General features: G+C 66.7%; 53 protein-coding genes and 1 pseudogene (2 of these 54 cut by a window edge). 30 read left to right on the forward strand and 24 right to left on the reverse strand.

The window, feature by feature from the left end; translation table 11 throughout:
- The 5 genes from eccCa to EH231_RS28180 all read right to left on the reverse strand — a co-directional run.
- Positions 1-3,251, reverse strand: the 5' portion of a protein-coding gene (gene eccCa, locus EH231_RS28160) for a type VII secretion protein EccCa (protein ID WP_090424026.1). It extends 736 nt beyond the left edge of the window; only the first 3,251 of its 3,987 coding nucleotides appear in the window; its start codon is at positions 3,249-3,251; its stop codon lies off the left edge, out of view.
- 28 nt (positions 3,252-3,279) lie between these two features.
- On the reverse strand, positions 3,280-4,836 hold the full coding sequence (gene eccB, locus EH231_RS28165; protein ID WP_090424025.1) for a type VII secretion protein EccB: 1,557 nt from the start codon (positions 4,834-4,836) through the stop codon (positions 3,280-3,282).
- Entirely contained in the window at positions 4,833-6,602 is a 1,770-nt protein-coding gene (gene eccA, locus EH231_RS28170) for a type VII secretion AAA-ATPase EccA (RefSeq protein ID WP_090424024.1), read from the reverse strand. Before eccA ends, eccB begins: the two co-directional genes overlap by 4 nt.
- Positions 6,603-6,785: 183 nt before the next feature.
- Positions 6,786-7,691, reverse strand: a complete 906-nt coding sequence (locus EH231_RS28175; protein WP_090424023.1) for a class I SAM-dependent methyltransferase — start codon at positions 7,689-7,691, stop codon at positions 6,786-6,788.
- A 30-nt stretch (positions 7,692-7,721) separates the two neighbouring features.
- Positions 7,722-8,624: an oxygenase MpaB family protein gene (locus EH231_RS28180; protein ID WP_164481048.1), complete on the reverse strand. Its 903-nt coding sequence runs from the start codon at positions 8,622-8,624 to the stop codon at positions 7,722-7,724.
- 76 nt (positions 8,625-8,700) lie between these two features.
- Here EH231_RS28180 and EH231_RS28185 point away from each other — a divergent pair, with 76 nt between their 5' ends.
- Together EH231_RS28185 and EH231_RS28190 are read left to right on the forward strand one after the other, a co-directional pair.
- Positions 8,701-9,315 (forward strand): TetR/AcrR family transcriptional regulator, encoded by a 615-nt coding sequence (locus tag EH231_RS28185; RefSeq protein WP_090424021.1) that lies wholly within the window; start codon positions 8,701-8,703, stop codon positions 9,313-9,315.
- Positions 9,316-9,467: 152 nt separating this feature from the next.
- Positions 9,468-9,743 (forward strand): annotated as a pseudogene (locus EH231_RS28190) (helix-turn-helix domain-containing protein); the annotation flags it as partial.
- Here EH231_RS28190 and EH231_RS28195 read toward each other — a convergent pair.
- Positions 9,727-11,136 (reverse strand): carboxylesterase/lipase family protein, encoded by a 1,410-nt coding sequence (locus EH231_RS28195; RefSeq protein ID WP_090424019.1) that lies wholly within the window; start codon positions 11,134-11,136, stop codon positions 9,727-9,729. The pseudogene EH231_RS28190 and the gene EH231_RS28195 overlap by 17 nt on opposite strands.
- Positions 11,137-11,138: 2 nt before the next feature.
- Positions 11,139-12,047, reverse strand: a complete 909-nt coding sequence (locus EH231_RS28200; protein WP_090424018.1) for an MBL fold metallo-hydrolase — start codon at positions 12,045-12,047, stop codon at positions 11,139-11,141.
- 102 nt (positions 12,048-12,149) lie between these two features.
- On the opposite strand from EH231_RS28200, the gene EH231_RS28205 reads away from it, so the two are divergent.
- Together EH231_RS28205 and EH231_RS28210 are read left to right on the forward strand one after the other, a co-directional pair.
- Positions 12,150-13,031 (forward strand): helix-turn-helix transcriptional regulator, encoded by an 882-nt coding sequence (locus EH231_RS28205; RefSeq protein WP_090424017.1) that lies wholly within the window; start codon positions 12,150-12,152, stop codon positions 13,029-13,031.
- 7 nt (positions 13,032-13,038) lie between these two features.
- Entirely contained in the window at positions 13,039-13,875 is an 837-nt protein-coding gene (locus tag EH231_RS28210; RefSeq protein ID WP_090424016.1) for an SAM-dependent methyltransferase, read from the forward strand.
- Positions 13,876-13,999: 124 nt separating this feature from the next.
- On the opposite strand, the gene EH231_RS28215 is transcribed toward EH231_RS28210, so the two are convergent.
- Entirely contained in the window at positions 14,000-14,578 is a 579-nt protein-coding gene (locus EH231_RS28215) for a VOC family protein (protein ID WP_090424799.1), read from the reverse strand.
- A gap of 99 nt (positions 14,579-14,677) precedes the next feature.
- On the opposite strand from EH231_RS28215, the gene EH231_RS28220 reads away from it, so the two are divergent.
- From EH231_RS28220 to EH231_RS28235, 4 genes are all read left to right on the forward strand, one after another.
- Complete coding sequence (locus EH231_RS28220) at positions 14,678-15,307, forward strand: TetR/AcrR family transcriptional regulator (RefSeq protein WP_090424015.1); 630 nt, start codon at positions 14,678-14,680, stop codon at positions 15,305-15,307.
- Positions 15,304-16,431 (forward strand): alpha/beta hydrolase, encoded by a 1,128-nt coding sequence (locus tag EH231_RS28225; protein ID WP_164481049.1) that lies wholly within the window; start codon positions 15,304-15,306, stop codon positions 16,429-16,431. The genes EH231_RS28220 and EH231_RS28225 overlap by 4 nt, the downstream gene beginning before the upstream one ends.
- Entirely contained in the window at positions 16,407-17,396 is a 990-nt protein-coding gene (locus tag EH231_RS28230) for a 2-hydroxyacid dehydrogenase (protein WP_170856148.1), read from the forward strand. Before EH231_RS28225 ends, EH231_RS28230 begins: the two co-directional genes overlap by 25 nt.
- A gap of 85 nt (positions 17,397-17,481) precedes the next feature.
- Positions 17,482-19,689, forward strand: a complete 2,208-nt coding sequence (locus EH231_RS28235; protein ID WP_090424014.1) for an acyl-CoA dehydrogenase family protein — start codon at positions 17,482-17,484, stop codon at positions 19,687-19,689.
- Positions 19,690-19,801: 112 nt separating this feature from the next.
- Here EH231_RS28235 and EH231_RS28240 read toward each other — a convergent pair whose 3' ends face one another.
- Positions 19,802-20,512 (reverse strand): FadR/GntR family transcriptional regulator, encoded by a 711-nt coding sequence (locus EH231_RS28240; protein ID WP_049924853.1) that lies wholly within the window; start codon positions 20,510-20,512, stop codon positions 19,802-19,804.
- 230 nt (positions 20,513-20,742) lie between these two features.
- On the opposite strand from EH231_RS28240, the gene EH231_RS28245 reads away from it, so the two are divergent.
- The 6 genes from EH231_RS28245 to EH231_RS28270 all read left to right on the forward strand — a co-directional run bounded on the left by EH231_RS28245 (position 20,743) and on the right by EH231_RS28270 (position 25,522).
- Complete coding sequence (locus EH231_RS28245; protein WP_124713784.1) at positions 20,743-21,654, forward strand: ABC transporter substrate-binding protein; 912 nt, start codon at positions 20,743-20,745, stop codon at positions 21,652-21,654.
- Between the two features lie 56 nt (positions 21,655-21,710).
- Positions 21,711-23,243 carry an amino acid ABC transporter permease/ATP-binding protein gene (locus EH231_RS34650; RefSeq protein WP_090424011.1) on the forward strand — a complete coding sequence of 511 codons (1,533 nt, stop codon included), beginning with the start codon at positions 21,711-21,713 and terminating at the stop codon, positions 23,241-23,243.
- On the forward strand, positions 23,240-23,674 hold the full coding sequence (locus EH231_RS28255; protein WP_090424010.1) for a RidA family protein: 435 nt from the start codon (positions 23,240-23,242) through the stop codon (positions 23,672-23,674). The genes EH231_RS34650 and EH231_RS28255 overlap by 4 nt, the downstream gene beginning before the upstream one ends.
- The gene (locus EH231_RS28260) at positions 23,674-24,795 is read left to right on the forward strand and encodes an acetamidase/formamidase family protein (protein ID WP_090424796.1); all 1,122 of its coding nucleotides are present in this window, start codon (positions 23,674-23,676) and stop codon (positions 24,793-24,795) included. Before EH231_RS28255 ends, EH231_RS28260 begins: the two co-directional genes overlap by 1 nt.
- A gap of 110 nt (positions 24,796-24,905) precedes the next feature.
- Positions 24,906-25,193: a hypothetical protein gene (locus EH231_RS28265; protein ID WP_124713785.1), complete on the forward strand. Its 288-nt coding sequence runs from the start codon at positions 24,906-24,908 to the stop codon at positions 25,191-25,193.
- Between the two features lie 17 nt (positions 25,194-25,210).
- Positions 25,211-25,522, forward strand: coding sequence for a hypothetical protein (locus EH231_RS28270; protein ID WP_090424009.1), 312 nt, complete (start codon positions 25,211-25,213; stop codon positions 25,520-25,522).
- Here EH231_RS28270 and EH231_RS28275 read toward each other — a convergent pair.
- The 3 genes from EH231_RS28275 to fadD2 are packed head-to-tail and all read right to left on the reverse strand — an operon-like array spanning position 25,511 to position 28,919.
- The gene (locus EH231_RS28275; RefSeq protein ID WP_090424008.1) at positions 25,511-26,377 is read right to left on the reverse strand and encodes an SDR family NAD(P)-dependent oxidoreductase; all 867 of its coding nucleotides are present in this window, start codon (positions 26,375-26,377) and stop codon (positions 25,511-25,513) included. The genes EH231_RS28270 and EH231_RS28275 overlap by 12 nt on opposite strands.
- 56 nt (positions 26,378-26,433) lie before the next feature.
- On the reverse strand, positions 26,434-27,216 hold the full coding sequence (locus EH231_RS28280; protein ID WP_090424007.1) for an SDR family NAD(P)-dependent oxidoreductase: 783 nt from the start codon (positions 27,214-27,216) through the stop codon (positions 26,434-26,436).
- A 29-nt stretch (positions 27,217-27,245) separates the two neighbouring features.
- A complete protein-coding gene (gene fadD2 / locus EH231_RS28285; RefSeq protein ID WP_164481050.1) occupies positions 27,246-28,919 on the reverse strand; it encodes a long-chain-fatty-acid--CoA ligase FadD2 in 1,674 nt (557 codons plus the stop codon).
- A 54-nt stretch (positions 28,920-28,973) separates the two neighbouring features.
- Between fadD2 and ligD the strand changes: the two genes are divergently transcribed.
- The gene (ligD, locus tag EH231_RS28290; protein ID WP_090424793.1) at positions 28,974-30,203 is read left to right on the forward strand and encodes a non-homologous end-joining DNA ligase; all 1,230 of its coding nucleotides are present in this window, start codon (positions 28,974-28,976) and stop codon (positions 30,201-30,203) included.
- Positions 30,204-30,246: 43 nt separating this feature from the next.
- Here the strand turns inward: ligD and EH231_RS28295 are convergent, their stop codons facing one another.
- Together EH231_RS28295 and EH231_RS28300 are read right to left on the reverse strand one after the other, a co-directional pair.
- Complete coding sequence (locus tag EH231_RS28295; RefSeq protein WP_090424006.1) at positions 30,247-30,708, reverse strand: SRPBCC family protein; 462 nt, start codon at positions 30,706-30,708, stop codon at positions 30,247-30,249.
- A gap of 119 nt (positions 30,709-30,827) precedes the next feature.
- A complete protein-coding gene (locus EH231_RS28300; protein ID WP_090424005.1) occupies positions 30,828-31,112 on the reverse strand; it encodes an ArsR/SmtB family transcription factor in 285 nt (94 codons plus the stop codon).
- Between the two features lie 123 nt (positions 31,113-31,235).
- Between EH231_RS28300 and EH231_RS28305 the strand changes: the two genes are divergently transcribed.
- The 6 genes from EH231_RS28305 to EH231_RS28340 all read left to right on the forward strand — a co-directional run bounded on the left by EH231_RS28305 (position 31,236) and on the right by EH231_RS28340 (position 36,506).
- A complete protein-coding gene (locus EH231_RS28305; protein ID WP_090424792.1) occupies positions 31,236-32,111 on the forward strand; it encodes an NmrA family NAD(P)-binding protein in 876 nt (291 codons plus the stop codon).
- Positions 32,112-32,151: 40 nt separating this feature from the next.
- Positions 32,152-32,718: a GNAT family N-acetyltransferase gene (locus EH231_RS28310; protein ID WP_241177818.1), complete on the forward strand. Its 567-nt coding sequence runs from the start codon at positions 32,152-32,154 to the stop codon at positions 32,716-32,718.
- Positions 32,719-33,095: 377 nt separating this feature from the next.
- Positions 33,096-33,830, forward strand: coding sequence for a (Fe-S)-binding protein (locus EH231_RS28325; protein ID WP_090424004.1), 735 nt, complete (start codon positions 33,096-33,098; stop codon positions 33,828-33,830).
- Entirely contained in the window at positions 33,827-35,293 is a 1,467-nt protein-coding gene (locus EH231_RS28330; protein WP_090424003.1) for a LutB/LldF family L-lactate oxidation iron-sulfur protein, read from the forward strand. The genes EH231_RS28325 and EH231_RS28330 overlap by 4 nt, the downstream gene beginning before the upstream one ends.
- Positions 35,290-35,910, forward strand: a complete 621-nt coding sequence (locus EH231_RS28335) for a LutC/YkgG family protein (protein WP_090424002.1) — start codon at positions 35,290-35,292, stop codon at positions 35,908-35,910. The genes EH231_RS28330 and EH231_RS28335 overlap by 4 nt, the downstream gene beginning before the upstream one ends.
- A gap of 146 nt (positions 35,911-36,056) precedes the next feature.
- Positions 36,057-36,506: an STAS domain-containing protein gene (locus EH231_RS28340; RefSeq protein ID WP_090424001.1), complete on the forward strand. Its 450-nt coding sequence runs from the start codon at positions 36,057-36,059 to the stop codon at positions 36,504-36,506.
- 174 nt (positions 36,507-36,680) lie between these two features.
- Here the strand turns inward: EH231_RS28340 and EH231_RS28345 are convergent, their stop codons facing one another.
- Positions 36,681-38,069 (reverse strand): DUF1254 domain-containing protein, encoded by a 1,389-nt coding sequence (locus tag EH231_RS28345; RefSeq protein ID WP_090424790.1) that lies wholly within the window; start codon positions 38,067-38,069, stop codon positions 36,681-36,683.
- 90 nt (positions 38,070-38,159) lie between these two features.
- The gene (locus EH231_RS28350; protein WP_170856147.1) at positions 38,160-40,499 is read right to left on the reverse strand and encodes an arylsulfatase; all 2,340 of its coding nucleotides are present in this window, start codon (positions 40,497-40,499) and stop codon (positions 38,160-38,162) included.
- Positions 40,500-40,653: 154 nt separating this feature from the next.
- Between EH231_RS28350 and EH231_RS28355 the strand changes: the two genes are divergently transcribed.
- The 3 genes from EH231_RS28355 to EH231_RS28365 all read left to right on the forward strand — a co-directional run bounded on the left by EH231_RS28355 (position 40,654) and on the right by EH231_RS28365 (position 42,501).
- Entirely contained in the window at positions 40,654-41,670 is a 1,017-nt protein-coding gene (locus EH231_RS28355; protein ID WP_090424000.1) for an AraC family transcriptional regulator, read from the forward strand.
- A 166-nt stretch (positions 41,671-41,836) separates the two neighbouring features.
- A complete protein-coding gene (locus EH231_RS28360; RefSeq protein WP_090424788.1) occupies positions 41,837-42,190 on the forward strand; it encodes a heme-binding protein in 354 nt (117 codons plus the stop codon).
- Positions 42,187-42,501 (forward strand): hypothetical protein, encoded by a 315-nt coding sequence (locus tag EH231_RS28365; protein ID WP_409545260.1) that lies wholly within the window; start codon positions 42,187-42,189, stop codon positions 42,499-42,501. Before EH231_RS28360 ends, EH231_RS28365 begins: the two co-directional genes overlap by 4 nt.
- A gap of 1 nt (position 42,502) precedes the next feature.
- On the opposite strand, the gene EH231_RS28370 is transcribed toward EH231_RS28365, so the two are convergent.
- The 4 genes from EH231_RS28370 to EH231_RS28385 all read right to left on the reverse strand — a co-directional run bounded on the left by EH231_RS28370 (position 42,503) and on the right by EH231_RS28385 (position 45,535).
- Complete coding sequence (locus EH231_RS28370) at positions 42,503-43,714, reverse strand: CaiB/BaiF CoA transferase family protein (protein WP_090424787.1); 1,212 nt, start codon at positions 43,712-43,714, stop codon at positions 42,503-42,505.
- A gap of 109 nt (positions 43,715-43,823) precedes the next feature.
- Positions 43,824-44,564, reverse strand: coding sequence for an SDR family NAD(P)-dependent oxidoreductase (locus tag EH231_RS28375; protein WP_090423998.1), 741 nt, complete (start codon positions 44,562-44,564; stop codon positions 43,824-43,826).
- Between the two features lie 61 nt (positions 44,565-44,625).
- A complete protein-coding gene (locus EH231_RS28380) occupies positions 44,626-44,988 on the reverse strand; it encodes a nuclear transport factor 2 family protein (protein ID WP_090423997.1) in 363 nt (120 codons plus the stop codon).
- Positions 44,989-45,028: 40 nt separating this feature from the next.
- Positions 45,029-45,535 carry a MarR family winged helix-turn-helix transcriptional regulator gene (locus tag EH231_RS28385; RefSeq protein ID WP_234927384.1) on the reverse strand — a complete coding sequence of 169 codons (507 nt, stop codon included), beginning with the start codon at positions 45,533-45,535 and terminating at the stop codon, positions 45,029-45,031.
- 290 nt (positions 45,536-45,825) lie between these two features.
- Here EH231_RS28385 and EH231_RS28390 point away from each other — a divergent pair, with 290 nt between their 5' ends.
- Both EH231_RS28390 and EH231_RS28395 read left to right on the forward strand, forming a co-directional pair.
- Positions 45,826-47,715: an acyl-CoA dehydrogenase family protein gene (locus EH231_RS28390; protein ID WP_090423996.1), complete on the forward strand. Its 1,890-nt coding sequence runs from the start codon at positions 45,826-45,828 to the stop codon at positions 47,713-47,715.
- Between the two features lie 177 nt (positions 47,716-47,892).
- Positions 47,893-48,174 (forward strand): hypothetical protein, encoded by a 282-nt coding sequence (locus EH231_RS28395; RefSeq protein WP_234927383.1) that lies wholly within the window; start codon positions 47,893-47,895, stop codon positions 48,172-48,174.
- Positions 48,175-48,182: 8 nt separating this feature from the next.
- Here EH231_RS28395 and EH231_RS28400 read toward each other — a convergent pair whose 3' ends face one another.
- Positions 48,183-49,637, reverse strand: a complete 1,455-nt coding sequence (locus EH231_RS28400; RefSeq protein ID WP_090423994.1) for an NAD-dependent succinate-semialdehyde dehydrogenase — start codon at positions 49,635-49,637, stop codon at positions 48,183-48,185.
- A gap of 33 nt (positions 49,638-49,670) precedes the next feature.
- Complete coding sequence (gene gabT, locus EH231_RS28405) at positions 49,671-51,017, reverse strand: 4-aminobutyrate--2-oxoglutarate transaminase (protein WP_090424785.1); 1,347 nt, start codon at positions 51,015-51,017, stop codon at positions 49,671-49,673.
- Between the two features lie 112 nt (positions 51,018-51,129).
- On the opposite strand from gabT, the gene EH231_RS28410 reads away from it, so the two are divergent.
- The gene (locus tag EH231_RS28410; RefSeq protein WP_090423993.1) at positions 51,130-52,608 is read left to right on the forward strand and encodes a PucR family transcriptional regulator; all 1,479 of its coding nucleotides are present in this window, start codon (positions 51,130-51,132) and stop codon (positions 52,606-52,608) included.
- On the opposite strand, the gene EH231_RS28415 is transcribed toward EH231_RS28410, so the two are convergent.
- Positions 52,598-53,404 (reverse strand): acyl-CoA thioesterase, encoded by an 807-nt coding sequence (locus tag EH231_RS28415; RefSeq protein WP_090423992.1) that lies wholly within the window; start codon positions 53,402-53,404, stop codon positions 52,598-52,600. The two genes, EH231_RS28410 and EH231_RS28415, sit on opposite strands and share 11 nt — an antisense overlap.
- Positions 53,405-53,508: 104 nt before the next feature.
- On the reverse strand, positions 53,509-54,669 hold the full coding sequence (locus EH231_RS28420; RefSeq protein WP_090423991.1) for an acyl-CoA dehydrogenase family protein: 1,161 nt from the start codon (positions 54,667-54,669) through the stop codon (positions 53,509-53,511).
- Between the two features lie 146 nt (positions 54,670-54,815).
- Between EH231_RS28420 and EH231_RS28425 the strand changes: the two genes are divergently transcribed.
- The 3 genes in view from EH231_RS28425 to EH231_RS28435 are tightly spaced (each overlapping or abutting the next) and all read left to right on the forward strand, a layout consistent with a single transcriptional unit that may run on beyond the window.
- Positions 54,816-55,370, forward strand: coding sequence for an RNA polymerase sigma factor (locus EH231_RS28425; protein ID WP_090423990.1), 555 nt, complete (start codon positions 54,816-54,818; stop codon positions 55,368-55,370).
- Complete coding sequence (locus tag EH231_RS28430) at positions 55,363-55,974, forward strand: methylated-DNA--[protein]-cysteine S-methyltransferase (RefSeq protein ID WP_090423989.1); 612 nt, start codon at positions 55,363-55,365, stop codon at positions 55,972-55,974. Before EH231_RS28425 ends, EH231_RS28430 begins: the two co-directional genes overlap by 8 nt.
- A protein-coding gene (locus EH231_RS28435) for a 2OG-Fe(II) oxygenase (RefSeq protein ID WP_090423988.1) crosses the window boundary here: on the forward strand, positions 55,971-56,299 show its start. Its footprint extends 391 nt past the window's final position; only the first 329 of its 720 coding nucleotides appear in the window; the start codon lies at positions 55,971-55,973; its stop codon lies off the right edge, out of view. The genes EH231_RS28430 and EH231_RS28435 overlap by 4 nt, the downstream gene beginning before the upstream one ends.

Consider the following 56,299-nt stretch of genomic DNA (forward strand, 5'->3'; position numbering starts at 1 on the left):
TCTTCACGCTGCCCGATGACCACCTGCTCGGGCGCCGGGTAAAGCGGCGCCAGCGCGGCCGGAGCCAGCGCGGTGGGCAGCAGACGCACCGGCGGTGCGCTCTGCCCCGGGTAGCGGGCGTTGATGACGGCGATGTCGCTCAGCTGCGGCTCGGCGAACAGGAAGTGCTCGGCGGCCATCGTGAGGCCGCGGCCCGGCTGATCGGCAGGCACCGATTCGGCCGGACGGCGCAGCGCACCCACCACGCGCACGATGCTGTCGTGGCTGTCGTGCAGCTTGAGTTCCAGACGCAGGCCCAGGCCGTCACGCATCGCCAGCGGCACCTCCAGCCAGTTCGGCGTGGTGATCACGACGTGGATGCCGTAGGCCAGCCCGGTGTTGGCCAGCTCGGTCACCCTGGCCAGCAACGGATTACGGGTGTTGAACGTATCGGTGTTGTCCCGGCTGAACGCGTACAGGTTGTCGACGATCAGGAAGACCTCACCGTAACCGTCGTCATATTTTCCGGTGGAGCCGCCAACCCGGCTCACCGCGCCCTGCCGCTGACGGGCCCGCAGCAACTGCTCGAGCTCACCGAAGGTACGGCGGATGCGCTCGGGCTCCAGCGGGGTGGCCACACTGCCGACATGGGCAAGATCCGCCAGGCCGGCGAGCTGTCCGCCACCGTAGTCCAGGCAGTAGAAGCTGACCTCGCTCGGCGAGTGCAGCGCCGCGGCCGACAAGACGAACGTCTGCAGCGCGGTCGACTTGCCCGATCGCGGACCACCGTGGATCAGCACGTTGGCTGCCGACGAGTTCGCGTCGAACACCAGTGCGTCCCGGCGCATCTCGAACGGCTTGTCGATTTCGCCCAGCGGCCAACGCAATTGACCGGGCTCCACCTCGGTACGGGCCAGCACATCGTCCAGCGCGATCGAATCGTCCAGCGGCGGCAGCCACAGCTTGGGTGCCTGCGGGCCGTAGGCGGCCAGCTGGTCGCCGACGGTGGCGATCAGCTTGCGAGGAGGCAAGACGTCCGTGCCTTCCTGGCCGTGCCCCCCGACGACGATCACCGTGTCGGGCTCGGGCTCGACCCGCGATGCCGTGAACAGCTGCGGCTGCGGCAGCGCCCGCACCACGATCGACTTCTCGGCGCGCGGCGGATCGTAGATGCCGTCGACGTAGGTGCTGCGGAACTTGATCGGCACCGCACCGGGGGCGGGCACCAGGAAGCCCTCGCCTTTGTGCTCGCGACCCGATTCGATGTGATAAGCGTCCTCGACCCCGATGATCTGACGGGAGATGCTGGGGCTGGACACCTTCAGACCGATCCGGTACGACGTGTTCTTGTCGATGTCCTTGATCCGGCCCACGTCCAGGGTCTGCGACGCGAACAGGATGTGAATCCGGAACGAGCGACCCTTGCGCGCAACGTAATCGAACAGATCCGCGTACTCGGGATGCTCGGCGAGCATCAGGGTGAACTCGTCGGCGACCACGAACAGCGTCGGCATCGGGGGCAGGTCGTGCCCGGCCGCGATGGCCGCCTCGTACTCGGTGACCGAGTTGAAGGCGCTGCCCTGGACGCGCCGGCCCGCTTCCTTGAGCAGTTGCTCACGGCGGGAGACCTCACCACGCAGGGTGTCGGCGAACCGATCGGCCAGCGACCGCTTCTCGGCCATGTTCGAGATGACCGCGACGACCTGTGGGAAGTTGCGGAAGATGTCGGCACCGGCCTCGCCCTTGAAGTCGGCGTAGATCACGATGAGCCGATCGGCGGAGTGGGTGGTCAACAGCGACAACAGGATCGACATCAGGGTCTGCGACTTGCCGGAGCCGGTCATACCGATCATCAGGCCGTGCGGGCCCATACCGCCCTCGGCCTCGTCCTTGAGGTCGAAGTACAGCGGCTCACCGGTGGCGGTGACACCGATCGGCACCCGCAGTTCGTCGTCGCGGTTGCGCGGGGCCCACAGGCTCGCGACGTCCAGTGCCGAGGCATCCGGGATGTCGAGCAGTGTGGTGAAGGTGGCGCCGCCGGTGGCGGTCGACCGCACGTAGCCGGGGTTGGAGTCCCAGCGTGACAACCGGCGCGCGATGTGGGCGGCCGCGGCGGCCGACATCGCGTCGGCCTTGTCGACGTAGGGCTGCCATCCGTTGCTCTGCCACCGCTCGATCCGGCCTTCGGTGACCCGCAGGATGGGCCGCTCGGGATCGGGGTACTGCTCGCGGTTGGGCAGCTTGTCGCTGCGGTGGATCACCGTCACCCCGGTCAGACCGGGCTTGCGGGCGATGTCGTCGGGGTCGGCTTCGGGATCGTCGAGCACGACCAGCATGTGCTTCAGCGCCTGGTCTGCCTCGTCGGGGAACGCGGGCCGGCCGGCCAGTGTCGAATCGAGTTGTCCGCGCAGCTCGGCGACACCGGCGGTCAGGTACCGGGCCGGGCCGACACCATCGGCCTGGGACGAAATATCGACGTGCGGCAGCCATTTCAGCCATGACCAGTCGGCGGCATCGACATCGGGAGAGGCCAGCGCCACCCCCAGCATGGTCGGGTCGTGCCAGGTGACGGCCTGTGCGATCCAGGCCCGCAGCGCGTCGCGGACTTCCTCGGCCTCACCGATCACGGTGATCCGGGCGAGCTTGGTGACGTCGATGCCGGTGGGGGCGTCGCGCACGGTGCGCTGAACGTCGAGCAGACCGCGGAGGGTGCTGTGTGACACCGGTTCCAGGTCGATCTCGTCGGCGGTGTCCTTGACCTTCAGTGCCGCATCCAGCGGCACGTCGTGCAGCCCGGCGCGCAGCACCAGGAAGTCATGGTCGCGCGGATCGCGCTCCCACTGCCGCCGGGTGCCCGGAATGACGGCCAGCGCCTCGGGCTCCGGGTGGGACCACTCCAGCGCGGCACGCTGTTCAGCGGCATGGGCACGGACGTTGTCCCGGACCACCGACAGGTAGCGCAGGTAGTCGGCGCGCTCGGCGTCGACCTCTTCGGTGCGCATCTTGTTGCCGCCCCGGTAGAGCGCGGTGGCAGCCAGGAGCAACACGAACGGGAAGAACAGCATGGTCGGCGAGATCATCCGCATACCGGTCGCGAACAGCGCCACGATCATGCCCACGATCAAGATGACGATCAGGTAGGGCAGCACCCGACGCAGCAGTGACGGCGGGACGATCCGCTCCAACTGGGGCGGCGGCTCGATCGTGATCGTTCCCTTGCGGGTGGTCGGCGGGGTCAGCCGACGCTGGTGCTCGAAGATCAGCCTGCTCATCGTGTTCTCCTCTTCGCGCAAGCGCTCATCAGCGGGTCGCCTCGAGGCGCGCAGAATCAGCATTGGACGACAGCGCATCGTGTGCGATGAGGGCGTCGCCGCGGGACAGGGTCGGACCGGCAGCGAACTGCGTCAGGATCGACCACGGAATGGGCAGGGCAGGCGCGGTAAGGCCAAGCGCCGCAACAACTTTGTCATCACCGGCGGTTTCGATGCCGTAGCGGACTCCGGTGTCGCTCACCCAGAACAGCGAGCCTGCGGTCGGCGAGCCCGGCTCGGCCCCGACGGTCTGCACGAAGTAGCCGCTACCCGGGGCCAGCGCGACCCGGTTGGCGGCGCCGTTGCTGCCCGCTCCGACCAGATCGACGGTGCGCAGCCCGTCCGGCACCGGCAGCGCCGCACCCGAGAGAACCGACAGCTTGCTCTCGGTCGCACCGGTCGGCTTGATCCACTGGGCGCAGGTCACCGGGGCGGTCGACGGCGAGACCAGCTCGACCGGCGCTCCCGGGAAAGCGGCGGTGTCGATGGCCCGGGAGACGGGCATCCGCGACACCTCGTCGGGCCCGATCCGCGGCGCCTGGTCCAGACCGTAGGAGTTGGTGTTGCGCAGGATCGAGGCCAGCACCGGCGAGACCGGCTGCAGACCGTCGGACAGCACCGCGTAGTAGCGGGCGGTGTTGTCGGCGTCATAGGCCGCCACCACACCGCCGACGGGCACGGGTGTCGACAACGCGTAATTCGTCGGTGCGCCTGCGTCGGCGACGGGCGGAGCCGTCAATGCCGGAGCCTCGGGGATGGCGTTGAACAGGCCGGCGGCGATGGGCCGCGGAGCGGGGATCTGTCCGCCGAGACCGAGGGCATCGGTGACGGCACGGTTGGCCAGATCGATCGGGCTGCGCTTGCCGTCCCACAGCAACCAGTCACCCGGGGTCGGACCTTCGCTGTTGTGCACCAGCACGGCCTGGCCGGAAGTCAGCGCCAAGGCACGCTCACCACCCGATCCGAGTGTGCCGGCGATGACCGTCACCCCGGCGTTGGTGCCGGAGACCGCATCGCACACAGTCCAATCCGCGTCGGTGCTGGTGGTCTGCACCATCCGCTCGGGTGCACCGGGGATGCCGAGCAGGTTCCCGCGCGGGAACCTGTCGATCTCACTGGTCTTGACCGTGGTCGGGTTGTCCGCCTTCCCGGCGATCAACCGCGCGGAGGTCAGGTTGAGCACAGGGTGGAGCTGCTCACCGACCCGCACGTACAGGGCCGCCGTCGACCGGTCGGCGAGGACCGTGTCATTGCCCGCCGATCCACCCGGCCGGAACAGAGAGAACAGGAAACAGCCGACCAGACCCGTGACGAGGATCAGGGCACCGGTCAACACTGCCCGGCTCTGGGTGCGCAGCGGGTCGACCAACATGCGGGTGTCGTGCAGCGCCACGCCAGAAGCGATGCGGCGCATGACGAATCGCCAGCCCGTCACCTGGTTCTTGGTGACAAAGCCACGCCGGTACTGCACACCGTCGGGATTCTCGTTGTTCGGGGTGCGGGACGAGAACGACCGCCGATCCTCCGAAGGCCCGGGCGTGGTCATTCGGGCACCGTCAGGCCCAGGCCACGCAGCAGCGGGGCAGCCGAATTGGTCACGTCACCGGCGGTGATCGTCATCATCTCCTCGTCGGTGAAGTCGTCGTGTTCGGAATGATCAAGGCGGTACTCGCGTTCCTCCTCGGAACGCTCGACCAGGTTGCGGACGAAGCGGCCGTTACCGGCGATGTCGAGGCTGCGTCGCGGCACACCGTTGGCGTCCGGCATGGTGGCTTCGGCCAGATAGCCGAACAGCCTCTCCATGTCGTCGTGGGCGGCCTTCTCGAATGTGCTGTCACGCTTCTCGGCCATCCGCTCGGCGATCTCGACGAGTTCGGACGAGGAGTACGACGGGAAGTCGATGCTGCGCGTGAAGCGCGAACGCAGACCTTCGTTGGTGTCGAGGAACATGTCGAGGTCCTTGCGGTACCCCGCGACGATCACGACGAGCCGGTCGCGGTCGTTCTCCATGCGCGCCAGCAGCGTGTCGATGGCGACCAGACCGAAGTCGTTCTTGGCGCCGGTGGACACAAGCGCGTAGGCCTCGTCGAGGAACAGCACGCCGTCCAGCGCGCTGTCGATGATGGCGTTGGTCTTGGCCTCGGTCTCACCGATGTGCTGGCCGATCAGGTCGGCGCGGTGCACCTCGCGGACCGTCTCCTTCTTGAGAAGTCCCAGGCCGCAATAGATCTTGGCGACGACGCGGGCGATCGTGGTCTTACCCGTACCGGGAGGACCCGCGAACACCAGGTGGTTGGTGCGCTGGGCCACGGCCAGCCCGCGTTCCTGGCGGCGGATCGACATGGCGACCGAGCTCTTGAGCCGAGCCACCTGGAACTTCACTTCTTCCAGGCCGATGAACTCGGCAAGTTCGGCTTCGGCCTCGACGAGCAGGTGCGCCTTGCGCTCCTTGGCACCCGGGTCGACGAAGTCCGACTCCGTCGGTTCGGTCTCCGGATCCCACGGATCGGATCGGGCGTCGATGCGTGCGGCGGTGGTGATGAGCAGCCCGAAGGTCGGATCCAACAGGGCCTCTTCGACCTGCTTGTTCTCCGGGTGGGCCGCGAACAGGTCCTGCAGAACTTCGTTGGCGTCCTCGTCCTCGCCCTGCGCACGCAGGGTCAGCGCCTTGGCCAGGGCGCCGTCGAGCGCGGCCACCGCGATCGGGCCGGACGGGTCCTCCAGGTAGGACAGCGCGGGTGCCAGCATGCCGAGGCGCGCCAGCGCGATGCCCAGGGTGATCCGCGCGGCGTGCGCGGCGACCTCGTCGAGCGACGGGTTGGTGACCACCGGGGTGAGCAGACGCACCACGTCGGACCAGCGCTCGGCGTGGTGGTTGAACACGACCCGGAGCCAGGTGGCGTTCAGCCACCCGGGGCGACGGGCCAGCAGTTCGGCCACCAGCGCATCGGCCTCGGCACGTGCGCCCGATGCATAGCGCCTTGCGGCGTAGGCGAGCTGGAAGTCGTCGACGTCAACGGCCCGGAACTGCAGGTACAGCCCACTGTCGTAGGTGAACCCGAGGTCGCCGGCAGCCAGGTCGATCTGCCGCTGCAGCAGGCCGGCACTGCCCCGGGTGCGCCACACCGCGTCGATGACCGGTCCGGACACATCGCCCGCGGCGGCCAGGCCGGTCCAGGCGTCACAGTGGTCATGCGCGATGCGAGTCAGACCAGCAAAGCCGGTCCGGGCCGCGTCGACATCGGCCGGGCGTTGCCGGTCGTTCACCGTCAGGCCCAGCGCACGACAACATGTGGCGAAGCGGCTGATCACATCGCGATCGAGCCGGGGCGCTCCCTGTGCTGGAGCCGCAAGCGTGTCACTACCCATATGCGTGCACGGGAGCGAAGCCCCCGATTCTCTCCCTTATGTATGGCTAAGCTAACTTTTGCTGAAGTTAGCATTGCATAACTTAAGTGTCGAGAGGCACGTACTCGAGCTAGGTCGTGAACTGCCTCACCTTTTGGTCGCAGAGACCAAGGTGATAGTTCCCGTCATCCCGCCGGCTTCGGAGTCGGCAGCGGGCACGGGCCGACCCACATCGACCAGATACTGGTGCAACGGTGTCGCCACCGCGTCCCAGCCCCGCGAGCCGAACCACTGATCCGCCGGCTCGTGTTGCTGGTTGTACACGAGCGTGAAAAAGGCGTTCTCCTCGCCGGACGACACCGCTTCTTCGCGCTTGGCCGCGAAGGCCTCGGCCGGCATCGGCACCGCCTCCTCGATGCCGACAAAGCTGCCCGGCGCGGCCAGCGCATCGATTCCAGCAAACAGCTTCTCCTGTGCTGTGGCAGGCAGATAGATCAACAATCCCTCGGCGATCCACGCCGACGGCCGCGACGGGTCGAAGCCGCTTTCCTGCAGGGCCCGCGGCCAGTCGTCGCGCAGATCGATCGCCACCTCGCGGCGCTCGGCCGCGGGCTCCTCCCCCAACTGATCCACGGTGTCGCGCTTGAATTCGAGCACCCGGGGCTGGTCCAACTCGTACACCACGGTGCCGTCGACCCACGGCAGCCGGTAGGCGCGCGAGTCGAGGCCGGCCGCCAACAGCACCACCTGTTGCACCCCGGCTTCGATTGCCCGGGTGAAGTACTCGTCGAAGTACTTCGTGCGGGCCCCCTGAAAATTGACGAAATTCTCGCCGAACTCGGTCTGCAGCGGATGCTCGGGGTCGGTGCCCTCGACCGCGGTCGTCCACTCGCCCCCGACCTTGCGGCAGAACACCTCGGCATATTGGTCGACGGCCAGAGGATCGCCCTTCTGAGCCTCCAATGCCCTTGAGGCAGCTACGAATAACGCCGTCTGCCCAACGCTCGAGGTGATGTCCCAGTTGTCATTGTCTGTTCGGCCAACGCTACGCACCTGCGCGAGGGTACGCCGCGAATCTGGCAGCTACACCAGTGGTCGACCGGTGCGGATCCGCCAGTCGAGGTCTTTGAGCAGCACGTTGAACGGGAACTGCCGCACGAACGACGGCAGCAGGTCGTTGACCGTGCGCAGCACCGCGATCAGCCGGTCGAACCGCTTCTGACTCTTGGCATCCCACGGCAGCCGCATCTCGTCGCGGAACCGCTGCGGAAGAAAGCCCGTGGTGATCAGTAGTGCCACCGCGTCGAGTCGGCGCTGCACCGCGCGGGGCAGCCTCGGATTCTTGGGTCGGCCCGCCGCGATCGGATACAGGTAGCCACGCACGGTGTCGTCGATGCGCAGCCGCTCCAGCGATTCCTCCCAGTACCGGTCGAACGCGGCGCGGTCGGCCGGCCACATGTCCTCGGGCACCTGCAGCGTGGTGCCCATCGTGACGCTCTCGCGGTAGTGACGGTCAGCGGTCTCGTCGTCCAGCTCGCCGATGAACATCCGGAACACGTCGACCCCGCCCTTATAGAGGCACGCGGCCACCCACAGCTGCAGGTTCTTGTCGAACGCGTTGTACTTCACCGGGCTGTCCTCGGTGGAATACACCTGCGCGTGGGCCTTGTTGACCGCGCGCCGGTAGGCCGCCTTCTGCGCGTCGGAGCCCCGGGTGGCCACGGCCAGATAGGTGAAAGTGGTCCTCGCCCGCTTGATGGGATGCAGGTCGGTGCGGCCGCTGTCGACGCGACTCTCCACGACGCCGTAGCCGACGCCCGGGTTGGCCAGCTGCATGATCACGTTGGCCGGACCAGCCAGCAGTGCCACACCCATCAGCCCGTCGTCGAAGCTGGCGGCTCGCCGGCGACGCTTGGGCGCAGCCCCCGGGCGCGACGAGTCACTCATCGCCCGTTCGACATGCGGGATCGGTTCGCTGACCGTCATGGCCACCCCTTCCAAAACTGAGAACGTGTGATTCCTGATATTGGCCTGTCAGCCTGACGGGTGTCAAGATGTGTGAGTGAAGCAGGTTCGTCCGTACCGCGGCATCGAGGCTGCCGACCGCCTCGCGCAGCGGCGCAGCCAGCTACTGGAGGCGGGGCTGGACCTACTGGGGGCCGAGGACGCCGAGGTGACGGTGCGCGCCGTGTGCCGCACCGCCGGGTTGGCCGCGCGATATTTCTACGAGAGCTTCGCCGACAAAGACGACTTCATCGGCGCGGTCTACGACTGGGTGATCACCGATATCGCGACCTCGACGCAGGCCGCCGTCGCCGCCGTCCCACTGGCCGACCAGACCATGGCCGGGATGACCAACATCGTGCACCTGATCGCCCAGGATCGGCGGATCGGCCGGCTGCTGTTCAGCGTCAAACTGTCCAACGAGGTGCTGACCCGCAAGCGCGTCGAATCCGTGGCGCTCTTCGCCACCCTCCTCGGTCAGCACGCCGGCGATGCCCTGCACCTGCAGGAGAACGACTACCTCAGAGCCACTTCCTATTTCGCGGTCGGCGGCGTGACCCAGACGATCAGCGCGTGGCTGTCCGGTGAGATCGCGCTGTCTCCCGAACAGCTCATCAAACAGTTGCGGTCGATGCTCGACGCAGTGGCCGGCATGCAACAACCGGGGAGCTGACGTGCCGGGCCCGGTGTTGCTGCGCCCCGGCCCGGCGCTGGCCGCCCGCATCCAGTTCTTCGGATACTGGCAGAACACCCAGGCCGTGACCCATCGCAGCCGGGCGCTCCCCCGCGGCGCCGCGACCGTGATCATCGATCTCGACGCGCGCCCTGACCGGGTTGTCGGCCCGCCGGCTGATCGCGTCGTTCCGTTCCGAGGTGGGCCTGACTCCCAAGACCTATCTGCGGGTGCGCCGGTTCCAGGCTGCGATGAGGATGCTCGACGCCGGGGACGTCCGCGGCGCCCGGATCGCGGCCGATCTGGGCTACTTCGACCAGGCGCACTTCGTCCGGGAGTTCCGGTCGTTCACCGCCATGACGCCGACGCAGTACACCCAGCGCCGCACATGGCTGCCCAGCCATGTCGGCGTCAGCCCCGGCCGGTGAACCTACGCGTCACCGATGCCGCCCAGCCCGGATCACCCGTGGTGGCATAGCCGACCCAGGCACCGTGCATCTGGGCGGCCAATGTGGCGGGAGGCTCGCCGGGCCCGAGCAGCGCAGCCGGGCCGCGCAACGACTCCAGTCCGATCCGGTCGAACACGAACGGCAGCTCAACCGCATGGGCTGCACCCAGCGTGCCGTCCACAGCTTCTGAGCGCCAAGAGAATTCGTAACGGTGGGTACCGGCACCCGCCAGTTGCTCATGAGCTCGGGCGGTGCGGTCGCTGCCGGAGCGGAACAACGCGTCACCGAGAATCGCTGCGCGCAGCTCACCCCAGCCCGCACGAGGAAGGCGCGAGCGGTACTGCCGGACCAGATTCGCGGGGTCGGGGGCCACGCGCGCGGCGAGTCGCTCGACGTCGTCGCGGGTGGTGGAGGCGAGTTGAGACTGCGGGGCCAGGTACAGGTTGCCCTCCTCGGCGTTGGTCCCGATGAGCAGCCCAACTTCGGGATTGAGCCGCTGCGCCGGTTGCTCGGCCAGCACCAGGCTGAACGGGCTCAATCCCAGCAGCGGGTCGAAATGTTCTTCGGTGTGCAAATCGAGCCCGGACAGCCCGGAAACCACCTCGACGAGCTGTTCGTCGGAGAGCTGGTCGAAGCCTGCGACGGTGGGCTCGACGCCCAGAGACTGGGCCGCGGCCCTGGTCACCCGGCCGGCCTGCGCTGGGCTGAAAGCACCGAACCCGTTGCCGCTCTGCATGATTGCACGGCGGATCAGGGACTGCACACCAGGGGTTCCCAGCACTCCGGCGGTGACCGTCGCGCCCGCGGACTGGCCGAACAGGGTGACGTTGCCGGGATCCCCGCCGAATGCCTCGATATTGGTCTGCACCCAGGCCAGCGCGGCCAGCACGTCGAGCAGCCCGCGGTTGGGTACCGCCCCGGGCAGAGCCAGAAATCCGGTGATCCCGAGCCGGTAGGTGACCGTCACCAGCACCACGCCGTCGCGGGCGAAGGCGGTTCCGTCGTAGAGCACCGAGCGGGTGGAGCCGGCGACGAAGCCGCCGCCGTGGACGAACACCATGACCGGACGGCGCTGCGCGTTCGGCGGGGCCCAGACGTTGACCGTGAGATAGTCGTCGCCGCGCACCCAGCCCGGCCCGAAGAAGGGCGACATGTCCAGGCGTCCGAAGCCGTTGCGGGGTGGCTGCGGAGCGGTCGGTCCGGGCCTGATCGCATCGCGTAGGTCGCGCCACGGTTCGTGGGCGATCGGCGCCGCGAAGCGGCCCGCGGTCATAGGTGCTGCGGCGTAAGGGATACCGAGAAATATCTGCGCGTCCGGGGTCTGGAAACCACGCACGGCACCGGTTGCCGTCCCGACGATCGGATCGTCCATCCTCACGAACCCTCCGCCACCCGGTCGAACGGTGCCCATGCCTTGATCGCGTACCTGTCGCCGTCGCGCATCACCTCGGCACCGCCGTGCCCGCCGAAATGGGCCGGTATCACCAGTGTGTTGGTGTCGGCGGCCTGGCCCAGCACCCGCCGCCGGGTGGCTCGCGCCTGCACCGGGTCCTCGCAGTAGCAGCTGTTGGTGTCGGGGTCGACGACCTGCAGCGCCGTGTGCATCATGTCGCCGACGAAAACAGCACGGTCACTGCCGGACCGCAGCCTGACCACCGCCGAGCCCGGGGTGTGGCCCGGGGCCGCCTCGAGCGCGAGGTTGGCGTCGATCTGAAAACCCTCCTCCCACAACACTGTTTGTCCCCCTGCATGGACGGGGGCCACGCTGTCGAGGAACACGTTGTCCCGCCCTGGCACCGGGTCGCCCCGATTCGCCGGGTTCCAGAAATCGAAGTCGGCCAACGGCATCAGATAGGTGGCGTTCGGAAAGGTCGGGATCCAGTTGCCGTCGTCGAGGTAGGTGTTCCAGCCGACGTGGTCGACATGGAGGTGGGTGTTGATCACCACGTCGACATCCTCGGGAGCGACACCGGCCCGGGAGAGGTTCCCGAGAAAATCGGTGTCCAGGTGATGCCAGACCGGGGCATGCGGCCGGTCCTTGTGATTGCCCACCCCGGTGTCGACCAGGATGGTCCTGCCCTCGCTGCGCAGCAGCCAGGTCTGAATGGCGCAGACGCAGACATCGTTGTCGGGGTCGTAGAAGTCGGGCGCCATCCATCCCTCGTTGCGTCGCCACACCTCGTCAGAACTCTCCGGGAAGAACTCCCGCGGCGACAACCGCACCGAGCCGTAATACTCCATCACCCGGGTCACGCTGACGTCGCCCAAAACGATTTCGTTCATGGAATCCAGCCTGGTCACGCCCTGTCAGCTCAGCCAGGCCCCACTGTGCCTACCCCTGGCGGGGATAGGCACGGCTCATCGGACCGCAGGCATAGTGGGGTCATGACCACCGGACAACTCGGCGAATTCCTGCGGGCCCGGCGCGGTCGGCTGCATCCAGAGGATGTGGGTCTGTCCCGGTACGGCGAGCGGCGCCGGGTCGCGGGGCTGCGACGGGAAGAAGTTGCCCAGCTCGCCGGCGTCAGCGTGTCGTATTACACGCGGCTGGAACAGGGACAATCGGCCAATGCCTCGGAGGCGATCCTTGAAGCGCTGGCTCGGGCTCTGCAACTGGATGTTCACGAGCAGGCGCATCTGCGGGAGCTGGCATCACGGCGCGCGCAGCCGCCTCGACGTCCTCCCGTCGAGCACGTCAGCGCGTTGACGCGCGATCTGTTGCGCTCGCTGGACCACCTGCCGGTGCTGGTGCTCGGACGCCGCACCGATGTGCTGGCCTGGAACGAGCTGGGACACGCGCTGCTGGCCGGCCACGTGGATTTCACGTCGGTGGACAACCCGGCGACCCGGCCGAACCTGGCCCGGCTACTGTTCCTCGATCCCCATACTCGCGATCTCTACGTGGATTGGCACCGCAAGGTCCGGACGGTGGTCGGCAGCCTCCGCCTGGCGGCGGGTCGGCATCCCGACGACGCACTGCTGTCCGCCCTGATCGGTGAATTATCGGTCAAGAGCGAGGAATTCGTGTCGCTGTGGGCTGATCACCGGGTCAAACCCTGCGAGGCGGACTCCTATGACCTGCGCCATCCGCTCGCCGGACCACTCACGGTCACGATGCAGAATCTGACGCTGGCCCGCGACGCCGAGCAATCACTGGTTGTGGTGACGACGGCGGAGGGCTCGAGTTCGGCGGACGCGTTGCAGCTGCTTGGGCGGGAATCCCGGGGCAAAAATATCCAAGACCCGAGCCCTGCCGGACGCGCATGATGGCGACATGACCAACTCCGGACAGACTCCAGGTCAGGCAGTGGCCGACACCGGCGTCCTGGTGGCGGCAATCCGCGCCGAGGAAACCCGCCGCCCCGACCGGCTTTTCGATGATCCGTTCGCAGATCGCCTGGCCGGTGAGTCCGGTCGGCGGATGCTCGCTGAAGCCGTCGCCACCAGTGGTGACAAGTCCACGCTGCAGATCGTGGTGCGCACCCGGTTCTGGGATGAGGCACTGCTCACCGCCGTGCCACCGGTCAGGCAGGTGGTGATCGTCGCCGCGGGCCTGGACGCCCGGGCCTACCGGCTGCCGTGGCCCGACGGCACCACGGTGTTCGAACTCGATCAGCCCGCGGTGATCGAGGCCAAGGCTGAGGCGCTGGCCGGCGAAGAACCGCGCTGCCGGCGCGTGGCCATCGGTGTCGATCTCACCACCGACTGGACCGATACCTTGCGGTCCAACGGCTTTGACCCGGAATTACCTGCCGTCTGGTTGATGGAAGGGCTGCTGCAGTATCTGGACGAGGGCGCCGTGCACACGCTGTTCGAGCGGGTCGACGCGCTCTCGGCGCCCGGTTCGGTGCTGCTCTACGACATCGTCGGCAAGACACTGCTGGACAGCGTGATGCTGGCCCCGGTCCTCGAACAGATGTCCCGCAACGGGGCGCCGTGGCTGTTCGGCACCGACGCCCCGGAGCAGCTGTGTGAGCGACTGGGCTGGTCGGCGGTCGTCACCGATGTGGCCGCACCGGGGAACGAGTGGAACCGGTGGTTCGCCCCCGCGGTCCCGCTGGATGTCCCGGGAGTGCCGCGCGGGTATTTCGTCACCGCCACCAAGTCCTGACGCCGGAACGCGGTAGCTCCCTCAACCACTCCTGCCACGCACTGCGACGAATGTGCAGGTGTCTGTGACCACAGGCCGAGAATGCCGCAACAAGCTACACACTCGGCGCAGTGTCGGGAATCGGTTACCCGGCCGGCACCGGCGGCCGCCGGTCAGCCGCGGTCTTGGGCGCCGCCTGCACGTCGTTGTCAGCGAATTCCTTGGTCCAGCAAGCGAATTCCAGGGTGATCCCGTCCGGGTCGAGGAAGTAGAACGACCGAACGTAGACCCCGGGATGCACCGTCGCCGACGCCTGCATCGGGCTGTCGTCGTGGTTGAGCACCGGGCCGACGCGAACACCCTTGGCCTTGAGCTTCTGCCGGTACTCGTCGAACTTCTCGGCGGGCACGTGCAGGGCGATGTGGTTGAGCGATCCGGTGGCGCTGACGAATTCGCCGATGCCGGGGATCGCGGCCGGCGCGGAGATCCCGGGCACGCCGTCGGGTGCCTCACGGAACCAGAAGAAGGCGATGCAGTCCCCGTTGCCCGCGTCGAAGAAGAAGTGCTGCCCCATGCCGCCGGGCAGATCGAGCGATTTGATCAGGGGCATGCCGAGCACGTTGGTGTAGAAGTCGACCGTGCGCGCCATGTCCGCGCACACCAGCGCCACATGGTTGATTCCGCCGAACTCGAACTCAGAGTTGGGATTGTTGGGCTTGATCACGTCGATGAACCTCCGGGGCGAACGCGCCAAGGACTGGCGCAGATGCGAATCTGAATCTAACATCAGATTCAGATGTGATCAATGGCCGTGAGGAAATCTGTGACCGTCAGTCCCCGTACCCCGTTGCCGACCGCGCGTGGCCGCCAGACCCAGGCGGCGATCGACACCGCGGCCCGTGCGGTGATCGCCCGCAAGGGCATCCTGGCCACCACGATCTCCGACATCGCCTCCGAGGCAGGCCGGTCGGCCGCGTCGTTCTACAACTACTACGCCTCGAAAGAAGCGATGGTCCGCGAATGGGCCCTGCGATTCCGTAACGAGGCCCGCGAACGCGCCCTTCCCGCGACCGGACCGAACCTGACCAACTGGGAACGCAGCTACCAGGCCGCCTCCGCCCATTGGACGACCTACCGGCACCGGCTGGCCGAGATCATCGCCGTGTCCCAGATGGCGATGATCGACGACGACTTCGCCGAATACTGGGACGAGATCTGCCAGCTGCCGATCGCGATGATCACCGAGATGGTCAAACATGCTCAGCAGCAAGGATTCTGCCCCGACGACGATGCCCACCTGACCGCTGTTGCGCTGGTGTCGATGCTCAACCAGTTCTGCTACGTCCAGCTGTCCGGAGGGCGCGACGCCGCCGCCGATGACTCCGCCTGCATCACCACCCTGGCCAACGTGTTCTACCGGACCATCTACCACGAGGAGACCCCCCGCTCATGACCAATGCGTCACCGGAAGTGGTTCGCGAGTTCATCGGCCTGGAATCGCCTACGGCCCAGCGCGCGGGCGCGGGCGGATACCCCTGCCAGGGCCTCTATTACCGGAGCGCGGACCACAAGCCCACGGTCGCGGTGATCGCCACGCACTACCAGATCGACTTCTCCGAGCACTACATCGCCGACTACCTGGCGAGCAGGGGCATCGGCTTCCTCGGCTGGAACACCCGCTTCCGCGGATTCGAGAGCAGCTTCCTGCTGGACCACGCGCTGGTCGACATCGGGGTGGGCGTGCGCTGGCTCCGTGAGGTACAGGGCATCGAAACCGTTGTTCTGCTGGGTAATTCCGGTGGCGGTTCCTTGATGGCGGCCTACCAGTCTCAAGCTGTCGATCCGAACGTCCGGCCACTCGAGGGCATGCGGCCGGCCGCGGGCCTGACCGAACTGCTGCCCGCCGACGGGTATGTGGCCAGCGCGGCCCATCCGGGCCGCCCGGACGTGCTGACCGCCTGGATGGACGGGGCGGTCGTCGACGAGAACGACGCCATCGCCAGCGACCCCGACCTGGACCTGTTCGACGAGCGCAACCCGGCACCGTTTTCGGCCGAGTTCGTGGCGCGCTACCGCGCGGCCCAGGTCGCCCGCAACGAGAAGATCACCGACTGGGCCGAGGACGAACTCAAAAGGATTCAGGCAGAGGGGTATTCGGACCGGCCGTTCACCGTGATGCGCACCTGGGCCGACCCGAGGATGGTCGATCCGACGGTCGAGCCGACCCGCAGGCAGCCCAACCTGTGCTACGCCGGGGTGCCGATCAAGGCCAACCGGTCGGCGCGCGGCATCGCCGCGGCCACCACCGTCCGCAATTGGATCGGCATGTGGAGCCTGCGGCATGCCCAGACCCGGGCTGAACCGCACCTGGCCCGGATCGCCTGCCCGGCCCTGGTGATCAACGCCGACCAGGACACCGGGGTCTACCCATCCGACGCCAAACGCATCTACGACGCGCTGGCGAGCACGGACAAGTCCCAGTGCTCCATCGACACCGATCATTACTTCACCACTCCGGGCGCGCGCGACGAGCAGGCCGATACCATCGCTCGATGGATCACGAAGCGGTGGCGGTGAACCCCGGCCGGATCAAGGTCCTGGCCCACTTCACGCCTGGTGACAAGGTGATGGATTTTCTTGCACCTCACCAGGACTGGCTTGATGTGACGTTCTGCGCCGAGGACGACGACGCCACGTTCTACCGGGAGCTTCCCTCCGCCGAGGTGCTCTGGCATGTGTTGCGGCCGGTGTCCGGTGACGACCTGGAGCGCGGTCTGCGGCTGCGGCTGGTGCACAAGTTGGGCGCCGGAGTGAACACCATCGACGTCGACACCGCTACCCGGCTGGGCATCCTGGTCGCCAACATGCCCGGGGCCAATGCGCCCTCGGTGGCCGAGGGCACCGTGCTGCTGATGCTGGCCGCACTGCGCAGGTTGCCCGAGCTCGACCGTGCCACGCGGGACGGCACGGGCTGGCCCTCGGATCACACCTTGGGCGAAACCGTGCGCGACATCAGCGGGTGCACCGTCGGCCTGCTCGGCTACGGCAACGTCGCCAAGCGGGTGGAGAAGATCGTGGTCGCGATGGGCGCCGATCCCTCACAGGTGATCCACACCAGCACCCGCGACACCGGCCATCCGCAGTGGCGCAGCCTGCCGGATCTCTTGGCCGCCAGCGATATCGTCTCGCTTCACCTCCCGCTGACCGAGGCCACCAGCGGGCTCCTCGACAGCAAGGCCCTGGCTTCGATGAAGCCCGGCGCCGTCGTCGTCAACACCGCGCGCGGTCCGATCATCGACGAGTCCGCCCTCGTCGAGGCGCTGCGCACCGGGCAGTTGGCCGCGGCAGGCCTGGACGTCTTCGCCGAGGAGCCGGTGGCACCGGGAAATCCCCTGCTGGAGCTGCCCAATGTGGTGCTCACCCCGCACGTCACCTGGTACACCGTCGACACCATGCGCCGCTACCTGACCATGGCGGTCGACAACTGCCGGCGCATTCGCGACGGCGAGCACCTGGCCCACGTAGTAAACGGGGTTAGATAGGCCGCTGGAGTGGCGCCGGTCACGCCGGGGTACCCTCGGCCCAACCGACCGGTTAATAGATATATGCCCCGGATGGAGGAACCGCATGCCTATTGCGATCACGTCTGAGCACAGCGATCTGGCCGATTCTGTTCGGTCTCTGGTAGCGCGGGTGGCGCCCTCGGAGCTGCTCCACGAGGCCCTTGAAGTGCCGATCCCCAATCCTCCCCCTTATTGGAAAGCCGCCGCCGAGCAGGGCCTGCAGGGCGTTCACCTCTCGGAAGCCGTTGGCGGGCAAGGCTTCGGAATCCTCGAGCTGGCCATCACCTTGGCCGAGTTCGGCTACGGCGCGGTCCCGGGGCCGTTCGTCCCTTCGGCGATCGCCGGCGCGCTGATCTCGGCCGACGACCCCGAGGCCAAGATCCTGGGTGGGCTGGCCTCCGGCGAGACCATCGCCGCCTATGCCATCGACTCGGGCCTGACCGCGACCCGGCACGGCGACGGCCTGGTCATCCGCGGCGAGGCGCGGGCGGTGCCTGCCGCGGCGCAGGCCTCGGTGCTGGTGCTGCCGGTCGCGATCGAGTCCGGAGTCCAGTGGGTGGTGCTCGACGCCGCCCAGCTGGAGATCGAGCCGGTGCGGAGCGTCGACCCCCTGCGCCCGCTGGCCCACGTACGGGCCAACGCCACCGAGGTGACCTTGGACGAGGACGCTGGTCGCGTTCTTTCTCGGCTGAGCCGCGCCCACGCCCGCGCCCTGATCACGACCCTGCTGTCAGCCGAGGCGATCGGTGTCGCCCGCTGGGCCACCGACACCGCCACCGCCTACGCCAAGATCCGCGAACAATTCGGCAGGCCGATCGGCCAGTTCCAGGCGATCAAGCACAAGTGCGCCGGGATGATCGCCGAGACCGAGCGGGCGACGGCCGCGGTCTGGGATGCCGCCCGCGCGCTCGACGACGCCCAGGAAGACCCTTCTGCAGAAACCCATTTCGAGTTCGCCGCCGCGGTGACGGCCACCCTGGCACCTGCCGCCGCGCAGCACACCACCCAGGACTGCATCCAGGTGCACGGCGGTATCGGATTCACCTGGGAGCACGACACCAACGTCTACTACCGGCGCGCACTTGTGCTGGCCGCGTGCTTCGGCCGGTCCTCGGACTACCCGCAGGCGGTGGTCGATACCGCGACGACAACCGGAATGCGTCCGGTCGACATCGACCTTGATTCCGACACCGAGAGGCTGCGCGACGAGATCCGCGCGGAAGTTGCCGGACTCAAGGCGATTCCGAGTGGCGCCGAGCGCAACACCGCGATCGCCGAGGGCGGATGGGTGCAGCCGCACCTGCCCAGGCCGTGGGGCCGCGCGTCGGAACCCATCGAGCAGATCATCATCGCCCAGGAGTTCAACACCGGGCGCGTGCGGCGGCCACAGATGGGCATCGCCTCATGGATCATCCCGTCGATCGTGGCGTTCGGCACCGACGAGCAGAAGCAGCGCTTCCTGCCGCCGACATTCCGTGGCGAGATGATCTGGTGCCAGCTGTTTTCCGAGCCGGGGGCTGGATCGGACCTGGCCAGCCTGACCACCAAGGCCACCAAGGTCGACGGCGGCTGGCGCATCACCGGGCAGAAGATCTGGACGACGGGTGCACAGTTCTCTGAGTGGGGTGCCCTGCTGGCGCGGACGGACTCCAGCGCTCCGAAACACAATGGCATCACGTACTTCCTGCTCGACATGAAGTCCCCCGGCGTCGAGGTGAAGCCACTGCGGGAGCTGACCGGCAACGCGATGTTCAACACCGTGTTCATCGACGACGTGTTCGTGCCCGACGACATGGTGCTCGGTGAGGTCAACCGCGGATGGGAGGTCAGCCGCAACACGCTGACCAACGAGCGGGTGTCGATCGGCAGCAGTGAGCCACCGTTCCTGGCCAACCTCGACCAGTTCGTGGAATTCCTGCGGGACGGGCAGTTCGACCAGATCGAGCAGAATCACGCCGGGCAACTGATCGCCGAGGGTCACGCCGCCAAGGTGCTGAACCTGCGGTCGACCCTGCTGACATTGGCCGGCGGAGATGCCATGCCTGCCGCGGCGATCTCCAAGCTGCTGTCGATGAAGACCGGCCAGGGCTACGCGGAGTTCGCGGTGGCCTCCTTCGGCACCGACGGGGCCGTCGGGGATCCCGAACAGGAATTCGGCCGCTGGGCCGAGTACCTGTTGGCCAGCCGAGCCACCACGATCTACGGCGGTACCACCGAGGTTCAGCTCAACATCATCGCCGAACGCCTGTTGGGCCTGCCCCGCGACCCGTAATCTTCCCGCGCGAGACTTTCTCTTGCGCGAGCAGACGCGAATGTCCCTCAAAACCCGTGTTTTGGGGAACATTCACGTCTGCTCGCCGGGTAACTGGAGTGCGAGGCTGCTCTCATGAGCGCGTTGCTTTGGCGACGAGTTCGCGTACGTCGCGCAGGTGGTCTTCCATGGCCCGACGCGCGGCGAGACCGTCGTGAGTCCGAACCGCATCGAAGATCTCCTGGTGACCACGTACCGACGCGCAGCGCCCGTGCCTCGTGGAATGCGAGTGCTTACGCACCTCACCGGTCCACTCGCTGGCCAAGGTCTGCAGTGCGGTCAGAAGCGGGTTCTGCGCGGCCTGCGCGAGCAGCAGGTGAAACTCGACGTCGAGGCGAAGTGACTCGGCCTGCAGCAGGTTCTCGTGCGACTTGTCGAGGACGTCGCGAAGCTGCAACAGGTTCGCCGACGTAGCCCGGTGTGCCGCGAGTTCTGCGATCGAGGGCTCGATGACAGAACGCAATTCGGCGGCATGCTCTTGCTCTGTGCCGCCGCCGGCTATCGCCAGTAGCTCGTCGACGCTCGCCGTCGGCGCCAACACGATGGTTCCGCGGCCCCGGACGCGCGAGACGAGACGCTTCGATTCGAGCTCGTGCATCGCCTCGCGAAGCGAGGACCGCGATACTGACATCGACGCCGCGAGCTCACGTTCCGACGGGAGTCGCGTTCCGGGCGAGATCTCGCCCGTCGCGATGAGACGCTCGAAATGTGCTGCCAGCGCGACCGATACACTTTGCGGCCGCTGGATCAACGGCGGGATCGCCCCGCCTGCAGGTGCGTTCAACTCGGTTCCTGCCTCCCTGTTCAGATCCCAACATAGGTCCGATGGTCGGGCCAAGCAGTCCAAAAACCGACGCTGGCCGTTTCCGTCGGGATAACTCTTTGTTACCCGTGTTACGAGACGCGTTCCCGGCGTGCTGCTCCGTTGGCGGCCACCTAATTTCAATCCCAGTTGGCCGGACCATCCGGCCATGACCGCCCGCTCCCCTTCCGCGTCAGTGAATAGGACCTGCCATGAATCGCTCGCGTTGCACTGCACTTCTCGCCGTGGCCGTCGGTGTCGCACTCGCCGGTTGTTCCTCCTCGACGGAGGCGGCCACCACCGAAAAAGCGAGTGAATACAGCGATCTGGCCTCATCCGCGGCATGCACTGACCTGCGCGCCAAGAATCCGGATCTCGACGGCAAGACCCTCACCAATGCGATCAACCCCTACACGCCCGGGTATGAGACGGTGAATCCGGAAAACCCCAGCGAATACCACGGTTTCGATATCGACCTGGGAAATGCGCTCGGCGCCTGTCTGGGCTTCGACAACGACTACATCCCCGTCGGGTTCTCCGAACTCATCCCGACAGTCGCCAGTGGCCAGGCCGACTGGATCCTCTCCAACCTCTACGCGACGAAGGAGCGCGCCGCCGGCGGAGTCGACTTCATCAGCTACTCAAAGGTATTCGACGGCATCCTGGTGGCCAAGGGCAACCCGAAGAAGATCACCGGGATCGACACCTCGCTGTGCGGGCTCACAGTCGGACTCAACAAGGGATACGTCGAAGTACCGCTCGTCGAGGCTGTCGGGCCCGCCTGCGCAGCAGCCGGCCTCAAGGCGCCGACCGTCAGCCTGTTCGACTCGAGCGCCGACTGCACGCAAGCAGTCCTCGCCGGCCGCGCGGACGCGTACATGAACGACGTCAACACGGTCAACGGATTCGTCGCGGCCCATCCGGACAAGCTCGACTCGGCCGAGACCGTAATGCTCGACTACACGATCGGTATCGGGGTGCCACAGGGCAAGCACGAGTTCCGCGATGCCATCCAGGCCGCCCTCACCGAGGTGCAGTCGAGCGGGCTGCAGGACAAGCTCGCCGCCAAATGGAAGCTGACGGAGAACGCGGTCGCCGAACCGACGATCCTCAGCGTCGGCTGATGTCGCCGCTCAACATCAAAGCGACCCAACGCATATGACAGAAGTGAGGTGAGCTCATGGACCAATTCCTGCACTACCTGACGCTGCCGTGGCTGCTCGACGGCATGTTGTTCACCCTCCAGCTCACGCTGTACGGCTTTGGCGGCGGTGTCGTGCTCGGCGCTCTCCTTGCCGCACTGCAACTCACGAGATCTCGCGCGCTCACCGCGATCGGCCGTACCTACGTCGTCATCTACCGTGGCACGCCGCTGATCCTGCAGCTGGTGTTCGTCTTCACCGCGCTACCCCACATCGGAATCACGCTGCCGCCCTTGGTCGCCGGCTCGGTCGCCCTCGCGATGAACGAAGCGGTCTTCATCTCCGAGATCCTGCGCTCGGGAATCAAGGGCGTCGACCCGGGACAGTCACTCGCCGGCCGAGCTCTCGGCCTGGCACCCCGCAAGCTCATGCGGCGCGTGATCGCCCCTCAGGCATTCCGGTCGATGATCCCCGCCCTGGGCAACGAGTTCATATCCACCATGAAAAACAGTGCGCTGGCGTCGGTCATCGCTGTACCCGAGCTCACCCTTCGCACCCAACAGCTCGCCTCGGCCACCTTCGACTACTTCTCGATCTACTTCGCGACGGCCGTCATGTACCTCACACTCACCGCCGTCCTCAGCGTCGTCCAGCTGGTTCTCGAGGACGCGCTCAACCTCGACCGCGACCACAAGTCCCTGCTGTCCCGACTGGGGTTCCGGCGCCGGACGAGCACACCGGCTCCGCCGGCGAACCCCGCGGTCGCGCCCACGGCTGCCGCCGAACGTCAGGACATCGGGGAGACCATCCTCGAAGTCCACGACCTGCACAAGGCCTATGGCGAGAACCGGGTGCTCAACGGCATCAGCATGTCGGTGCGGCAGGGCGAAGTCATTGCGCTGCTGGGGCCGAGTGGATCCGGGAAGAGCACCCTGCTGCGCACGATCAACCATCTCGAGTCGGTCGACACCGGAACGGTTCGCGTCGCCGGACAGACCCTCGGCTACACCGAGTCCGGTACTCCGCTACCCGAAAGACAGATCGCGCGTGCCCGCATCGCCGCCGGCATCGGCATGGTCTTCCAGCACTTCAACCTGTTCAAGCACATGACGGTGAAGGAGAACATCGCGGCGCCGCTGCGCTGGATCCAGCGCCTGCCCCCGGAGGAGGCTGCCGAGCGTGCCGACCTGCTGCTGTCGCAGGTAGGCCTGGCGGACAAAGCCGATGTTCTCCCGCACCGGCTGTCCGGCGGGCAGCAACAGCGGGTCGGGATCGCGCGTGCCCTGGCCGCCCGCCCCAGGGTCCTGCTGCTCGATGAACCGACAAGTGCGCTCGACCCCGAACTCGTCGCGGAGGTCCTCGGCGTCATCCGCGGCCTGGCCCACCACCACGGCCTCACGATGATCATCGCGACGCACCAGTTGCGGTTCGCTCTTGAGGTCGCCGACCGGGTCGTCTTCATGGCAGGCGGAGTCGTCGTAGAAGAGGGCACCGCCGAGCAGGTGATCACCCGGCCGCAGAACCCGGTCACCGCCCGATTCGTCAACGCGATGCAGCTGGCCGACGCATGATCGGCAAACAGTCCTTCAGTTTCACTGCCGTCGAAGGCATTCCGCCGCAGGTCGGTCCGTTCGCCCACGCAACACGGTGGGGAGACACCCTGTACGTGACCGGCCAGATGCCCACCGATCCCGGGACCGGCCGACTCATCGCCGGCGACGTGGCCGAGCAGGCGAATCAAGTCATGGCCAATCTTTCGGCGGTACTCGCCCAGTTCGACGCCACGCTCGACGACGCCCTGATGGTGCGCGTCTACCTCACCGACTTCGACGACTTCGACGTGTTCAACGCCGAATACGTCAAGTGGTTCGCCGGACCGCTGCCCAGCCGTACCTGTGTCGGGGTCACCGGCCTTGCGGTGGGAGCGGCCGTCGAGATCGATCTCATCGTCGGGCTTTCCCGGCCACAGTCCAACCTCACCCCCGCACCCATGGAGGCATGATGATCTTCCCGACTCTTCATCCAGGCGAAGGCCACATCGGTGGCGAGCACTACCTGCAATCACACCCCGACGACGTGTTCTGGGGATGGCTTCCCAACGCGAGGACGAAGCCCGTGCTCTCGGTGGCGTCCGGCGAGACGGTGACGATCGACACCGTGAGCCATGAGGGGATCCTCGAAGACCAAGGGCGAGACCCTGTTTCGTACTTCGCGCAGTTCGGCGTCCAGAACGTCCTCAAGGACGTCATCGACATCGCGGCGAGTCCCCTAGCCCATGACGACACCTGTGGCCCACACATCGTCACGGGGCCGATCCATGTCGGCGAGGCGCGCCCCGGTGACGTACTCAAGGTCGAGATTCTCGACCTCGCGATGCGTGTTCCCTACGGCTTCATCAGCAGCCGGCACGGTTACGGCGCCCTCGCCGGCGAGTTCCCCGAGTTTCCCGACTCCGAGCCGGTACGCGCGGTCGACCAGATCGTCTCGATGGGCACGATCAGTCATTTCAGCTGGGTCGAGAAGCACCAAGGGATGCCCTACGGCATGCTGTCGGCGGGCAGCGGCACCGGCCGTACCGTGCGATTCCCGATCAACCCGTTCCTTGGGATCATGGGCGTCGCCCGGGCAACCGAGGATCCGGTGCCATCGGTACCTCCCGGGGACCACGGCGGCAACATCGACATCAAGCATGTCGTGGCGGGTTCGACCCTGTATCTGCCCGTGCAGGTCGACGGGGCCGGCTTTTTCACGGGCGACCCGCATTTCGCACAGGGAAATGGCGAGGTCGCGCTGACGGCGCTCGAAGCACCTCTCCGGGCCACCGTGCGACTGTCCGTTCTGAAGTCCGACGACGCGCGGGCAGCGGTGGGCGCCGTCGCAAACCCGGTAGTGGAAACCGCGACGCACTGGATCCCGACCGGCATGGACGCCGACCTCGACGAGGCCATGCGCATCGCGGTCCGAAATGCCGTCACGTTTCTCAATACTCGGCTGAACGTACCGCGCGATGTCGCCTTCGCGTACCTCTCGGCGGCCGGCGATTTCGAGGTGAGCCAGGTGGTGGACGCGGTCAAGGGAGTGCACTGCATGATCCGGAAGGCCGACTGGGCCGCTTGGTCCTAGGCAGTTTCACCGTCCGGCCCCGGAAACCGGGGCCAAAGCGACCTGCCCGTTCGCCACCGCTGGTGCTACCGTCGAAATAGGCGGCTACCAGAAACGGTTGACACTCAACGATGAGCACGTCACGACTACGCATTCTGCGCCCGGTGCTGCTGGGCGCGGCTGCGCTGTCTGTCGTCATCGCGCCGACCGCCGTGTGGGGGCAGGTCTCCCCGGCGCCCGCCCGGATCCAAGCCGACCCATGTGTGAACGGCGTCATTCCGTGGAACCCCTACGTGGTGAACTGCAATCTGCAGCCCAGGCCACCCCGGATACGCGGGTCCGCTCCCGATGCCGGCGCCATCATCGCGTGCCGCGGCAAGCCTGGATGTCTGGCCTGGTACATCAACGGGCCGCCGTGACGATGTGAGCGGGCGTCATGGGAAGCGACGAGGACGACGTCGAAAAGAGTTGGCATGACCCGCAGATGTTCCGATCCGCGGTGGGTTACGTGCTGGCTGTGCTCGCTGTCGCCGGCGTTGCCCTGACGTTCTATGCCTTCGATCATTCCGTGCTGTCGGCGTCGCTGGTTCCGACGATCGTGTTCGTCGGAGGGGTCGGGGCATTCGTCCGGACCTACCAGGTGTGGCGAGCCGAGGGCACCTGGCCCATCTGGCAGGGCGCAGGGTGGTTCCTGCTGGCGTTCTCGTTGATGTGCCTGGCGGTGCCCGGCTCAGCGTTACTCTCCTAGCGCACCCTTGGGGAGCGCGGCTTCGACTGCACGATTCCGGTCGAGAGCTGTTTTCGCCAGCCGCAAGGACAACCGCGGTGACAGCCGCTCCAGGTACCAGAACGCCTTCCACCATGCCGGCACGATGATGATCGCGTCATTGCGCATCACGGCACGGACCACCCGGTCGGCAAACACGTGAGGATCCATGGGCCGCAACGGCTCCCAGACCTTCTTGATGAACTCTTCATCTGTGACGCCAGGGGCCTTGAGCCGCCCGAACTTGCCACCGGTGAGGATCGGGGTGCGGATCACGCCCGGGCAGAGCGCCGAAACCCGCACGTTGTGGCGATCGGCCTCGACTCGCAGTGTCCGCGAGATCGCGACGACGGCATGTTTGGTGGCGGAGTAGCTCGCCTGCCCCGCGCCGGTCATGAGACCTGCCATCGACGCCGTGTTCACGATGTGACCGCTGCGCTGCCGGATCATGATCGGGTAGACCGCCTGGATGCCGTGCACGACACCGCGCAGGTTCACATCGAAGACGTCGTTCCAGTCGTCGAGCGTGTAGGAGTCGACTTCGCCCCCGACCCCGATGCCCGCGTTGTTGAACAGATAGTCGATGCGGCCCGACTGTTCCACCACCGTGGTCGCCACGCGTTCGAACGCGGCGGGGTCGCGCACGTCGAGCTCGATCGCGTGTGCTGTTCCACCGCCCGCATCGAGACGGCCTGCGAGGTCCTGTGCGGCGTCGATCTGCCGGTCGGCTATCCAGACCTCGGCGCCTTCGCCGGCCAGCCTGGCCGCCAGCGCAGCACCGATACCTGATGCGCCACCGGTGATGACGGCGACCTTGCCTGACGCACTCGACCCCATGGCCGCAGAATACGTTCGATCTCGCTGCCCCGCCGGGAGTTTTGGCTGACTAAGGGCTAGGGCAGAATCGAGTCGACGTAACCGCCGTCGACCCGCAGCGCTCCGCCCGTGGTGGCCGAGGCCAGCGGAGAGGCCAAGTACGTCACCATGTTTGCGATCTCTTCGGGCTCGATCAGTCGCTGGATCAACGACTGCGGCCGGTGCTTGATCATGAATTCGCGCTGCGCCTCATCCCACGGCAGCGATTTGTCGACGAGTTGGTACACGAAGTCCTCGACACCCGCCGTGTGGGTCGGCCCGGCGATCACCGAGTTCACGGTCACCCCACTACCCGCGGCTTCCTTGGCGAAACCGCGCGATACGGCGAGCAGCGCCGTCTTGGAGACGCCGTAATGGATCATCTCCGCCGGCGTGACAATGGCGGAGTCACTGGCGATCTGGATCGCCCGGCCCCAGCCCCGCTGAGTCATCCCGGGCAGGTAACTGCGGATAAGTCGCACCGAGGCAAGGACATTCACGTCGAAGTAGGTGCGCCACTGCTCGTCGGTGATCTCCAACGGCGGCACCGCCCCGAAGATCCCCAGGTTGTTCACCAGGATGTCGACATCGGGCAGCTGACGCAGCAGGTCGGCCGTTCCCTCCTCGGTGGATACGTCGGCGGCGACGCCCAGGACATCGAACTCGCTCAGTTTGGAGACGGCTTCATCGACGCGGGCCTGCGTGCGACCGTTGACGGCGACACGGGCGCCGCTGCGCGCCAGTTGCTCGGCGATTGCCAGCCCGATGCCCTGTGTCGAACCCGTGACGAGCGCGGTCTTTCCGGTCAGTTCGATGTTCACAAGGCTGTACTACCACCGATGTGGGCAAACTATTCCAGGTTGCGTAGCTCGCGCTTGAGGATCTTGCCGGTCGGGTTGCGCGGCAGCTCGTCGAGGAAGACCACCTCACGCGGCACCTTGTACCGCGCCAGGTGCTCTTTGACGTAGGTCTTGATCGAGTCTTCGTCAAGGTCGGCACCCTCGGCCTTCACCACGAAGGCCTTCAGCCGGGCACCCCACTCCTTGTCCTCGACACCGAGTGCGGTCGCCTCGATGACATCGGGATGACCACTGATCAGATCCTCGACCTCGGCCGGGAACACGTTCTCACCGCCGGAGACGATCATCTCGTCATCACGGCCGCTGACATAGAGCAGACCGTGCTCGTCGAAGTATCCGACATCGCCCGACGACAACATGCCGTCGATGATCTGCTTCCCCCCGCCGCCGGTATAACCCTTGAACGGGAACGTGTTTCGCACGAAGATGCGGCCCACCTGGCCCTGCGGCAGCTCGTTGCCGTTGTCGTCGATGATCTTGACGGTGATGCCCTTGACCACCGGCCCGACCGTCGACGGGTTGATCGACAGGTCCTTGGGCCGGGCGATGCTCGCGAACGCGATCTCGGTCGATCCGTAGAGGTTGTAGATGACCGGCCCGAGGTCCTTGAGCGCCCGGGAGGCCAGCTCGGCGCCGAGCTGGGACCCGGAGACGAACACGATCCGAAGTGAGGACAGATTGGGCTTCGGCTTCATCTGCTCGAGATGGTCGAGCATCCGCGAGAGCATGACGGGCACCACCACCATGGCGGTGACCTGGTGTTTCTCAACGTCTTCCAACACGGTGGCGGGCTTGAACCGGCGACGCAGCACCAGGGTGGTTCCCAGCATCATCGCGATGGTGGCGTGCAGGAAGCCGAGCGCGTGGAACATCGGCGCGGGCAGCGACGTGACCTCGCCCGCCTTGAACGGGACATGCGACAGCACGCCCCCGATCGGGGCGAGCGACGGCGGGGCGGCCCGGTTGGCCCCCTTGGGCGTCCCGGTGGTGCCGCTGGTCAGGATGATGATCGACGGGTGCTTGCTGGCCTTGGGGGCGGGCCGGCCATTGCCGCGCGCGATGACATCGGCCAGGGTCTCGTCGGTGCTGCCGGAGGGCTTGTCGGAATCCGGGTTGACGCCCAGCGCCCGCAGTTTGCCCAGCTCCGGCTCGGCATGGGCCACAGCCGCGGTGTACTCGTCGTCGTAGATGATCACCTTGGCGCCCTCGCGCTCGGAGACCTCTTTGATCTGCGGGCCGGAGAACTCGGAGTTGAGCAGGATGATCCGGGCGCCCACCCGGGCAGCGCCGTACAGCGCGACCAGGAACCAACGGTGGTTACGGGCCAGGATCCCCACGCCGTCACCGCCCCTGACGCCCATCGTGAGCAGCTCGTGGGCCACCGCGTGCGCCGCGGCGTCGAGCTCCCCGAACGTCAGCTCGCCCTCGTCGTCGATCACCGCGGCACGCTTGGGATGCCGACGCGCGTTGAGCGCCGGGATCATCCCGATCTCGCCCCAGGTGCGGATGTCACCGAGCATGGCCAGGATGTTCTGCGGGGGCTCCAGCCGTAGCGCACCCGCCTCGAACATCTTGCGGGCGTAGTGCAATTCGGCCGCGCCCCGCTCCGCGTACTGCTTGGCCTTCGCGGTCACATTCGCCGGCAGATCAGACAGACTTGGCATGTCGCCACAATAAGTGACATCTATCGCACCGCGGGCAGTAACTACCATGTGGTCATGGCCGGTGCAGTGTCGCTGGAGATAGACGGCCTCGAGGTGGCCGTCAGCAACCCCGACAAGGTGGTCTTCCCTGATGCGCACGTCACCAAGCTGGACCTGATCAACTACTACCGGTCGGTGGCTGACGGCGCCCTTCGCGGGGTATACGGACGTCCGATGATCCTCAAACGGTTCGTCAAGGGCATCTCCGCCGAGGCCATCTTCCAGAAGCGGGCACCCGAGAAGCGGCCGGATTATGTGGACGTCGCCGAGCTCAAGTACCGGTCCGGCACGTCGGCCAAGGAGGCGGTCCTGCGCGACACCGCGGGCCTGGCGTGGGCGGTGAACCTGGGGTGCGTCGATCTGAACCCGCACGCGGTGCGGGCCGAGGATCTCGACCATCCCGACGAGCTGCGGGTCGACCTGGATCCGATGCCCGGCGTCGGCTGGTCACAGATCGTCGACGTCGCCCAGGTGGCCCGCGAGGTGCTGGAGGAGCACGGTCTGACGGCGTGGCCCAAGACTTCGGGCTCGCGCGGCTTCCACGTCTACGCGCGCATCCACCCGAGGTGGCCGTTCACCAAGGTTCGGCTCGCCGCCGAAACCGTGGCCCGGGAGGTGGAGCGACGCGTTCCCGATCTCGCGACGGCGCGCTGGTGGAAGGAAGAACGAGGCACCCGGGTCTTCGTCGACTTCAACCAGAACGCCAAGGACCGCACGGTGGCCTCGGCCTACTCGGTACGAGCCACGCCCGATGCCCGGGTTTCCACGCCGCTGCGCTGGGACGAGGTCGACGGGTGCCGTCCGGAGGCGTTCACGGTCGCCACTGTGCCCGACCGGTTCACCGAGATCGGCGACCCGTGGGAGGGCATGGACATCACGGTCGGCGAGTTGGACCCGTTGCTTGCGCTCGCCAAGGAGCTCGGCCCGGCCGAGAAGGCACCGAAGGGCGCCTCGCACGATGGGCGAAGACAATCGACCATGCCCCTGATCGAGATCGCCAAGACCAAGACGAAGGATGAGGCGATGGCGGCGCTGGACGTGTGGCGCGAGCGCTATCCCGCGGTGGCCGGGCGGCTGGAGCCCGTCGACATCCTGCTCGACGGGATGCGGGGCCCGAGTTCGATCTGGTACCGCGTGCGGATCAACCTGCAGCACGTGCCCGAGGCCGAGCGCCCGCCGCAGGAAGAGCTGCTCGCCGACTACAACCCGTGGGAGAACTACCGCGGTGCACAGTGGAAGCACTGACTTTTCCACCGGGACCGCACTCGACCAGGCCTGAGTGGAGCGCTCAGGCCTCCGCCGTCGCCTTGATCGCGGCGAGTGTCTGGGGGATGCCTGTCTTCGCAGATTGGGTGCGCGTGGCGATCTCGGATTCAGCCCTATCGCCGAAGCGGTCGTGAAAGCCTGCGATGCCCTTGGGCTTGAAGTGCCAGGATTGGGTGAGGCGCGTGCCACCGTCGACCGGCTCCAGGGTGAATCCCCAACGGACCCACCCGTTGTTGACCTCCCAGGCGAACTCGCGGCCGGGGTCGGCGGCGACCACCTGGCTGCGAGTCTCCCACGTCCGCTCGGGCGTCTCGTTGCGTCCGGTGAACCAGGCACCGACCTCTGGGCCGCCGCCGTCATCCCACCAGCACGCCCGGCACTGCGGACTCCATTCACCCATCCGGGTGATGTCGGAGACCAGGCTGTACACGTCCTCGGGAGCACGTGCGACATGGATCGAGTGGGCGAATTCGAGATCGGTCATGCGTCTCTCCTATGTCGAGCCACTGCCGTTTGGCAAGCGGTGAACGACGACGCATCGTGGATTGGCTCGGGCTTGCCCAATGTCTGGCACTCCTTCGTCCTTGCGCGGCACCCAGCCGCCTACAGACCGTTACGTTCGGCGACCAGCAAGGCCAGCAACCCCGGGAATTGCCGGTCGATCTCCACGCGCCGGAGCAACACACCTTTGCGGTTGCCGTAGTCGGTGAGCTGGATCAACCCGCTCTCACCGAGCACCCGAAAGTGGTGGGTTGCGGTCGACTTGGTGACCTTCAGCGCAAATGACGAGCAGGTGTGCTCCACATCCTCCTCGGCCTCGGCGAGCTCGGCCACAACGCGCCGGCGATGCGGGTCGGCCAGCGCTGCCAGGACAGTACCCAGCGTCATATCGGATTCCACTGCCGCGCAACCTATCCCCACGCAGGTACGATTTGCATCGTACCTTCAACGTGGCTAACCTCGCGTACGAAGTTCATCGTACCTTCTCGGTGCGTGATCGAAGGAGAGCTCATGTGCGCACACCACAACGAGACGGTCGCCGTCACCGGCGTCACCGGAGCGTTGGGCAGCCGAATCGCAGCGGCACTCGCCGAGCGCGAGGTTCCACAGCTACTCGTGGCGCGTAACCCCGCGGCCCTGCCCGACCTTGTCGGGGCGCAACGCCGAGGCCCCGCCGAGTATGCCGACGCCGCTGCGATGCGGCAGGCACTGGACGGTGCGTCGACCTTGATCTTGATCTCCGGGCACCCGACGGGCCGTCGCCTGGAAGAACATGCCACCGTGGTGGAAGCCGGTCTCGCCGTCGGGGTGCAACGAGTCCTCTATGTCTCGCTGCTCGGAGCAGGTCCGGTCGCCACCTACCGCAATGCCCGCGACCACTGGCTCACCGAGCAGTTCATCGCCGGAACAAGGTTGCGCCACACCATCTTCCGCGCCGGATTCTACGGTGCGACGCCCGCCGCGCTGGCCGACGAGAACCTCGTCATCCGCGGCCCGGGCGGCACCGGGCAGGCCGCGTTCGTCACTCACGGTGATATCGCCGCGGTCGTCGCCGCCGTCGCCGCGGATTCGAGTACCGAACACGACGGTGCGATCCTCGAAATCACCGGACCCGAGCTACTCACGCTTGAGCAAGCGGTGGCCAAGATCGCCGCGGCGACGGGGCGGCCGTACCGCTATCACGCCGAGACCCTGGAAGAGGCGTTCAGCAGCCGTTGGCAACAAGGCATCAGCGGCAACCAGATCGAGGCCTGGATCTCCTGGTATCAGGCCATTGCCCGCGGCGACGTCTCCGCGCTGACCGATGTGGTCGAGTCGGTGACGGGCAATCCGGCCACTGGAATCGAGCGTTCCGACTGGTGGCCCGAGCCGAATACGTCCTACTGACTTCCGTCCGGCTCACCTGTTCGAGGAGTGCGATACTGCCGTGGTGATCGATGCTGGGGCGGTTCGGGTATTCGCCGTCGGCTCGCCAGATCTCGCGGCACGGATGACCGGGCCCACCACGGCGCTCCTGCAGGAATTGGTGGCCGGGGACGCCGCGTTGGGCTGGGTCGATCCACCATCGGAGGCCGAGGTTGCGGAGCTGCTGGGCGCGATCACCCGCGGAGCCGGTGACGGTGACGCCGCCCTGCTGATCGCCGAGGTGGACGGCCAGTTGGCAGGGTTCGGTTACTGGCGTAGGTACGCACGTCCGACGCATCGGCCACATGCGGATGTGGAAAGGGTCGCGGTCGATCCGCGATGGCAAGGCCTCGGCATCGGCCGGCGCCTGATGACGGCATTGGTCCAGGCCGCCGCGGATTCAGATGTGGAGGTGCTGACCCTCGATCTCAGGGGTGACAACCAGCGCGCCGCGCGGCTCTATGAGTCCTTGGGCTTCAAACGCTATGGCCTGCTCGAAGGATTCGTCGCGGTGGGTCAGCGACGGTACGACAAGTTGTTCTATGCCCGGGATTTACGTCAACGGCCCGGAACGGTGTCGCACCCCTGACCGGAAGCACGCCGGCCAACAATTCTGCGGTGCCCTCAGGTGATTCGACGTGGAAGTGGTGGCTTCCCGAATCGACGAGCACGATGTCGATTCGGTCGCGATAGCGGTAATGGCACCGAGATCGGTTCTGTCACAACCCCAGCCGTGGACAAACACGAGGGCGGCCCATCGGCCGGGCCGGTCACCGTGTACCGGATCGTGGTCTCGTGCGGACGTTGGACCTCGCGGACCGCGGCAGTCCATTTCGTCGCCGACAGCGCTTCCTTTCGAGACGGAGTTGGCTCCCTGGCCGTTTTCCGCGGGGCACGCCCGACAACAGCGGCCTCCCCGCTCGAATTCCCGGCATACTGTGGTTACATCACGCCCTAGGAGTGTCCATGCGAATCGCCCTGTTCGCGACCTGCCTGGCGGATGCGATGTTCCCACCCGCGGCGATCGCCACGGTGCAGTTGCTCGAGCGCCTCGGCCACCAGGTGGTCTTCCCGCCCAGCCAAACCTGTTGCGGCCAAATGCATGTCAATACCGGTTATCTCAAAGAAGCCACCGCACTGGTGCGCAACCACGTCCAGGCCTTCGAATCCGCGAACTGCGACGCCGTGGTCGCGCCGTCGGGCTCGTGTGTGGGGTCGGTACGGCACCAGCACACGATGGTGGCCCGCCGGGCCGGTGACGAGGATCTGGCCGAACGTGCCGAACGACTGGCCGGACGGACCTACGAGTTGTCGGAACTGCTGATCGACGTGCTCGGCGTCGATGACGTCGGTGCCTACTATCCGCACCGCGTCACCTACCACCCGACCTGCCACTCGCTGCGCATGCTCGGGGTCGGCGACAAGCCGCTGCGGCTACTGCGCAATGTGCGGGGACTGACGCTGGTGCAGTTGCCCGAGGCCGAATCCTGTTGCGGCTTCGGCGGAACCTTCGCGATCAAGAACTCCGATACGTCCACCGCCATGCTGGCCGACAAGATGACCCACATCCTGGAGACCGGGGCCGAGGTGTGCAGCGCCGGGGACTCCTCGTGCCTGATGCACATCGGCGGCGGGCTGAGCCGGCTACGCTCGGGCGTGCGTACCGTGCACCTGGCCGAGATCCTGGCGGCCGAACGATGAGCGAATTCCTGGGCACCCCCGGCGTCGGAAACCTCCGCGGTGACGTACCGTTTCCCGTCGCCGCCCGCACCGCGCTCGCCAACTCCCAGTTGCGCCGCAACATCGGGCACGCCACCCACACCATTCGCACCAAGCGTCTCAACGCAATCCGCGAATGCGACGACTGGGAGCAGTTGCGCGCCGCGGGCAGCGCCCTCAAACAGGACGTCATGGCGCGGCTTCCCGAGTTGCTCGTGCAGCTCGAAGACAACGTCACCAAACGCGGCGGCGTGGTGCACTGGGCCCGCGACGGCGATGAGGCCAACCGCATCGTCGCCGACCTGATCCGCGCCACGGGCTCGGACGAAGTGGTGAAGGTCAAGTCGATGGCCACCCAGGAGATCGGGCTCAACGAGTATCTGGAGGCCCAGGGCATCGCCGCGTTCGAAACCGATCTTGCCGAGTTGATCGTGCAGCTCGGCCACGACAAGCCCAGCCACATCCTGGTACCGGCCATCCACCGCAACCGCGCCGAGATCCGTGAGATCTTCGACCGGGAGATGCCCGACGCGGGTGAGCTCACCGATGATCCCCGGGTACTGGCGATGGCGGCCAGGGCCCATCTGCGACGCAAGTTCCTCACCGCGCAGGTCGCGGTCAGCGGCGCCAACTTCGGCATCGCCGAGACCGGCACGCTCGCGGTCGTGGAGTCCGAAGGCAACGGACGGATGTGCCTGACGCTGCCGCGGACGCTGATCACCGTGATGGGCATCGAGAAGATCGTGCCGGCGTTCACCGACCTCGAGGTGTTCATGCAATTGCTGCCGCGCTCCTCGACGGCGGAGCGGATGAACCCGTACACCTCGATGTGGACCGGCGTGCATCCTGGCGATGGTCCGCAGGAATTCCACCTGGTCCTGCTGGACAACGGCCGCACCCGGGTGCTGGCCGATGAGGTGGGACGCGCCGCCCTGCACTGCATCCGGTGCAGTGCATGCCTGAACGTCTGCCCGGTCTACGAACGCACCGGCGGCCACGCCTACGGCTCGGTCTATCCCGGACCGATCGGGGCGATCCTGAGTCCCCAGCTCACGGGCACCACCGGCCACGACGACCCCAACGCCAGCCTGCCCTACGCCTCGTCGCTGTGCGGAGCGTGCTTCGAAGCCTGTCCGGTGCGCATCGACATCCCGTCGATCCTGGTCCACCTGCGCGCCGCCCAGGTGGACCAGGAAAGGGGAGGCCTGCCCGGCGGACAGGATCTGGCGATGAAAGCCGCGGGCTGGGCGATGGCCGACGCGGGCCGGTTCTCGCTGGCCGAGAAGGCCCTCGGCGTCGGGCGGCTGATCGCCGGGCGGGATCACCTCATCTCCGCGCTGCCCTGGCCGGCTTCCAAGTGGACGGCCAGCCGAGACATTCCCGAGCCGCCCGCCGAGACATTCCGGCAGTGGTGGAAGCGCACCCATGAGGGAGACCGAGGGTGACGGGCCCGACGCCTGAGGCCCGAGCTGCGGTGCTCGGCCGGGTTCGCGCCGCCCTTGCGTCGGCGCCGCCTGAGGCCGTCGCGGTGCCGCGCAACTATCACCGTGAGACGTTGTCCGGCGCGGGCAACGTCGAGCGGTTCGCCGAGACGGTCGCCGAGTACCGCGCCCGGGTGCATCGCATCGAGGTCCATGCGATCGCGTCGACCGTTCTCGAACTGGTCGGGCCGGGCGCCACGGTGGTCATCCCGGCCGACCTACCGATCGAATGGGTGGCGGGGGTGACGACGGTCGCCGACACGCCGGCGCTGAGTGTCGAGCAGCTCGACCGCGCCGATGCGGTGCTGACCGGATGCGCGCTGGGGATCGCCGCGACCGGGACGATCGTTCTGGATGCGGGTCCCGGGCAGGGGCGGCGTGCGCTGACCCTGGTGCCCGACCATCACGTCTGCGTGGTCCGGACCGATCAGATCGTCGACACCGTGCCGCAGGCATTCGCCGAGCTGGCGCCGACGCGGCCGCTGACGTTCATCTCCGGTCCCAGCGCCACCAGCGACATCGAACTACAGCGCGTAGAAGGAGTCCACGGGCCCAGGACGCTCGACGTGCTGATCGTGTGAACCTTACCGGCGAGTAGGCCCGGGAGGGTTCTTAGCAAAGTATTAACGCTGGCTCCCAGCCGCCTTATTTTGCCCGCATAGCGTCATGAACAGGTTGACGCGACGGAGCTCAGCCAGAGCTCAGGAAAGACGGCGGGAGGCTGATCATGACATTCACGAACAACACCCCGGCAATGGATCGACACTTTCGGTACGGGAACTCGGCAGTCATCTGCGAAGGCGCATCAATGCGCGCGCAGTGCCGCCAACTGGCGACAGTGGTGACCATCAAGGGAGACGTCGACAGGAACAACATCGACCAGATCGCGTCGTATGTTAATCGGTTCATCCTTGCCGAGAAGCCTTTGGCGCTCGATCTGAGTGGCGTGAACAGCTTTGAACCGCAGGCGATCTCGCTGTTCTACAACATCGATGAAAAGTGCGGCGCACTGGGCGTGGACTGGACGGTAGTCGCCAGCCAGCCGGTCGTCGGCGAGATCCACCACCAGGACGTGGACGTACCGCTCAGCTCGTCGGTGCCCGAAGCCCTGCATCACTTCGCTGAAGGCAACACGGCACGCCGCCGGTTGCTCCCCCTGCTTATCAAGAGCGCCTGAGAGAAAGGCCAACGCAATGTTGATCGATGTTCGCTGGTTGACCCGCCTGCTTCGCAATCGTCACCGGGCGGTGCGCACCTAGTCCATCGCACACGAGACAACTCCCGAAATGGCTGCCAGACCCGGTCTGGCAGCCATTTCGTGTGTTTATGGCAAATCCCTGGCAAGCCCTGGTCACTGAACCTTCGTGATTGCCGGTGGCTTCCACGTGCCGTCGATGATCGACGGCGGGGCTTCCTTCGGCCAGTACAGCCGCAGCATGAGGTTGAACTTGCCGGCCGGTGCGGGCAGCCAGTTGGCTTCCTTGCCCGGGCCGGGGTTCTCGTGCTGCAGGTAGAGATCGACCGATCCGTCGGGGTTGGTGACGAACGGATTCCGCTGGCTCAGCGTGTAGCGGTTGAGCGGATTGTCGACGAAGAAGTAGCCCTCGTCGTACATGGTCAGTGACCAGAACCCGTTGACGGGCGGGAATTGGTCCTTGTCGAAATGCACCGTGTACTTGTCGGCGCCGTCGTAGGCCTGGCCGTCGGTGTCGGCTTCCGAGGTTGGGTAGACCGCATCCTGGGGCAGGTTGGCACCCAGGCCGATGGCGGTGATCAACGCGCGCTGGAGATAGTCGGTGCCGTACTGTCCGGTCTCTGTGGTGAACCGCCAGCCGTTGACGTTCTCCAGTTCTTTGAAGCGGGCCATGATCTTCTCGAAGCCTTCTTTGGGAACTGACTGCAACGCCGCAGCCACGTCGGGACCGAGCTTGCCGATGTCGAACTTCTCCCCCGCGACGATGCCGAGTTCGGCCATCTTGTCCACGATCAGCCGGTCGGCCTCGCTGGGCGGGTTGTTCTTCATCAACGTGGCCAGCAGATCGAAGTACGCTTCGGCGCTCAGATTGTTGACCTGGTCGCGGACCGGCGTCTTCATGTCGATGGTCGGATCGACCTTGCCTGCCGGCGGGGTGTACGGCTTGCCGTATGAACTGAGCGGCACCAGCGAGATCTCGTCCTGCAACTTGTGCACCGCGGCGTAATCCTCTGGCGTGCCATCGCAGTAGATGCGGCCCAGCAGCCACACCGTCGAGGTGGGGGACTTGTACTCCTTCACGCCGGCGGGCAGCGTGCCTTTCCAGCCCGGACCGGTGATGGCGTAGGTCTGCGGGCCCGTGCCGGTCGTGCGCTTCCCGGGTACCTCGAAGACGTTGGTGTAGCCGTCGAGCATCGGGAACAGGTAGTAGCGGTCGTGAGCGTCCGGCAAGGTCAGCACCCACGGCTCGTTCTTGACGTCGATGAATCCGTTTGTGTACAGCGTGTCGGCGTTCGGTGCGGTGACGTCGCGGAACTGGGCATTCGGGTACTCACGCATCCGCATCAACTGCCCCATCGGCGCCCGCGGCGCCTCAACTTGGGCGACATTGGTCATCACGCGCCGCGTCATCTCAACGGTGACAAGGGGATACCCGTACACGTAGGCATCCAGGGCTATGGCCTTGGCCTGGTCGGGCGTCAACCGCCCGGGCCCGGACTGCTCGCCTTCATCTGACGAAGGCGAACACGCCAGGGTGCCCATCATCAAGAGTGCGGTGCCGAGCGCGACGAGCCGCTTGACCACACGCCTGTCCTTATTCACGAAGAATATTTCCTCTCTTGGGTTTTCCACCGGCTAGGTGTATGCGACGTGGACGCGGTGAATCTGCCCTTCGAACGGGAAAGGCGCGCGTTCGCGGTAGTCGAGCGATACCGGCGAGCCCAGGCAGGTACCGATGTCGAGGCAGTCGTTGGCGGTGAACAACAACGGTGCGCTGATCGGGACCTGACCACTGGCAATCGTTTCGCCGTTGCGCGCGACGGTGATGTCGAGCGGGCCGCCCGGGCGTGGGTCCGCGTACTGGGTGGTCACGGTGATCGTGGCACGCCCCGGCGGCACCTTGCCCTCAGTGCGGATCTTGGTGCGCGACAGAATGAACAGGTTGAACTCGTAGCAGAGCTGGCCCTCGTCGAGGTAGACCGTGAGGCCGCCTGCCGCGGCACCGAGGGCGTACAGCACCCCGTTCGCATTGGCGGGGATGTCGACGTCGATGGTGACGACATTGTTCTTGTTGCCCAGCGCCGGGGCACAGAATTCCGGCATCCGGATGGTGTCACCCGAGAACTCCCACTCCTTGTAGGGCGGGGTGATGCGCAACTCGGGGTGGTAGACCGGAACCCACAGTCCACCGCCGATCGGCAGCACCGCATTGCGGGCCGCTTCGACCATGAACATCTCCCGCATCTGCGCGAGTTTCTCGGGCTGTTCAGCGGCGAGATCGTGGGCCTGCGACCAGTCTTCGTCGAGGTGGTACAGCTCCCACGTGTCGTTGTCGGGGGTCCAGGTGGCGATACCCGGCGGCTGGCCGGGTACCCAAGGAAGACGAGGCCCACGCGCCGAGGCCATCCAGCCGTCGTGGTAGATACCACGGCTGCCCATGACCTCGAAGTACTGGGTCTTTTTGCCGCCGGGTGCGTTTCGGTCTCCCAGTGTGCGGGCGAAGCTCGCTCCCGCCAGCGGCATCTGCGGTTCACCGTTGACCACCTGCGGCGGCGCGATTCCGACGATGTCGTAGATGGTCGGGACGATGTCGTTGCAGTGCAGGAACACGTCGCGTGGGGCGGTGTCCGCGTTGATCCGGGCAGGCCAGCGCACCGCCATCGGATTACGCGTGCCACCCAGGTGGGAGGCGAGCAGTTTCATGCCCTTGTACGGCGTGCTGCCTGCCCACGCCCAGCCCGCGTGGTACTGGTTGTCCACCAGTGGAGAACCGAGTACGTCGAGGCCGCCGAGTTCCTCGAGGGCGTCGATGTGCTGGCGGACCGTCGTGGGAATCCCGTTTTGCGCCAGCAGTTCGGCGATTGTGCCGTTCTGCCCTTCGCCCGACGAGCCGTTGTCACCCCAGATGTAGAAGAACAGGGTGTTGTCGGCATAGCCGAGCGATTCGAGCTCATCGGCGATGCGGCCGACCTGGACGTCGACATGTTCGGCGTAACCGGCGGCGACCTCCATCAGACGGCGCTGGAACGGCTTCTCGTCCTCGGGGATGTCATCCCAGGCCGCCATCGCTTCATCGCGCTCGGTCAGGGCACAGTCCGGCGGAATCCAGCCCTTGTCCTTGGCACGCTCGAACACCCGCTGCCGGTAGGCATCCCAGCCGTCGTCGAACTTGCCCGCGTACTTGTCGGCCCACTCCTTCATGATGTGGTGCGGTCCGTGCAGGCAACCGCTGGCCCAATACATCATGAACGGCTTGTCAGCGTTGAACGCCTTGTGCCGGCGCAGCCAGGAGATGGCGTCGTCGGCCAGATCCTCCGAGAGGTGGTAGCCCTCTTCGGGAGTCTTCGGCGGGGCGACCACGGTGGTGTTACGTACCAGGTTCGGTTCGTACTGTGAGGCCTCACCGGCCAGGAACCCGTAGAAGTACTCGAAACCCAAACCGGTGGGCCAGTTCTCGAAGGGACCGGCCGCAGTGGTCTCCTCGGCGGGGGTGTTGTGCCACTTCCCGAAGGCCGATGTCGCGTAGCCGTACTGCTTGAGCACTTCGGCCACGGTGGCGCTCGATCGCGGGATCTTGCCGGCGTAGCCGTCCCAGTCGTTGGCCAACTCAGCGATCTGGCCGTTGCCGATCTCGTGGTGGTTGCGGCCGGTGAGCAGCGACGCCCGGGTCGGCGAGCACATCGCGGTGGTGTGAAAGCGGTTGTAGGACACGCCTTCAGCGCAGATGCGGTCGAGCGTCGATGTGGCGATCTCGCCGCCGAACGTCGAGGGCAAGCCTGGGCCCGCATCGTCGATGAGCACGATGACGATGTTCGGCGAGTCGTCGTGTAGCCGCTTGGGGATCGCGCGCGGGTTGTACGTCGACTCCTGCAACGTCCGCCCCGCGATACTGCCCGACGGAACCGGCGGGAATGGCAAAACGCCACCGTCCGGTAGAACCGCCGACACCAAATCGTCACCCTGCACGTCAGACACCGCGCCCCTCTCCTCTACGGGAACTTGGTCTGTGCAGCCGACCACTGGTGGGGCAAGCCGCGCAGCCGATTCACCCCGACCCGGGCATCCACTGTGCAGCAAACTGCCAGCTTCTGTCTTGACATTCCAGGACAAATCTTTGACATTGTGGGACATGGCCGTGATCCGGGGCACGGCACTCACGAATTTTCACCAACTCGTCGCCGAACTCGGCGGAGATAGTCACGCACTGCTCGCCGACGCTCACATTCCGTACGACGACGTCGGTCGCCAGGACCGGTTCATCTCGCTTCCCAACGGCGCCCAGATGCTCGAAGACACCGCCGCCACACTCGAAACCCCCGATTTCGGGCGGCGTTTGGCGCTCCTCCAAGGCATCGACATCCTGGGCCCGGTCGGGCTAGCGGGCCGCAATGCCGCCACCGTTGCCGATGCGTTCATGATTTTCGAGAAGTTCATGGCGGCCTACAGCCCCTCGATCACCGCCCGGGTGACCCCACATCTCGACCCGGAACTACCACGCTTCGAATTCGAATTCCTGCTCGACCCGTCACCCCCGCAAGCCCAGGCGATCGAACTGTCGCTGGGAGTCACGCTGCGGGTCCTGCGGCTGTTCCTCGGCGCCGCCTACCGGCCGGTCGCGGTGCACCTGCCCCACACCGCACTGGCACCCGCCGACGACTATCAGAGCTACTTCGGTTGCCCGCCACGCTTTTTCGAGCCGGTCGCGGGCTTCACCCTGCGCACCACCGATCTGCAGCGCCCACTGCCCGCCGATCAACTCGCTCACCAGACCGCGGTCGATTACCTTGCCCAGGTGATGGGCGAATTCAACCCGGCGACCAGCCAATTGGTGCGCACCCTGGTGCGCCAACTCCTGCCCACCGGGGCCATCGGCCTGGCCGACATCGCCCGTCACATCGCCCTGCACCCCAAGGCACTGCAGCGGCGGCTGCGCGCCGAGAACGCCACGTTCGCCGACCTGGTCGACCAGACGCGCCGCGAGGCCGCGCAACGCCTGCTGCTCGACACCGATCTGGCCCTCGACCAGCTGTGCCGCCAACTCGGCTACGCCGAGCAGAGCGTCCTCACCCGATCCTGCAAACGGTGGTTCGGCACGACTCCCACGGCCTACCGCAACACCCGGATCGCGTCGCCGCCTCAGCCCTGAACACCGGCCCACCAAGCCGAGCCACGTCTTTGCCGAGCGAACGATCCGTCGCGCATCCCCCTTCCCAACTGCTAATGTTCGGCCCGCCGGGCGATGCAATCGGCACCTGCCCACCTCGGGAAGGAGTCCCGCTGTGTCCCGCACACTTTCCACGGTGCGCTACGGAATGGTCCCGGCTTTCGCGGCCGGTGCCGTCGGGATCGCCGTCGGTCTGCTCAGCCCGGTGACCGCTGTGGCCGAGCCGCCGCCGCGCCCGCCCAACTGCACGGCCGCCGACCTGGCCGGCATCGCCTCGGGCGTCGCCGCCTCGACGTCGACATACCTGTTCACCCACCCGGATGTGAACGATTTCTACACAAGTCTGCGAAGCCGTCCGGACGAAGAGACTCCGGAGGCCACTCGCGCCTACTTCGACGCCAACCCGCAGGCCCACGCCGACCTCGCCGGGATCCGTCAACCACTCACCGACTTCCGAGCCCGGTGCGGTATCAAGGCACCTGATCAGCCATTAGGACAATGATGTACACCCCAACGCCTCGATCATCCTGGCTCCGCGCCGCCACGGTCGCGCTTGCCTTCACCGCGCTGCCCGGCGCCATCGTCCTGGCCGCCCCGGCCGGGACCGCCAACGCCGACGTATGCGCGAGTGCCGGCCGTCGGATCTCGGTGGGCGGCTGCGTCAACATCGCCGATGCGGTCTCCCCCTACGTGCCACCGCCGACGTACTACGCGCCGCTTCCCGAGGATCCGCCACCGCCGCCGCCGGGCGCGAACGTCAGCGGCTGCATCGGCTACAACGGGCGGTGGGTCCACGCGGGCGGCTGCAACTAGCTCAGGCGATCGCGCCGGAGTCCTTGAGCTCGCTGATCCGATCCCAGTCGATGCCGAGTTCCATCAGCACGATCTCGGTGTGCTCGGACGCCTGTGGCGCGCGCGTGGTCTCCAGCGGTTCGTGATTGAACTGCACGGGCCCGCGCACCACCTTGAACGGCTTGCCGCCGTCGGTGGCCTCCACCTCGACGATCATGTCGTTGGCGACGGCCTGGTCGTCTCCGGCGAGGTCGACGAGGCTCTGGAACGGCGCCCACTGGCCCTTCATGGTCTTGAGGTGCTGGCGCCAGTACTCGAACGGCTTACTGCCGATCGCCTGCGCGATGAGCTCGACGCCTTCCGAGGCATTCTCGATCAGCGGCAGCACGTCGCAGAACCGCGGGTCGTCGGCCAATTCGGGCAGACCGAGGTGTTCGAAGGCATCGCGGATATAGCCCGTCGGACTGACGATGCACAGGTTGATGGTGCCTCCGTCGGAAGTCCGGTAGTTGGCCATGAACGGGTTGACCGAGGTGGCATCGTCCGGCATCAGCGAGCGCATCGTCTCACCTGTCTCCATGCCCTGGGTGACGCTGGCACCGGCCGCCCACCAGGCGGTGCTGAGCAGCGAGACGTCGATCTCGGCGGTTTCTCCGGTGCGCTCCCGGTGGAACAAGGCGGCGGCGATGCCACCGGCGATGTTCATCCCGCCGATCGAATCGCCGAAGGCCGGGATGCCCTGGGACAGAGCACCATTGATCGCCTCCGGCGTGAGGGCGTGCCCCACGCCGCTGCGGGTCCAGAATGCGGTGCCGTCGAAGCCGCCGGTGTCGCGCTCCGGCCCCTTGTCGCCGTACGCACTGCCGCGGGCATAGATGATGTTCGGGTTCACCGCGCGGATGTGCTCGACGTCGAACTTGTTCTTCTGCCGTTGGGCGGGCAGGTAATTGGTGAGGAACACATCGGCGGTCTTGGCGATCTCGTACAGGATCTCCTGGCCGCCGGGGGTCGAGACGTCGATGCCGACGCTGCGCTTGCCGCGGTTGGGATGCTCGATGAGCGGATGACGGTTGGGGTCGAGCTGGAACCCGCCCATGTTGATGAAGCCGCGCTGGGTATCGCCGCGGACGGGGTGCTCCACCTTAATGACGTCGGCGCCCCAGTCGGCGAGGATGGCACCCGCCGCCGGTACGAAGGTGAACTGAGCGACCTCAAGCACTCGCACGCCCTGCATGACCTTGATCAACGCGGCTCCTCACCGTTGGACTTACGGTAAGTGTAGCGAGACGGTTTCCGGCGGATGTACCGCGCGCGAATCCGCACTCTCCGGCGCCGCACTGTCGTCAGGTCTGAATCTGTCCACCGTCGACGGCCAACTCCGCTCCGGTCATGAAGCTGCTCTGATCCGAGGCCAGGAACAGCACCGCAGAGGCGATCTCTTCAGGGCGGCCGAGCCGCTTCATCGGCACCTGCGCGGCCATACCGTCGAGCAGATCCTGTTTCTGGTCAGCCGGCGCCAAGCCCGTCAGCCCGGGTGTTTCGATCGGTCCGGGCACGATGGTGTTGACGCGGATCTTGCGGTCGGCCAGTTCAGCAGCCCAGGTGCGGCCGAGCGACCGGATGGCCGCCTTGGATGCCGCGTAGAGCCCGAACGCGGGCACACCCTCGGAAGCGGCGGTGGAGCCGGCGAGGACTATCGAGGCGCCCTCGTTGAGCAGCGGCAGCACCTTCTGCACAGTGAACACGGTGCCTGCGACGTTGCGATCGAAGTTGTCCCGGTAGTGCTCCGGGGTGACCTCGGGGAGAGTCGCGAAGTCGCCACCGCCCGCGTTGGCGAAGACGACGTCGAGCCCCTTGCCGCGCTTGCCGATCTCCTGGGCGAGGGTGTCGAGCTCGTCGATCTTGCTGATGTCGCTCTGAATGCCGTGGGCGCCGATGGAGGCGGCCGCTTCGTCCAGGCGAGCGCGGTCGCGGCCGGTGATGAAGACGTAGGCACCTTCGTCGGCGAGCCGTCGTGCGGTGGCCAGGCCGATGCCTGAGGTTCCTCCGGTGACCAGTGCCGTCTTGCCGTCGAGCTGTCCCATGTTCGGACTCCGTTCGTATGCGGTTCGTGTTCCGACCGCTACAACATAAGTGACATATCACCTATTCCGGGGAGTTCAGCACTGTCCACATGCGAACGATTCGCTCACTCGATATCTCGGCCACGTCGAAGCCCGATGCCACTGTGACATCGTCCGCGGTACGCACTTCCCAGGCCAGAAACCCGAGCCCACGAGTCTTCCGAACCGGACCAGCCTTCACGAAATGCAGTCCCTGCAGCCTTTCCTGCAGCTCAGCCGCTTTGGCGTCGAGTTCGTCGCGTCCGGTGGCGACGCCTTCGTCGTCGATCCACTGCACGTCGTCCGCGTAAGTGGTCGCGATGGCCTCAGCGCGGAGCTTCGGGTCGCGCTGGTCGAACACGGCGAGAAGATTGGCCTCCATAAGGCGGGTGGTGACGTCATCCATTGCTCTACTCCTGACTTTTAGGTGATAGTTCACCTAAATGCTAGCTCGACGCGGCAGGTAGTGAGCTGTTGTGATTGAGGTTGACGTGGATATGTTCGAGTGCCGCGGTGAACGGTGCCAGCAGGTTGTCGGGCAGTGGATCGAAGAAGAGGCTGCGCACCAGATCGACATGGGCGGGCGCGGCCTCCTCGATGGCCCGCTGCCCGCTCTCGGTGAGCATGACGTTGGTCGTGCGGCCATCCTCGGCGCTGGGGCGGCGTTCGGTCAGGCCGCGTTCCTCCATGCGCCGCAACTGATGTGACAGCCGACTGCGCTCCCAACCGATCTGCGCGGCGAGATCGCCGACGCGCATGCCCTCATCGCGCGCGCTCAACGCCACCAGCACGTCGTAATCGGCGAGCGACAACCCGGAGTCGGCCTGCAATTGGCGGTTCATCTCGTAGTTCATCCGCAGTTGCACGCGCATGTAGGCGATCCAGGCGCGCTGCTGCTTCGGCGTCAGCCACCCCTGCTTCGGTGATGTGTCCCGCACTTTTCTCGGCGCCACGTTTTCAGTATGACCTGGGCACCCGGCCGTGCACTCACGGTAGGCACGGTGAGACCCGGTGACCGTCGAGCTTCGCACCGGCGCCGAACGTCAGCGCGCGTGGCACACCATCCTCGAATTCTGGCCCAATTACGCGTTGGCGCAGAAACGTGCGGGCGACCGAGCTTTTCGGATCTTCGCACCACGACGAACGTCTCCAGATCACCCGAGGGCGTGACCTGACCGAATGCCGGGTACCCACCCCCGAACGGGGTTACCGTCGAGTAGGGCCAGACGTATGGAGGCCGGTGATGACCGCTACCGGAGAAGTCAACGAACGACAAGCCAGGCAGGTCGCCGAGGAGGCGCGGGAAGCGCAGTGGCACCAGCCCAGCTTCGGCAAAGAACTGTTTCTCGGCAGATTGCGGCTGGATCTGGTCCACCCGTACCCGCGTGGTCCCGCCGAGACCACGGAGCGCGGCGAGGCATTCCTGGCCAAGCTGCGGGCGTTCTGCGAGACGCAGATCGACGCCGCGGTCATCGAACGCGACGCGCAGATCCCGGACCAGGTGATCCGGGGCTTGAAGGAACTCGGCGCGTTCGGGATGAAGATCTCCCCCGAATACGACGGGCTCGGCCTGTCTCAGGTGTACTACAACAAGGCACTCACCCTGGTCGGCTCGGTCCACCCCGCGCTGGGGGCCTTGCTGTCGGCGCACCAGTCGATCGGGGTACCTCAGCCGGTGTCGATGTTCGGGACAGCCGAGCAGAAACGCACCTGGCTGCCCCGGTGCACGCGGGAGATCAGCGCGTTCCTGCTGACCGAACCGGATGTCGGCAGTGACCCGGCCCGCCTGCACGCCACCGCCACGCCGGACGGCGATGACTACCTGCTCGACGGCGTCAAACTGTGGACCACCAACGGTGTGATCGCGGACCTGCTCGTGGTGATGGCACAGGTGCCTGCGAGCGACGGGCATCGCGGCGGTATCACCGCATTCGTCGTCGAGGCGGATACACCCGGCATCGTTGTCACCAACCGCAACGCGTTCATGGGACTACGCGGAATCGAGAACGGTCTGACCAAGCTGACGGACGTGCGGGTGCCGGCCACGAACCGCATCGGCCGCGAGGGAGAAGGGCTCAAGATCGCCCTGACCACGCTCAACGTGGGACGTCTGTCGCTGCCGGCCGTGTGTACCGGAACGGCGAAGTGGAGTCTGAAGATCGCCAGGGAATGGTCGAAGGAACGCGTGCAGTGGGGCCGGCCGGTCGGTGAGCACGACGCGGTGGCCGGCAAGGTGGCGTTCATCGCGGCTACCGCCTACGGCATTGAGTCGATGGTCGAGCTCGCCGGCGAACTGGCCGACGCGGGCCGCACCGACATCCGGATCGAGGCCGCGCTCGCCAAGCTCTACGGCTCCGAGATGGCGTGGCTGATCGCCGACGAACTGGTGCAGATTCGTGGCGGCCGCGGCTTCGAGACCGCCGAGTCACTGGCCGCCCGCGGGGAACGCGGCGTGCCCGCCGAGCAAGTCCTGCGCGACATGCGGATCAACCGGATCTTCGAGGGTTCCACCGAGATCATGCATCTGATGCTGGCCCGCGAGGCGGTCGACGCGCACCTCTCGGTGGCCGGCGACATCATCGACCCGGAGGCCGACCTCAGGAAGAAGGCGAAAGCGGCCGCGCAGGCCGGCAAGTTCTATGCGCGCTGGCTGCCCACCCTGGTCGCCGGAAAAGGCCAGTTGCCAACGTCATTCACCGAGTTCGGGCCACTGGCCGAGCACCTGCGCTATGTCGAGCGGGCCAGCCGAAAACTCGCCCGCAGCACCTTCTACGCGATGTCGCGGTGGCAGGGCAGGCTGGAACACAAACAACGCTTCCTCGGCCGGGTCGTCGACATCGGAGCGGAGCTGTTCGCGATGACGGCGGCCTGCGTCCGGACCCGCAGCGGCACGCCGGACTCCGCCGTCGACCTCGCCGACGCGTTCTGTCGCCAGTCCCGGGTGCGGGCCGAGCAGCTGTTCACCGAACTCTGGGACAACAGCGACGATACCGACCGCACGCTGGCGCACGAGGTGCTCGCCGGTAGCTACACGTGGCTGGAGGACGGAATCATCGATCCGTCGATCGAAGGGCCGTGGATCGCCCAGGAGGGCGGCGACGTGACGGAGGACGTGCACCGGGTCATCCGGTGAACAAAGTACTTGCAGACGTGAACAATCCACGGGCGCAGTCTTCCTCACGACCCGCGACGCTCGTAGACTCACAGGGTTATGACGACCCCGTCAAACGCGCACGGCCGCGGATGGGGACAGCGGCCGCATTCGTTAGATGCGCTCGATCACCGTCTCTCCCGTAGACAGGCACGTCAGATGAGCCGGCGGTTCGCCGGGGTCGGCGTCGGCATCGCCGCCGCGCGCCTACGCGAAATATCCTGCGGCGCACCCGCCGCCGACGCTGAACTGGCGGGTGTCGAATTCGCGGTCGTCGCAGATGAACTCATGCACGACGAGCGGATCGCGAAACTGGCGCGCGGCAAGCAGCGCTGCGCGTCGTGGTTCGTGATCATCGTCATGGGGCTGATCATGTTCAGTTCACTACTGTGCATGGTCGTGCTGATGTTGAGCCTGATGCAGCACTCGGCGCCGTTCTGAGCGACCGCTCAGTCGAACGCAACGCTGAAGTACTGCGTCTCCTGGAACTCGTGCAGACCCTCACGGGCACCTTCGCGACCGAGCCCGCTCTGCTTCATCCCGCCGAACGGGGTCGACGGGTCGGACACGATGCCCCGGTTGATACCGACCATGCCCGCGTCGAACGACTCCGCGAGCCGCAGCGCATCCTGTAGACGGCCCGCAAAAACGTAAGCCGCCAAACCATATTCGGTGTCGTTGACCCAGCGCAGGAGATCGTCCTCGTCCTCCCACACCACCACCGGGGCGACGGGCCCGAAGATCTCGTCGGCCAGGATCGCGGCATCCGGTGCGACACCGGTCAGCAGCGTGGGAGCGACGAACCAGCCCGCGGCCGGCACGTCGGCCTGTGCGGAGATCACGGCACCGTCGGCCACCGCGGCATCGATCGCGGCAGCCACTCGCTGCGCTGCGCGCTCGCTCACCAGCGGACCGATCTGCGACGCCGGATCCGATGCCGGCCCCACGCGCAGTGCCGCGACCTCGGCGCCCAAACCGGCGACGAACCGGTCGACCACCGATGCATGCACATAGAACCGGTTGGCCGCGGTGCAGGCCTGACCGCCGCCGCGGAACTTGGCCACCATGGCGCCTGCGATGGCCGCCTCGACGTCGGCATCGGCGGTGACGACGAACGGGGCGTTGCCGCCGAGTTCCATGCTGGCGTTGACGATCCGGTCGGCAGCCTGCTTGAGCAGCACGCGGCCGACGCCGGTGGAGCCCGTGAACGACACCTTGCGGACCCGGTCATCGCTCAACCAGTTCTCGACCACGGCGGCGGCATCAGTGGTGGGCACCATGTTGACCACACCATCGGGAACACCTGCTGCCGAGAGGATTCCGGCGATCGCCAGTGCGGTCAGGGGTGTCTCGGCCGCCGGTTTGAGGACCACGGTGCAGCCCGCGGCCAATGCCGGGGCAATCTTGCGGGTGGCCATCGCGGCCGGGAAGTTCCACGGCGTCACCAGCGCGGCGACCCCGACCGGCTTGTGGGTGACCATCGTCCGGGTGCCACCGGCAGGGCTGACACCATAGGCGCCGTCGGTCCGCACCGCCTCCTCGGAGAACCAGCGGAAGAACTCGGCGGCATAGCCCACCTCGGCGCGGGCATCGGCCTGCGACTTGCCGTTCTCCGCACAGATCAGGGCCGCCAGCCGCTCGGTGTCGGCGACCATCAGATCGAACACCCGGCGCAGGATGTCGCTGCGCTGCCGCGGGCTGGTCCGGGCCCAGTCACCGAAGGCCCGGTGCGCGGCATCGACGGCCGAGCGGGCGTCCGTCACCGTGCCGTCGGCGACCTCGGCGATGGTCAGGCCGCTGGCCGGGTCGTACACCTCGAACGTCGAGGCAGCACCACGGGCCTGCCCGTCGATGAGGATGCCGTGCTTGGTGTCCAGTTCGGCGATCGCATTCTGCGTGTTCACTCACGTCTCCCAGGGATCGAGTCGGACCGGCGGTCAGCGGGTCTCGGCGAAGATGGCGGCCAGGATGTCCAGGCCCTCCTCGAGCAGGTGGTCAGGCATCGACAGCGGCGGCAGGAACCGCAGCACGTTGCCGTAGGTACCGCAGGTCAGCACCACCAGGCCCTGGGCATGTGCGGCGGCAGAGACCTGCCTGGCCAGGTTGGCGTCGGGCTCGGTGGTGCCCGCCTTGACCAGTTCGACGGCGATCATGGCGCCGCGGCCGCGGACCTCGCCGATCCGGGAATCCTCGGCGGCGATCGCGTCGAGGCGGCCGATCATGGTCTTCTCGATCTCCACGGCGCGGGCCAGCAGTCCCTCACGCTCGATGGTGTCGATGACGGCGAGGGCAGCGGCGCACGCGATCGGGTTGCCGCCGTAGGTACCGCCGAGGCCGCCGGCATGCGGCGCGTCCATGATCTCGGCGCGACCGGTGACCGCCGACAGCGGCAGGCCACCCGCGATGCCCTTGGCGGTGACGATCAGATCGGGCACGACGTCGTCGTGCTCGATGGCGAACATCGCACCGGTGCGGGCGAAGCCCGACTGCACCTCGTCGGCGACGAACACCGCGCCGTTGGCGGTACACCAGTCCTGCAGGGCGCGCAGGAAACCCGGTGCGGGAACGATGAAGCCGCCCTCGCCCTGAATGGGTTCGATCACCACGGCGGCAACGTTCTCGGCGCCGACCTGCTTGTCGATCAGGTCGAGGGCGCGGGCGGCCGCAGCCGCACCGTCGGTCTCGCCGTCACGGAACGGGAACGATGTGGGCACCCGGTACACCTCACCGGCGAACGGCCCGAACCCGTTCTTGTACGGCTGGTTCTTGGCGGTCATGGCCATGGTGAGGTTGGTACGGCCGTGGTAGGCGTGGTCGAACACCACGACGGCCTGCCTGCGGGTGTGGGCACGGGCGATCTTGACGGCGTTCTCGACGGCTTCCGCGCCGGAGTTGAACAGCACGCTGCGCTTCTCGTGGTCACCGGGAGTGAGCCGGTTGAGCTCCTCGGCCACCCGCACATAGCCCTCGTACGGGGTGACCATGAAGCACGTGTGGGTGAACGCCGCGACCTGCTCGGCGACGGCCTCGACGACGGCCGGTGCGCTGTTGCCCACGGTGGTCACGGCGATACCGGAGCCGAAGTCGATGAGCTGGTTGCCATCGGCGTCCACGAGGATTCCGCCGCCCGCCGCGACCACGTAGACGGGCAGTGTCGTCCCGACGCCGCCGGCCACCGCAGCGGTCTTCCGTGCCTGCATCTCCTGCGAGATCGGGCCGGGAATGGCAGTGACGAGTCGGCGTTCCTGGGCGACGGCCGCACCCGCGATCTCAGCGATGGTCACGTGTTCCTCCTGCTGCTGGCGGTTGTTTGTCCTCACGCTAGGGAACCGCGGGCATCGTCGGCAGGTCGGAAATGCACAAATGGATGGCATCAATTGTGCAAAACTGTCACCTATGGTTCTGGTCGGCGATGTCCTGGATGTGCGCGCGCTCGGGTTGGTCGCCGTCGAGGTCTGTCACCGCGACGCACCGGTCCGCTGGGTGGCCACGAGTGAACTCGCCGATCCGGGGCCGTTCCTGGAGGGCGGGGAGATCCTGCTGACCACCGGTCTGGAAACCGGGGCCTGGCACGACCAGTGGGACGGCTACGTGCGCAGACTTGCCGACGCCGGTGTGGCCGCCGTGGGGTTCGCCATCGGCCTCACCCACGCCGAGACTCCTGCCGCCCTCGCGGCCGCCTGCCGAAGGCACCAGCTGAATCTGTTCGAGGTGCCGCGCCGCACCACCTTCGTCGCGATCAGCCGGCACGTCGCGCATCTACTGGAGGAACAGGAGTCGACCGCGACGCGCGAGTCACTCCAGATACAGCGCAAGCTCATCTCGGCCGCAGCCAAACCCGATCCTGTCGTCGCCGTCATCACCGCACTGGCCGCGGCGCTCGACGGCGCGACATGCCTGATGAATCCCGACGGCCGGGTCGTGACCGGCCCGGTTGGCACCCGCCGCAACGAGTTTCCGCTCGACGAGGTCGCCCAGGACGTCAAGCGGTTGCAGGCCCACGGATTGCGTTCGGCCGCAGCGCAGTCCAATCCGACGCTCTCCGTGTCCGTCCATCCCATCGGGCTACGCGGCCGGGCATCGGCCTACCTGGCCGCATTGGTGCCCGCCAGGGCATCGGAGGCGCAGCGCCAGGCCGTGACGACCGCGGTCGCCCTGCTCGGCCTCATCGACGAACAGGATCGTAGCCGCGCCACGACCCGACAGCACCTCCGCAGCCGAGCACTCGAGCTGCTCGCCGAAAGCGATGACCGCACGGCGCAATTGGTGTTGGAGGTGGACCAACCAGCGGCCGAGCTGCCCAAGCACATCCGCTTCCTCCGGGCCACGGGAGACGAGTCCGCGATCGAGAACGCCGTGGCTTCCCTGGAGCGGCGGGGCATCCTCGCCGGGGTATACGTCGGCGAGCTGTGCGCGGTCGTCGCACCCGCGCAGGCGAAAGCAACCGGTTCACAGTTGGCCGAGGGCGGCCTACAGGTCGGCGTCGGGAATGCGGTGACACCCGGCGACGGCGCGACCGGCTATCGCACGGCCGGACTCGCACTCGCCCAGGCCACCGAGGTGTCCGGGGTGGTGCTGTGGGACCAGGTGATCGACAATGGCCCGCTCAGTCTGATCGACCCCGAGAAAGCCGCGGCATTCGCCGAATCCTGGTTGCACGGGCTCGATTCCGAACAGCTGGAGATCCTGCGTTGCTTCTTGCGCCATCACGGATCGCGCCTGAAGGTCGCCGAGGAACTCGGCCTGCACCGCAACACCGTGCGCAACCGTCTCGCGGCCATCGAGGCGGCACTGCCCGGCAAGCTCGATGACCCGCAGACCCGGGTGAGCGCGTGGATCGCCCTGCAATCGGCTCCCGACGACCTCAGGCCTTGAAGTAGACGAACTGGTGACTGGTGGCCAGTAGGACGCCGGTGCGGCCGAACAGGTGCGCGCTCTGGTCGAAGTATCCGCCCGAGAACTTGTGCGCCCGCGCGGTGGCGAGGACGAAGTCGTCTCCCTGGACGGCCAACTGCTCGTCGTCGGCGTGGAAGTACACCGTGATCGTCACCGTGCCGGCCGGTACGAACTGGCCGTGGCGCAGGAAGACCCGCGGATAGAAGATGTCGCTCACCGAGGCCAAAGCGGCGAAATCCATTGGCCTGGAAGGCGTGTTGCGCACCCACAGGGTTGTGGTGGATGTCGGCGATTCCACGGGGACTTCGCTGGGACTGGGCAGCGCCCCGTCGACGAACCGCATGTCATAGTTGTCGAACCACACCACGCCGAACGGCGGGACCGACGGCACGATGTCCTCGGGCGCCGGGGCCTGCGGCGCGGTGATCTCGGTGTCCGACCATCCTTGCCGTCGCAGTCCGAACACCGCGGTGGCGGTGGTCTTGACCTCGCCGTCCTGGCTGAGCTCGACGATCCAGTGCTGATTGGACCGGTTGGTCTTGACGGCCCTGGTCACGATATCGAACTCGCCGTCGGCGATCGGCGCCACGTAGTTCACCGTCAGGGCGATGGGCCGGCCGTGCCGTTGCGGGTGCAACTCGACCGCCCGCACGAGCGTGGCGGCCGTGATACCGCCGAAGGGGCCGACCATGTTGGCCCACTCCGGCACCGTCTGCCCGCGCCACCGGCCGTCACCGGAGGGTTCGAGTTCAAGGGCGTTGTCCAAGGGATGCACCCGGCCACAGTACCCAGGCCGCCTCGCGTTGCTCGGCGCCGCCGGTGCCACCTTGCAGACCGCACCACCCGGGGGAACACCGTCAAAAAATTTGACGGTGACGGTCAGCCAGTTCGCTTGACCGGCGCATAGTTCGGCCGGCCCAACCCAAGCGCCTGCTGCGCGATCATGTTGCGGAACACCTCAAGGGTTCCGCCGTAAATGCCGGTCGGCCCGCCCAAACGGAAGATGTACTCGGCGGCGCCGTCGCCGGCGGCGCCGGTCGTCCCGACGGGCAAGGCGCCTGCCGATCCGACGATGTCCATGAGATCCGGGGACACCTCGCGCATGGTCTGGGCAATCGCGACGCGCCCGTACATGTCGGGGCTACTCATCGCGGCTTCCAGCCGGGCGATGCCCCGGCCCAGCCGATAGCGCGACGCGGCGTCGTCGGGGGCGACGGCCGCTACGCGATCGACAGCCTCGGCCATCAAGGTGATGTGCTCGGTCATGGTGGCGAGCTTCTGCAGGCCGCGGGTCTCGCGTTCGAACGTGCCGTGTTCGAGTTCGAGGGCACCGCGCAGCACCGTCCACCCGCCGTTGACCTCACCGACGCGGTACCGGTCGCTGACCCGCACGTCGCTGTAGTAGGTGATGTTGGTCCGGTCTCCGTCGACGGTGCGCAGCGGCTGGATCTCGACACCCGGGGCATCCAGCGGGACCAAGAACATCGTGAGGCTCTTGTGTTTGGCGGCGGCCGGGTCGGTGTTGGTCAGCAGGAACACGTACTGGGCGTTGTGCGCATTCGAGGTGAACATCTTGGAGCCGTTGATAATCCAGCTCTCGCCATCCCGAACCGCCCGGGTCTTGCAGGTCGCGACGTCGGACCCGCCTTCGGGTTCGGTGTAGCCCAGGCACAGGCGCAGGCTCCCGTCCAAGACACCCGGAAGCACCTCGTCGAGAAGCTCGGCCGAGGCGAACTTCTCCATCGTGTGCGCGACCATCGCGGTGGTCCCCCAGTGGAACCACGGGGTATGGGACCGGCCGATCTCCATTTCCCATATCCGTCGCCGGACCGCGCTGAATCCACCGTCGGCCTCGGCCTGGTAGTCACCAGCCAGGTATCCGGCCTCACCCAGGGCCAGATGCACTGTCTCGTCGAAGTTCTCGCCAGTCTCGCGGTCATGCTCGATCACCTCGTCGGTGACGACCCGGGCCAGGAACGCCCGCAGCTCATCGCGGAAGGCCAGGTCCTCCTCGGAGAGCTCGACATGGGAGAAGTCCATCGGGACACCGTGACACTTCCGGGATCATTTGTAAAGACGACCTGGCGCCGGCGCAACAGCAACAGCAGTGCCCCGCCGGTCAGTTTGGCACTCACAGACGATTGATCTCGATCAGCCCTCGACGCGATGGACGGATTTCAATCACGATGGACACCTCACAAAACTCGGGCATGGAGCGTCTACAGGGTGTGAAAGCCAAACCGCCGTTTGAGACCGTGGTTCGCAACCACGGCCCCACCGTCTTTCGGGTCTGTTGCGCCATCGTCGGCGCGCGCGACGCCGACGACGCCTGGTCAGAAACATTTCTGGCGGCGATGAAGGCCTACCCCGACCTCCCGGCCGACACCAATTTCGAGGCCTGGCTGGTCACCGTGGCCCACCGCAAGGCCATCGACGTCACCCGGACCCGAACTCGCCAACCCATCCCGACCGACGTCGTCCCGGAAACACCGGGCCCCCGCACCGCCGAGAACTTCGACGACCTGGCCGCCGCGGTGGACCAGCTCCCGCACAAACAGAAACACGCCGTCGCCTACCACTACCTGGCCGGCCTGCCCTATGACGAAATCGCCGAGATCCTCGGCGGCAGCGCCGCGGCCGCACGCCGTGCCTCCAGCGACGGCATCGCCACGCTACGCCGCACCTACCTCGGCGAACTCACCGAGGTCGACGCGCCCCCGAAAGGAAAGACCCATGAGTAACGAAGGCATCGTCGGCGACCTGGCCCGAATCACCCAACCCGGCGCAGGCAAGCTGGCCGACCTGCACATCCGACTCGCGGCCGCTGCCCAGCGCGACGGCCTCCTCGACGTCGCCTACCGCACCGTCGACAGCCCGGTCGGGCCGCTGCTGCTGGCCGCCACCGAACAGGGCCTGGTCCGCGTCGCCTACGCCCGCGAAGACCACGACACCGTCCTGCAGCACCTCGCCGATCAGGTGAGCCCGCGCATTCTCCACGCACCCGCCCGCCTCGACACGGCGGCCCGTGAACTCGACGAGTACTTCGCCCGGACGCGACGCACGTTCGACCTGCCGCTGGACTGGCGGCTCTCTGCCGGATTCCGCAGCACCGTGCTGCATCACCTGCCCGAGATCGACTACGGCCGTACCGCCAGCTATGCCGCCGTCGCGGCCCTGGCAGGCAGCCCGAAAGCGGTGCGCGCGGTGGGTACGGCATGCGCGAGAAACCCACTGCCCGTCGTTATCCCCTGCCACCGCGTCGTCCGCAGCGACGGCGCGATGGGTGGCTACCTGGGCGGCGCGGAGGCCAAGCGCTTGCTGCTCGAGCTGGAGACCGCGGCATGAACCGCGCGAACTCCTGGCAGCGACAGGTGGATGCCACCGACTGGAGCCGTGTCGGTGAAGAACTCGACAACACGGGATGTGCGTTGACCGGGCCGCTCCTGACACCGGCGGACGCCGCGGACATCGTCGCGCTCTACCCCGACGTGGGCCGGTTCCGATCGACGATCGACATGGCGCGCTACCGGTTCGGCGAAGGTCAGTACCGCTACTTCCGGCAGCCCTATCCGCCGGCCGTCACCGCACTGAAGCAGGCGCTGTATCCACACCTGCTGCCGATCGCGCGCACCTGGTGGGCCCGGCTCGGCCGGGCGGCTCCATGGCCTGA

Source organism: Mycolicibacterium nivoides, assembly GCF_003855255.1.
GTDB classification, from domain to species: domain Bacteria; phylum Actinomycetota; class Actinomycetes; order Mycobacteriales; family Mycobacteriaceae; genus Mycobacterium; species Mycobacterium nivoides.

What these genes read in the sequence shown, in the direction of transcription:
- eccB (WP_090424025.1), bottom strand. Translation starts at nt 4,836, where the DNA reads ATGACCACGCCCGGGCCTTCGGAGGATCGGCGGTCGTTCTCGTCCCGC.
- EH231_RS28180 (WP_164481048.1), bottom strand. Translation starts at nt 8,624, where the DNA reads ATGACGGTCAGCGAACCGATCCCGCATGTCGAACGGGCGATGAGTGAC.
- EH231_RS28195 (WP_090424019.1), bottom strand. Translation starts at nt 11,136, where the DNA reads ATGGACGATCCGATCGTCGGGACGGCAACCGGTGCCGTGCGTGGTTTC.
- EH231_RS28200 (WP_090424018.1), bottom strand. Translation starts at nt 12,047, where the DNA reads ATGAACGAAATCGTTTTGGGCGACGTCAGCGTGACCCGGGTGATGGAG.
- EH231_RS28205 (WP_090424017.1), top strand. Translation starts at nt 12,150, where the DNA reads ATGACCACCGGACAACTCGGCGAATTCCTGCGGGCCCGGCGCGGTCGG.
- EH231_RS28210 (WP_090424016.1), top strand. Translation starts at nt 13,039, where the DNA reads ATGACCAACTCCGGACAGACTCCAGGTCAGGCAGTGGCCGACACCGGC.
- EH231_RS28225 (WP_164481049.1), top strand. Translation starts at nt 15,304, where the DNA reads ATGACCAATGCGTCACCGGAAGTGGTTCGCGAGTTCATCGGCCTGGAA.
- EH231_RS28230 (WP_170856148.1), top strand. Translation starts at nt 16,407, where the DNA reads ATGGATCACGAAGCGGTGGCGGTGAACCCCGGCCGGATCAAGGTCCTG.
- EH231_RS28235 (WP_090424014.1), top strand. Translation starts at nt 17,482, where the DNA reads ATGCCTATTGCGATCACGTCTGAGCACAGCGATCTGGCCGATTCTGTT.
- EH231_RS28245 (WP_124713784.1), top strand. Translation starts at nt 20,743, where the DNA reads ATGAATCGCTCGCGTTGCACTGCACTTCTCGCCGTGGCCGTCGGTGTC.
- EH231_RS34650 (WP_090424011.1), top strand. Translation starts at nt 21,711, where the DNA reads ATGGACCAATTCCTGCACTACCTGACGCTGCCGTGGCTGCTCGACGGC.
- EH231_RS28255 (WP_090424010.1), top strand. Translation starts at nt 23,240, where the DNA reads ATGATCGGCAAACAGTCCTTCAGTTTCACTGCCGTCGAAGGCATTCCG.
- EH231_RS28260 (WP_090424796.1), top strand. Translation starts at nt 23,674, where the DNA reads ATGATCTTCCCGACTCTTCATCCAGGCGAAGGCCACATCGGTGGCGAG.
- EH231_RS28265 (WP_124713785.1), top strand. Translation starts at nt 24,906, where the DNA reads ATGAGCACGTCACGACTACGCATTCTGCGCCCGGTGCTGCTGGGCGCG.
- EH231_RS28270 (WP_090424009.1), top strand. Translation starts at nt 25,211, where the DNA reads ATGGGAAGCGACGAGGACGACGTCGAAAAGAGTTGGCATGACCCGCAG.
- EH231_RS28275 (WP_090424008.1), bottom strand. Translation starts at nt 26,377, where the DNA reads ATGGGGTCGAGTGCGTCAGGCAAGGTCGCCGTCATCACCGGTGGCGCA.
- fadD2 (WP_164481050.1), bottom strand. Translation starts at nt 28,919, where the DNA reads ATGCCAAGTCTGTCTGATCTGCCGGCGAATGTGACCGCGAAGGCCAAG.
- ligD (WP_090424793.1), top strand. Translation starts at nt 28,974, where the DNA reads ATGGCCGGTGCAGTGTCGCTGGAGATAGACGGCCTCGAGGTGGCCGTC.
- EH231_RS28295 (WP_090424006.1), bottom strand. Translation starts at nt 30,708, where the DNA reads ATGACCGATCTCGAATTCGCCCACTCGATCCATGTCGCACGTGCTCCC.
- EH231_RS28300 (WP_090424005.1), bottom strand. Translation starts at nt 31,112, where the DNA reads ATGACGCTGGGTACTGTCCTGGCAGCGCTGGCCGACCCGCATCGCCGG.
- EH231_RS28305 (WP_090424792.1), top strand. Translation starts at nt 31,236, where the DNA reads ATGTGCGCACACCACAACGAGACGGTCGCCGTCACCGGCGTCACCGGA.
- EH231_RS28325 (WP_090424004.1), top strand. Translation starts at nt 33,096, where the DNA reads ATGCGAATCGCCCTGTTCGCGACCTGCCTGGCGGATGCGATGTTCCCA.
- EH231_RS28330 (WP_090424003.1), top strand. Translation starts at nt 33,827, where the DNA reads ATGAGCGAATTCCTGGGCACCCCCGGCGTCGGAAACCTCCGCGGTGAC.
- EH231_RS28340 (WP_090424001.1), top strand. Translation starts at nt 36,057, where the DNA reads ATGACATTCACGAACAACACCCCGGCAATGGATCGACACTTTCGGTAC.
- EH231_RS28345 (WP_090424790.1), bottom strand. Translation starts at nt 38,069, where the DNA reads ATGATGGGCACCCTGGCGTGTTCGCCTTCGTCAGATGAAGGCGAGCAG.
- EH231_RS28355 (WP_090424000.1), top strand. Translation starts at nt 40,654, where the DNA reads ATGGCCGTGATCCGGGGCACGGCACTCACGAATTTTCACCAACTCGTC.
- EH231_RS28360 (WP_090424788.1), top strand. Translation starts at nt 41,837, where the DNA reads ATGGTCCCGGCTTTCGCGGCCGGTGCCGTCGGGATCGCCGTCGGTCTG.
- EH231_RS28365 (WP_409545260.1), top strand. Translation starts at nt 42,187, where the DNA reads ATGATGTACACCCCAACGCCTCGATCATCCTGGCTCCGCGCCGCCACG.
- EH231_RS28370 (WP_090424787.1), bottom strand. Translation starts at nt 43,714, where the DNA reads ATGCAGGGCGTGCGAGTGCTTGAGGTCGCTCAGTTCACCTTCGTACCG.
- EH231_RS28375 (WP_090423998.1), bottom strand. Translation starts at nt 44,564, where the DNA reads ATGGGACAGCTCGACGGCAAGACGGCACTGGTCACCGGAGGAACCTCA.
- EH231_RS28380 (WP_090423997.1), bottom strand. Translation starts at nt 44,988, where the DNA reads ATGGATGACGTCACCACCCGCCTTATGGAGGCCAATCTTCTCGCCGTG.
- EH231_RS28390 (WP_090423996.1), top strand. Translation starts at nt 45,826, where the DNA reads ATGACCGCTACCGGAGAAGTCAACGAACGACAAGCCAGGCAGGTCGCC.
- EH231_RS28395 (WP_234927383.1), top strand. Translation starts at nt 47,893, where the DNA reads ATGAGCCGGCGGTTCGCCGGGGTCGGCGTCGGCATCGCCGCCGCGCGC.
- EH231_RS28410 (WP_090423993.1), top strand. Translation starts at nt 51,130, where the DNA reads ATGGTTCTGGTCGGCGATGTCCTGGATGTGCGCGCGCTCGGGTTGGTC.
- EH231_RS28420 (WP_090423991.1), bottom strand. Translation starts at nt 54,669, where the DNA reads ATGGACTTCTCCCATGTCGAGCTCTCCGAGGAGGACCTGGCCTTCCGC.
- EH231_RS28425 (WP_090423990.1), top strand. Translation starts at nt 54,816, where the DNA reads ATGGACACCTCACAAAACTCGGGCATGGAGCGTCTACAGGGTGTGAAA.
- EH231_RS28430 (WP_090423989.1), top strand. Translation starts at nt 55,363, where the DNA reads ATGAGTAACGAAGGCATCGTCGGCGACCTGGCCCGAATCACCCAACCC.